Origin of the sequence: Microbacterium sediminis (genome assembly GCF_004564075.1) — a bacterium.
Taxonomy (GTDB): domain Bacteria; phylum Actinomycetota; class Actinomycetes; order Actinomycetales; family Microbacteriaceae; genus Microbacterium; species Microbacterium sediminis.
On the sequence record NZ_CP038256.1, the window covers coordinates 2,714,710 to 2,771,049 of the forward strand.

General features: G+C 72.9%; 52 protein-coding genes and 1 pseudogene (2 of these 53 cut by a window edge). 24 read left to right on the forward strand and 29 right to left on the reverse strand.

Features of this window, described 5'->3' with window-relative positions:
- The 5 genes in view from E3O41_RS12935 to E3O41_RS12955 are tightly spaced (at most 30 nt apart) and all read right to left on the reverse strand, a layout consistent with a single transcriptional unit that may run on beyond the window.
- Nucleotides 1–654 carry the 5' portion of an IclR family transcriptional regulator gene (locus E3O41_RS12935; RefSeq protein ID WP_067026926.1) on the reverse strand. It extends 108 nt beyond the left edge of the window, so 654 of the gene's 762 nt are visible here — the first part of the coding sequence; its start codon is at nt 652–654; its stop codon lies off the left edge, out of view.
- Nucleotides 655–684: 30 nt separating this feature from the next.
- On the reverse strand, nt 685–1,521 hold the full coding sequence (gene kduI, locus E3O41_RS12940) for a 5-dehydro-4-deoxy-D-glucuronate isomerase (RefSeq protein ID WP_135012569.1): 837 nt from the start codon (nt 1,519–1,521) through the stop codon (nt 685–687).
- 26 nt (nt 1,522–1,547) lie between these two features.
- Complete coding sequence (locus tag E3O41_RS12945; RefSeq protein WP_067026928.1) at nt 1,548–2,858, reverse strand: TRAP transporter large permease; 1,311 nt, start codon at nt 2,856–2,858, stop codon at nt 1,548–1,550.
- Nucleotides 2,855–3,367 carry a TRAP transporter small permease gene (locus E3O41_RS12950; protein WP_067026930.1) on the reverse strand — a complete coding sequence of 171 codons (513 nt, stop codon included), beginning with the start codon at nt 3,365–3,367 and terminating at the stop codon, nt 2,855–2,857. Before E3O41_RS12950 ends, E3O41_RS12945 begins: the two co-directional genes overlap by 4 nt.
- 24 nt (nt 3,368–3,391) lie before the next feature.
- The gene (locus E3O41_RS12955; RefSeq protein ID WP_244927251.1) at nt 3,392–4,405 is read right to left on the reverse strand and encodes a TRAP transporter substrate-binding protein; all 1,014 of its coding nucleotides are present in this window, start codon (nt 4,403–4,405) and stop codon (nt 3,392–3,394) included.
- Nucleotides 4,406–4,559: 154 nt separating this feature from the next.
- Here E3O41_RS12955 and E3O41_RS12960 point away from each other — a divergent pair, with 154 nt between their 5' ends.
- From E3O41_RS12960 to E3O41_RS12985, 6 genes are all read left to right on the forward strand, one after another.
- Nucleotides 4,560–5,603, forward strand: a complete 1,044-nt coding sequence (locus E3O41_RS12960) for a zinc-dependent alcohol dehydrogenase (protein ID WP_067026934.1) — start codon at nt 4,560–4,562, stop codon at nt 5,601–5,603.
- 16 nt (nt 5,604–5,619) lie between these two features.
- On the forward strand, nt 5,620–6,378 hold the full coding sequence (locus E3O41_RS12965) for an SDR family oxidoreductase (protein WP_135012573.1): 759 nt from the start codon (nt 5,620–5,622) through the stop codon (nt 6,376–6,378).
- Nucleotides 6,378–7,007: a bifunctional 4-hydroxy-2-oxoglutarate aldolase/2-dehydro-3-deoxy-phosphogluconate aldolase gene (eda, locus tag E3O41_RS12970; protein WP_067026936.1), complete on the forward strand. Its 630-nt coding sequence runs from the start codon at nt 6,378–6,380 to the stop codon at nt 7,005–7,007. Before E3O41_RS12965 ends, eda begins: the two co-directional genes overlap by 1 nt.
- Nucleotides 7,004–7,960: a sugar kinase gene (locus E3O41_RS12975; RefSeq protein WP_135012575.1), complete on the forward strand. Its 957-nt coding sequence runs from the start codon at nt 7,004–7,006 to the stop codon at nt 7,958–7,960. Before eda ends, E3O41_RS12975 begins: the two co-directional genes overlap by 4 nt.
- 15 nt (nt 7,961–7,975) lie before the next feature.
- Nucleotides 7,976–9,301, forward strand: coding sequence for an MATE family efflux transporter (locus tag E3O41_RS12980; protein WP_067026940.1), 1,326 nt, complete (start codon nt 7,976–7,978; stop codon nt 9,299–9,301).
- A 203-nt stretch (nt 9,302–9,504) separates the two neighbouring features.
- A complete protein-coding gene (locus tag E3O41_RS12985; protein ID WP_135012577.1) occupies nt 9,505–10,188 on the forward strand; it encodes a M23 family metallopeptidase in 684 nt (227 codons plus the stop codon).
- A 38-nt stretch (nt 10,189–10,226) separates the two neighbouring features.
- Here E3O41_RS12985 and E3O41_RS12990 read toward each other — a convergent pair whose 3' ends face one another.
- Entirely contained in the window at nt 10,227–10,856 is a 630-nt protein-coding gene (locus E3O41_RS12990) for a TrmH family RNA methyltransferase (protein WP_099566312.1), read from the reverse strand.
- Nucleotides 10,857–10,942: 86 nt separating this feature from the next.
- On the opposite strand from E3O41_RS12990, the gene E3O41_RS12995 reads away from it, so the two are divergent.
- The 6 genes and pseudogenes from E3O41_RS12995 (at nt 10,943) to E3O41_RS13020 (ending at nt 16,845) form a co-directional block, all read left to right on the forward strand.
- Nucleotides 10,943–12,199 (forward strand): Nramp family divalent metal transporter, encoded by a 1,257-nt coding sequence (locus E3O41_RS12995; RefSeq protein ID WP_067026942.1) that lies wholly within the window; start codon nt 10,943–10,945, stop codon nt 12,197–12,199.
- Nucleotides 12,200–12,412: 213 nt separating this feature from the next.
- Nucleotides 12,413–13,015: a metal-dependent transcriptional regulator gene (locus E3O41_RS13000; RefSeq protein ID WP_067026944.1), complete on the forward strand. Its 603-nt coding sequence runs from the start codon at nt 12,413–12,415 to the stop codon at nt 13,013–13,015.
- A gap of 75 nt (nt 13,016–13,090) precedes the next feature.
- Nucleotides 13,091–14,011, forward strand: a complete 921-nt coding sequence (locus E3O41_RS13005) for an ABC transporter ATP-binding protein (RefSeq protein ID WP_067026946.1) — start codon at nt 13,091–13,093, stop codon at nt 14,009–14,011.
- 28 nt (nt 14,012–14,039) lie between these two features.
- Entirely contained in the window at nt 14,040–14,876 is an 837-nt protein-coding gene (locus tag E3O41_RS13010) for a hypothetical protein (RefSeq protein WP_135012579.1), read from the forward strand.
- Between the two features lie 10 nt (nt 14,877–14,886).
- Nucleotides 14,887–16,146, forward strand: coding sequence for a sensor histidine kinase (locus tag E3O41_RS13015; protein ID WP_083990983.1), 1,260 nt, complete (start codon nt 14,887–14,889; stop codon nt 16,144–16,146).
- A gap of 47 nt (nt 16,147–16,193) precedes the next feature.
- A pseudogene (locus E3O41_RS13020) lies at nt 16,194–16,845 on the forward strand (response regulator).
- A 27-nt stretch (nt 16,846–16,872) separates the two neighbouring features.
- Here the strand turns inward: E3O41_RS13020 and E3O41_RS13025 are convergent.
- Together E3O41_RS13025 and E3O41_RS13030 are read right to left on the reverse strand one after the other, a co-directional pair.
- The gene (locus tag E3O41_RS13025; protein WP_135012581.1) at nt 16,873–17,637 is read right to left on the reverse strand and encodes a hypothetical protein; all 765 of its coding nucleotides are present in this window, start codon (nt 17,635–17,637) and stop codon (nt 16,873–16,875) included.
- A 10-nt stretch (nt 17,638–17,647) separates the two neighbouring features.
- Entirely contained in the window at nt 17,648–18,634 is a 987-nt protein-coding gene (locus E3O41_RS13030) for an SDR family NAD(P)-dependent oxidoreductase (RefSeq protein WP_240482435.1), read from the reverse strand.
- Nucleotides 18,635–18,723: 89 nt separating this feature from the next.
- Here E3O41_RS13030 and E3O41_RS13035 point away from each other — a divergent pair, with 89 nt between their 5' ends.
- Entirely contained in the window at nt 18,724–19,542 is an 819-nt protein-coding gene (locus E3O41_RS13035; RefSeq protein ID WP_067026951.1) for an HAD-IIA family hydrolase, read from the forward strand.
- Between the two features lie 133 nt (nt 19,543–19,675).
- Here E3O41_RS13035 and E3O41_RS13040 read toward each other — a convergent pair whose 3' ends face one another.
- Both E3O41_RS13040 and pyrE read right to left on the reverse strand, forming a co-directional pair.
- Nucleotides 19,676–20,578, reverse strand: coding sequence for an ROK family protein (locus E3O41_RS13040; RefSeq protein WP_067026953.1), 903 nt, complete (start codon nt 20,576–20,578; stop codon nt 19,676–19,678).
- A complete protein-coding gene (pyrE, locus tag E3O41_RS13045) occupies nt 20,575–21,156 on the reverse strand; it encodes an orotate phosphoribosyltransferase (RefSeq protein WP_067026955.1) in 582 nt (193 codons plus the stop codon). The genes E3O41_RS13040 and pyrE overlap by 4 nt, the downstream gene beginning before the upstream one ends.
- 73 nt (nt 21,157–21,229) lie before the next feature.
- Here pyrE and E3O41_RS13050 point away from each other — a divergent pair, with 73 nt between their 5' ends.
- Nucleotides 21,230–22,072 carry an exodeoxyribonuclease III gene (locus E3O41_RS13050; RefSeq protein WP_135012583.1) on the forward strand — a complete coding sequence of 281 codons (843 nt, stop codon included), beginning with the start codon at nt 21,230–21,232 and terminating at the stop codon, nt 22,070–22,072.
- A gap of 581 nt (nt 22,073–22,653) precedes the next feature.
- Here the strand turns inward: E3O41_RS13050 and prpB are convergent.
- Together prpB and E3O41_RS13060 are read right to left on the reverse strand one after the other, a co-directional pair.
- On the reverse strand, nt 22,654–23,553 hold the full coding sequence (gene prpB, locus E3O41_RS13055) for a methylisocitrate lyase (protein ID WP_135012585.1): 900 nt from the start codon (nt 23,551–23,553) through the stop codon (nt 22,654–22,656).
- On the reverse strand, nt 23,553–25,079 hold the full coding sequence (locus E3O41_RS13060) for an MmgE/PrpD family protein (RefSeq protein ID WP_135012587.1): 1,527 nt from the start codon (nt 25,077–25,079) through the stop codon (nt 23,553–23,555). The genes prpB and E3O41_RS13060 overlap by 1 nt, the downstream gene beginning before the upstream one ends.
- Before the next feature lie 195 nt (nt 25,080–25,274).
- On the opposite strand from E3O41_RS13060, the gene E3O41_RS13065 reads away from it, so the two are divergent.
- Together E3O41_RS13065 and E3O41_RS13070 are read left to right on the forward strand one after the other, a co-directional pair.
- Entirely contained in the window at nt 25,275–26,588 is a 1,314-nt protein-coding gene (locus tag E3O41_RS13065; RefSeq protein WP_083990984.1) for a sensor histidine kinase, read from the forward strand.
- Nucleotides 26,589–26,620: 32 nt separating this feature from the next.
- Complete coding sequence (locus E3O41_RS13070) at nt 26,621–27,241, forward strand: response regulator (protein WP_240482448.1); 621 nt, start codon at nt 26,621–26,623, stop codon at nt 27,239–27,241.
- Between the two features lie 58 nt (nt 27,242–27,299).
- Here the strand turns inward: E3O41_RS13070 and E3O41_RS13075 are convergent, their stop codons facing one another.
- Nucleotides 27,300–27,854, reverse strand: coding sequence for an NADPH-dependent FMN reductase (locus tag E3O41_RS13075; RefSeq protein WP_240482437.1), 555 nt, complete (start codon nt 27,852–27,854; stop codon nt 27,300–27,302).
- 209 nt (nt 27,855–28,063) lie between these two features.
- Here E3O41_RS13075 and E3O41_RS13080 point away from each other — a divergent pair, with 209 nt between their 5' ends.
- Nucleotides 28,064–28,948: an ABC transporter ATP-binding protein gene (locus E3O41_RS13080; protein ID WP_135012589.1), complete on the forward strand. Its 885-nt coding sequence runs from the start codon at nt 28,064–28,066 to the stop codon at nt 28,946–28,948.
- Nucleotides 28,945–30,039 (forward strand): ABC transporter permease, encoded by a 1,095-nt coding sequence (locus tag E3O41_RS13085; RefSeq protein ID WP_067026968.1) that lies wholly within the window; start codon nt 28,945–28,947, stop codon nt 30,037–30,039. The genes E3O41_RS13080 and E3O41_RS13085 overlap by 4 nt, the downstream gene beginning before the upstream one ends.
- A 61-nt stretch (nt 30,040–30,100) precedes the next feature.
- Here the strand turns inward: E3O41_RS13085 and E3O41_RS13090 are convergent, their stop codons facing one another.
- The 3 genes from E3O41_RS13090 to E3O41_RS13100 all read right to left on the reverse strand — a co-directional run bounded on the left by E3O41_RS13090 (nt 30,101) and on the right by E3O41_RS13100 (nt 34,750).
- Nucleotides 30,101–31,291, reverse strand: coding sequence for a hypothetical protein (locus tag E3O41_RS13090; RefSeq protein WP_135012591.1), 1,191 nt, complete (start codon nt 31,289–31,291; stop codon nt 30,101–30,103).
- A gap of 121 nt (nt 31,292–31,412) precedes the next feature.
- Entirely contained in the window at nt 31,413–33,560 is a 2,148-nt protein-coding gene (locus E3O41_RS13095; RefSeq protein WP_135012593.1) for an ATP-dependent Clp protease ATP-binding subunit, read from the reverse strand.
- A gap of 206 nt (nt 33,561–33,766) precedes the next feature.
- Nucleotides 33,767–34,750, reverse strand: coding sequence for a GlxA family transcriptional regulator (locus E3O41_RS13100; protein ID WP_067026972.1), 984 nt, complete (start codon nt 34,748–34,750; stop codon nt 33,767–33,769).
- 117 nt (nt 34,751–34,867) lie between these two features.
- On the opposite strand from E3O41_RS13100, the gene E3O41_RS14185 reads away from it, so the two are divergent.
- Nucleotides 34,868–35,023: a hypothetical protein gene (locus E3O41_RS14185; RefSeq protein ID WP_158231530.1), complete on the forward strand. Its 156-nt coding sequence runs from the start codon at nt 34,868–34,870 to the stop codon at nt 35,021–35,023.
- A gap of 5 nt (nt 35,024–35,028) precedes the next feature.
- Here the strand turns inward: E3O41_RS14185 and E3O41_RS14540 are convergent, their stop codons facing one another.
- Both E3O41_RS14540 and E3O41_RS13110 read right to left on the reverse strand, forming a co-directional pair.
- Nucleotides 35,029–35,169, reverse strand: a complete 141-nt coding sequence (locus tag E3O41_RS14540) for a DUF1272 domain-containing protein (protein ID WP_083990987.1) — start codon at nt 35,167–35,169, stop codon at nt 35,029–35,031.
- The gene (locus E3O41_RS13110; protein ID WP_067026974.1) at nt 35,166–35,579 is read right to left on the reverse strand and encodes a rhodanese-like domain-containing protein; all 414 of its coding nucleotides are present in this window, start codon (nt 35,577–35,579) and stop codon (nt 35,166–35,168) included. Before E3O41_RS13110 ends, E3O41_RS14540 begins: the two co-directional genes overlap by 4 nt.
- Before the next feature lie 109 nt (nt 35,580–35,688).
- Between E3O41_RS13110 and E3O41_RS13115 the strand changes: the two genes are divergently transcribed.
- Nucleotides 35,689–36,090 (forward strand): hypothetical protein, encoded by a 402-nt coding sequence (locus E3O41_RS13115; RefSeq protein ID WP_067026976.1) that lies wholly within the window; start codon nt 35,689–35,691, stop codon nt 36,088–36,090.
- A 6-nt stretch (nt 36,091–36,096) separates the two neighbouring features.
- Here the strand turns inward: E3O41_RS13115 and E3O41_RS13120 are convergent, their stop codons facing one another.
- From E3O41_RS13120 to E3O41_RS13135, 4 genes are all read right to left on the reverse strand, one after another.
- Complete coding sequence (locus E3O41_RS13120) at nt 36,097–37,305, reverse strand: glycosyltransferase (RefSeq protein ID WP_135012595.1); 1,209 nt, start codon at nt 37,303–37,305, stop codon at nt 36,097–36,099.
- A gap of 8 nt (nt 37,306–37,313) precedes the next feature.
- The gene (locus E3O41_RS13125) at nt 37,314–38,483 is read right to left on the reverse strand and encodes a glycosyltransferase (protein WP_240482439.1); all 1,170 of its coding nucleotides are present in this window, start codon (nt 38,481–38,483) and stop codon (nt 37,314–37,316) included.
- Nucleotides 38,484–38,577: 94 nt separating this feature from the next.
- A complete protein-coding gene (locus E3O41_RS13130; protein ID WP_067026981.1) occupies nt 38,578–39,126 on the reverse strand; it encodes a hypothetical protein in 549 nt (182 codons plus the stop codon).
- 18 nt (nt 39,127–39,144) lie between these two features.
- Nucleotides 39,145–40,572 carry a CCA tRNA nucleotidyltransferase gene (locus E3O41_RS13135; protein ID WP_067026983.1) on the reverse strand — a complete coding sequence of 476 codons (1,428 nt, stop codon included), beginning with the start codon at nt 40,570–40,572 and terminating at the stop codon, nt 39,145–39,147.
- Nucleotides 40,573–40,637: 65 nt separating this feature from the next.
- On the opposite strand from E3O41_RS13135, the gene E3O41_RS13140 reads away from it, so the two are divergent.
- Nucleotides 40,638–41,705 carry a zinc-dependent alcohol dehydrogenase family protein gene (locus tag E3O41_RS13140; RefSeq protein ID WP_067026986.1) on the forward strand — a complete coding sequence of 356 codons (1,068 nt, stop codon included), beginning with the start codon at nt 40,638–40,640 and terminating at the stop codon, nt 41,703–41,705.
- On the opposite strand, the gene E3O41_RS13145 is transcribed toward E3O41_RS13140, so the two are convergent.
- Entirely contained in the window at nt 41,683–42,237 is a 555-nt protein-coding gene (locus E3O41_RS13145) for a hypothetical protein (protein WP_067026989.1), read from the reverse strand. The genes E3O41_RS13140 and E3O41_RS13145 overlap by 23 nt on opposite strands.
- A 66-nt stretch (nt 42,238–42,303) precedes the next feature.
- On the opposite strand from E3O41_RS13145, the gene E3O41_RS13150 reads away from it, so the two are divergent.
- A complete protein-coding gene (locus E3O41_RS13150) occupies nt 42,304–42,891 on the forward strand; it encodes a TetR/AcrR family transcriptional regulator (protein ID WP_067026991.1) in 588 nt (195 codons plus the stop codon).
- A gap of 32 nt (nt 42,892–42,923) precedes the next feature.
- On the opposite strand, the gene E3O41_RS13155 is transcribed toward E3O41_RS13150, so the two are convergent.
- Nucleotides 42,924–44,450: a DUF7059 domain-containing protein gene (locus tag E3O41_RS13155; RefSeq protein ID WP_135012597.1), complete on the reverse strand. Its 1,527-nt coding sequence runs from the start codon at nt 44,448–44,450 to the stop codon at nt 42,924–42,926.
- Nucleotides 44,451–44,641: 191 nt separating this feature from the next.
- On the opposite strand from E3O41_RS13155, the gene E3O41_RS13160 reads away from it, so the two are divergent.
- Together E3O41_RS13160 and murJ are read left to right on the forward strand one after the other, a co-directional pair.
- Nucleotides 44,642–46,762: a DUF6049 family protein gene (locus tag E3O41_RS13160; protein WP_135012599.1), complete on the forward strand. Its 2,121-nt coding sequence runs from the start codon at nt 44,642–44,644 to the stop codon at nt 46,760–46,762.
- Nucleotides 46,755–48,350: a murein biosynthesis integral membrane protein MurJ gene (murJ, locus tag E3O41_RS13165; RefSeq protein ID WP_067026997.1), complete on the forward strand. Its 1,596-nt coding sequence runs from the start codon at nt 46,755–46,757 to the stop codon at nt 48,348–48,350. The genes E3O41_RS13160 and murJ overlap by 8 nt, the downstream gene beginning before the upstream one ends.
- Here the strand turns inward: murJ and E3O41_RS13170 are convergent.
- The 5 genes in view from E3O41_RS13170 to E3O41_RS13190 are tightly spaced (at most 37 nt apart) and all read right to left on the reverse strand, a layout consistent with a single transcriptional unit that may run on beyond the window.
- Entirely contained in the window at nt 48,340–51,114 is a 2,775-nt protein-coding gene (locus tag E3O41_RS13170) for a golvesin C-terminal-like domain-containing protein (RefSeq protein WP_135012601.1), read from the reverse strand. The genes murJ and E3O41_RS13170 overlap by 11 nt on opposite strands.
- Nucleotides 51,115–51,146: 32 nt before the next feature.
- Nucleotides 51,147–53,420 carry an FAD-dependent oxidoreductase gene (locus E3O41_RS13175; RefSeq protein WP_067027001.1) on the reverse strand — a complete coding sequence of 758 codons (2,274 nt, stop codon included), beginning with the start codon at nt 53,418–53,420 and terminating at the stop codon, nt 51,147–51,149.
- 37 nt (nt 53,421–53,457) lie between these two features.
- Nucleotides 53,458–54,750, reverse strand: coding sequence for a sugar ABC transporter substrate-binding protein (locus tag E3O41_RS13180; protein ID WP_135012603.1), 1,293 nt, complete (start codon nt 54,748–54,750; stop codon nt 53,458–53,460).
- Nucleotides 54,751–54,787: 37 nt separating this feature from the next.
- On the reverse strand, nt 54,788–55,687 hold the full coding sequence (locus tag E3O41_RS13185) for a carbohydrate ABC transporter permease (protein ID WP_067027005.1): 900 nt from the start codon (nt 55,685–55,687) through the stop codon (nt 54,788–54,790).
- Nucleotides 55,684–56,340 carry the 3' portion of a carbohydrate ABC transporter permease gene (locus E3O41_RS13190; protein ID WP_067027007.1) on the reverse strand. The gene runs 258 nt beyond the window's last position, so 657 of the gene's 915 nt are visible here — the last part of the coding sequence; the start codon falls outside the window, past its right edge; its stop codon occupies nt 55,684–55,686. The genes E3O41_RS13185 and E3O41_RS13190 overlap by 4 nt, the downstream gene beginning before the upstream one ends.

The window sequence follows — 56,340 nt, forward strand, 5'->3', positions numbered from 1 at the left end:
CGAGAGCCCGTGCGAGACCCGGCCGGTGTGATCGCGGATCGGCGCGGCGACGCACACCGTGCCGACCTCGTTCTCGCCGAGGTCCAGCGAGTAGCCGTTGCGGCGCACCTCGGCCAGCACCGCGCGGAGCGCGTCGATGTCGGTGAGCGTCGCGTCGGTGCGGGCCGGCAGCCCGGTGCGCTCGGCGTAGGCGACGACGGCCTCATCGGTCCACGACGCCATGGCGGCCTTGCCCATGCCCGTGGAGTGCATCGGGATGGCCAGTCCCACCCGCGAGCGCATGCGGTAGGGCTTGGACGAGTCGGTGCGGATGATGTAGACCATCTCGTCGCCCGAGACGACCCCCACGTGCACGGTGCAGTCGACCTCGGCGACGAGCCGGTCGACGATCGGCTGGGCCAGCTCCGAGATGTCGAGCCCCGAGAGGGCCCGCCCGGCGAGCGTCATGAACCGCGCGCCGGGGCGGTAGCCGCTCTCGGCATCGCCGGAGACGAAGCCCTCGGCGACGAGACTGGCGAGGATCCGGTGCACCGTCGACTTGGGCAGCCCCGCTTCCTCGACGATGTCGGTGAAGCGCTCGTTCAGCAGCGCCGCCTCGAGCACGCGCAGCGTCTTCTGGCTGGCGCCGGCGGCCGGCGCGTGGCGCTCCGCCATCAGATCCACGGTGTCCCCCTCGGCTGTCGGTCAGACCATCTCGGTGATCTGCACGTGATCCATGTCGTCGAATGATTGATTCTCCCCCGCCATCGCCCACACGAAGGCGTAGGCCTGCGTGCCGACGCCGGAGTGGATCGACCAGCTGGGCGACATGACGAGCTCGCGATCGCCGACGACGATGTGGCGAGTCTCCTCCGGGCTGCCCATCAGGTGCAGCACGCGCGCGTCGCCCGCCACGTCGAAGTACAGGTAGAACTCGGTGCGCCGCTCGTGCGTGTGCGCCGGCATGGTGTTCCACATGTTGCCCGGGTGCAGGCGGGTGACGCCCATCACCACCTGGCAGCTGCGGATGCCGTTCTCGTGGATCACCTGCCGCAGCGTGCGGCGGTTCGAGGTGAGCTGATCGCCGAGCTCGCGGATCGTGCCCTCCTCGGGCGTCGCGAGCGTGTTCGGGTAGGCCGTGTGCGCCGGGGCCGAGAAGCCGTAGAACCGCGCCGGCTCGGCGGCGTCGGCCGAGGCGAAGGCGACCTCGCGCGTGCCGCGGCCGAGGTAGAGCACGGCCTCGGGCGCCATCGCGAACTCCTCGCCGTCGGCCGTGACCGTGCCCGCACCGCCGACGTTGACGATCCCGATCTCGCGGTGCTCGAGGAAGAACTCCGAGCGGATCTCGGGGATCGCCTCCAGCGACAGCGGCGCGGCGGTCGGCACGGCGCCGACGGCGACCACGCGGTCGTAGTGCGACGGCACGGCGCGGTACTCGCCCTCGACGAGAAGGTCCTGCACGAGGAACCGATCGCGCAGGTCTTGCTGCGTGAAGGCGGGGATCTGCTCGGCGGCGACGGGGCCGCGCATGTTCGAGGTCATGTGTCCTCCTCGGGACGACGGGGTGATCACGGGACGAGGCCGACCACGCGGGGCAGCCAGAGCGACAGATCGGGCACGAACACGATGACGAACAGCATCGCGATGAGCACGAGCAGGAACGGCACCATCTTCGCGATCACCGGCTCGAGCCGGGTCTTCGCGACCTGCGTGCCGACGAACAGCACCGGGGCGGACGGCGGCGAGATCACCGCGATCGACAGGTTGAAGACCATCATGATGCCGAAGTGCACCGGGTCCACGCCGTACGAGACGGCGATGGGCAGGAAGATCGGCACGAAGATCAGCAGCGCCGGCGTCGGGTCGAGCGGGATGCCGATGATGAGCAGGATCAGCATCATGATCAGCAGGACCACGACCTTCGAGTCCGTCCAGCCGAACAGCGCGTCCGCGATGAGCTGCGGCAGGCGCGCGTAGGTCATGACGTAGCCCATGATCGACGACACCGCGATGAGGAAGATGACGATCGCGCTCGTGCGGCAGGCGTCATAGAGGATGCCCGGCAGGTCGGCGAGCTTCACGGTGCGGTAGATCATCGACAGGACGAGGGCGTAGACGACGGCGATGGCCGAGCCCTCGGTGGGCGTGAAGAAGCCGGCCACGATGCCGCCGATCGCCACGACGATGAGGCCCAGCGACGGCAGCGCCTGCAACACGGTGGCGCCGAACACCTTCCACCCCGGGAACGGCTGGCCCTTGAGCTCGGGGTGGCGGCGCGCGTAGAAGAACACGACGGCCGCGCACGCGAGCGCCCACAGGATGCCCGGGATGTAGCCGGCCATGAACAGCGCGCCCACCGAGGTGCCGCCGGCGGCCAGCGAGTACACGATGAGCGTGTTGCTGGGCGGGATGAGCATGCCGGCCGGCGCCGAGGCCACGTTGGTCGCGGCCGCCATGGCGCGGTCGTAGCCCTCCTTGCGCAGCATCGGGCTCATGGTCGAGCCGACCGCCGCGGCGGTGGCGACGGCCGAGCCGGACACGGTGCCGAAGATCGCGTTCGCGATGACGTTGGACTGCATCAGCGGCGCGGGCGTGCGGCCCACGAGCACCCGGGCGAGGTTGATCAGCCGCGCCGCGATGCCGCCATTGTTCATGATCACGCCCGCGAGCACGAAGAACGGGATCGCCAGCAGGGCGAACGAGTTGGCGCCGCGGAACATCTGCTGCGCCGACGTGATGGCCCCGTTGTCGAAGCCGGCCACGAGCATCAGCGACACCGCCGAGGGCAGGCCGATGGCGATCGAGACGGGCGCGCCGATCGCGAGGAGGACGATGAGGCCGCCGAGCAGCAGGCCTCCGATGAGCAGCGGATCGATCATGCGGTGGCCGCCTCGAGGTCCTCGTGGAAGCCGTGTCCGTCGTAGTCGCGCGAGAACGTGCCCACGATGTGGATCACGAGGTAGAACGCGATGAGGACGCCGGCGATCGGGAAGGCGAGGGCCAGCTGGCCCTGCGTGAACGGCAGCAGCGGGTTGGTCTGCGTCCACGCCGAGACCACCTGCTTGCCGCCGCCGTAGATGAGGACGTAGCCGACGAACGCGAGCACCGTGAGGTACGCGAGGATGTCGACCACGCGCTGCCACGCCAGCGGCAGCTTCTCGACGAGGAAGTCCATGATCACATCCGCCTTCTCGCCGACGGCGATCGCGATGCCGATCATGCTCACCCACACGAAGGTGTAGCGCGCCGCCTCCTCGCTCCACGCGCTCGGCTGCGAGAGCACGAGGCGGGTGAAGACCTGCCAGACGACGAGCAGCACGAGCACCGCGAACAGGGCGATGCAGATGGCCCGCAGCACGCGGTCGAGCCATCGACGGAATGTGATCATGGACGTCCCCGATCGATCGTGCGATCAGCCGCGCGCGGCGTCGATCGCGTCGTAGATCTCCTGCGTCACCGGCGTGGTGACGAGCTCCTCGTGCAGCGGGAGCACGGCCTCGCGGAAGGCGTCGACGTCGGACTCGACGAACGTCGCGCCGGCGGCCTCGGCGTCGGCCTTGGCCGTCTGGACCGCCTCGTCGAAGGCGGCGAGCTCGCTGTCGACCGACTCGGCGAGGAGCTCCTCGAAGATGCCGCGCGTCTCCTCGTCCAGGCCATCCCATACGGTGGGGCTGGCGATGAGGTAGTCGGGCATCATCAGGTGCTGCGTCGACGAGTAGTACGGGGCGATCTCGTCGTGCGAGAGCGACGAGTAGATGAGCTCGTTGTTCTCGCCGCCGTCGATCACGCCCGACTGGATCGCCGTGTAGACCTCGTCCTGGGCCATCGGGGTGCCGACACCGCCCATGAGCTCCATCATGCGCACGTTGGTCTCGGAGCCGATCATGCGGATCTTCTTGCCCTGGAGGTCGTCGGGCGTCTCGATGGGCTCGTCGGTGTACACGTTGCGGACGCCGCCGTGGTACGCCGTGAGCACCTTGATGTTGTCCTCGAGCAGGCTGTCGTAGAGCTCGCCCGTCACCTCGCGGTCGTTGAGCACCTCCATCTGGTGCTCGGGCGACTCATAGACGTAGGGCAGGTTCACGACGGAGAAGTCGGGGTTGAAGCCCTCCAGCAGCGAGCCGGCGACGAGCGCGAAGTCGATCGTGCCCGACTGCACCTGCTCGATCGTCGCCTCCTGGGCGCCGAGCGTGCCGTCCGGGAAGAGCTCGAGGGCGTAGCGGCCGTCGGTCGCCTCCTCGAGCTTGTCCGAGAGCTCCAGGATCGCCTGGGCCTGGGGGTGGCTCTCGTTCTGGTTGAACGCGACGCGGAACGTGTGGGTCTCGCCGCCCGCGCCGCCGCCGTTCCCACCGCCCGACGTGCTGCAGCCGGCGAGTGACAGAGCCAGGAGGGCCGCCGTGGAGGCAGCCAGAATCCGCTTGTGCAAAGGAGTCCTCCTCATTGAGTACCACCGGGGCATTCCTTGCGCCGGCGGGGGGAATGTGGGCTACTGTACCAACATAGAACCGAGTTTCACCAGACGGGACTTGAGACGGAATCAAGTTTCACTTCTGGGTGGGCATCTCAGGGAGGAGAAGCCAGTGAGCACCACGAGCTATGCCGGAGGAGGCCGCGCCGCGCGGTACGCGGGCGAGGGCCGGATCGAGCTGTCCGCGCAGCCGGCGACCGCGCCGGGCCCCGGGCAGGTCCAGATCCGCGTGGCCTACTGCGGCATCTGCGGCACCGATCTGCACATCCTCCACGGCCACATGGATCACCGCGTGAGCGCGCCGCAGGCGATCGGCCACGAGATGAGCGGCACGGTCGAGGCGGTCGGCGACGGCGTCACCGCCGTGGCGGCGGGCGACCCCGTCACCGTGATGCCGCTGGACTGGTGCGGCGACTGCCCCGCGTGCCGCGCGGGCCACGGCCACATCTGCCACAACCTCGACTTCGTCGGGATCGAGACCACCGGCGCCATGCAGGAGCTGTGGACCGTGCCCGAGTCGATCGTCGTGCCGCTGCCCGAGGGCGTCTCGCTGCGCCACGCCGCGCTCGTCGAGCCCCTCGCCGTGGCCGCCCACGACGTGCGGCGCTCGCGCCTGGTCGCCGGCGAGACGGCGCTCGTCATCGGCGGCGGGCCGATCGGGCAGCTCATCGCGCTCGTGGCCCGCCAGACCGGCGCCCGCGTCATCCTGGCCGAGCCCAACGCCGTGCGCCGCGCCTTCGCCGCCGCGCACGGCGCCACCACCGTCGACCCGATCGCCGAGGACCTCGCCGCCGTCGTGCAGGAGCTCACGGACGGCGCCGGCGCCGACGTGGTGTTCGAGGTGGCCGGCATCGCCGCGACCGCGCTCGACGCGACCGCCCACGCCCGCACCCGCGGGCGCGTGGTGATCGTCGCGATCCATCCGCAGCCCGTGCCGATCGACCTGCACCGCATGTTCTGGCGCGAGCTGGAGCTGATCGGCGCCCGCGTGTACGAGCGCGAGGACTTCGAGCGCGCGATCGACCTCATCGCCTCCGGCGCCATCCCGGCCGACGAGCTGATCACCGAGACCGTGCCGCTCGCCGAGACCCAGGCGGCCTTCGCGGCGCTCGAGGATGCGCGCGCCCTCAAGGTCCTCATCGACGTCCAGAACTGATCCCCCAGGAGCACCCATGACCAACGAACTGTTCGACCTGTCCGGCCGCGTCGCGGTCGTCACCGGCGCGCGCCGCGGCATCGGATTCGCCATGGCCGAGGCCCTCGCGGCCGCCGGCGCCGACATCATCGCCGCGTCGGCGAGCCAGGAGGCCGACGGCGGCGAGATCGGGCGCCGCGTGCGCGAGCTCGGCCGCGAGTTCGAGGGCCACGCCGTGGACTTCCGCAGCCGCGAGGCCGTCACCGCCTTCGGCGAGGCGGTCGCGGACCGCGCCGACATCCTCGTCAACAACGCCGGCACGATCCGTCGCGCGCCCGCCGCCGAGCACCCGCTGGAGTGGTGGGACGAGGTCCTCGACGTCAACCTCGGCAGCCAGTTCGTGCTCACCCAGCTCGTGGGCGCCGGCATGATCGCCCGCGGCGGCGGCAAGATCGTGTTCACGGCGAGCCTGCTGAGCTTCCAGGGCGGCATCAACGTGCCCGGCTACACCGCGGCGAAGTCGGCGATCGCGGGCCTGACCAAGGCCCTCGCGAACGAGTGGGCGTCGAAGAACGTCAACGTCAACGCCATCGCCCCCGGCTACATCGCCACCGACAACACCGAGGCCCTCCGCGAGGACCCGGCGCGCAGCGCCTCGATCCTCGACCGCATCCCGGCCGGACGCTGGGGCCAGGCCTCCGACCTGGGCGGCGCCACGGTGTTCCTCGCCTCGCGCGCCTCCGACTACGTCTCGGGCGTGGTGCTCCCGGTCGACGGCGGCTGGATGGGCCGCTGATGAGCGCGCCCACGCCGGAGCACCCGCTCTTCGCGCATCGCGTCGTGCCGCTGGCCTCGATCTCCGATCCCGCGCACGTCGACGCGATCGGCGCGGGCCTGGTCGCGGGCGGGCTGCCCGTGGTCGAGGTGGCCCTGCGCGGCGAGCACGGCCTGGGCGCCGTCGAGCGCCTGGCCGCGCGCGGCGACCTGCTCGTCGGCGCCGGCACCGTGCTCTCGATCGACCAGGCGCGTCGCGCGATCGACGCGGGCGCGGCGTTCGCCGTGACGCCCGGGCTCGACGCCGAGGTCGTGCGGTACGTCACGGGCGCGGGCCTGCCCATCGTGCCGGGCGTGCTCACCCCCACCGAGGTGCAGGCGGCCGTGGGCCTGGGCCTGCGCCGCCTCAAGCTCTTCCCGGCTGGCGTCTTCGGTGGGCTGAGGCTGCTGAGCGCCTACGCCGACGTGTACCGCGACGTGCGGTTCATGCCCTCGGGCGGCATCTCGGCCGCCACGCTCGCCGAGCACCTCGCGCATCCGGCGGTGTTCGCCGCCAGCGGCAGCTGGATCGTCGCGGCCGCCGCGCAGGGCGCCGACGCGGTCGCCGCCCTCGCGCGCGAGGCCGTCGGGATCGCCGAGGCCGCGGCGTGAGCGCGGACGTCGTCGCGCTGGGCGAGAGCCTCGGCCTGCTCGTGGCCCGGCAGATCGGGCGGCTGCAGCACGCGCGCGAGATGTGCCTGGGCTTCGGCGGCGCCGAGAGCAACGTCGCGATCGGGGTGGCCCGCCTCGGCGGCCGCTCCGCGTGGATCGGCCGGCTCGGGGCCGACGAGATCGGCGACCTCATCGTGCGCGAGCTGCACGCCGAGGACGTCGAGACGCACGTCGCCCGCGACGCCGAGGCGCCCACCGCGCTCATGCTCAAGACGCGGCCGCACCCCGGCGCCAGTCGCGTGACGTACTACCGTGCGGGACAGGCGGGCAGCCGCCTGCGCCCCGAGGACGTGCCCGCCGACGCGGTCGGCGGCGCGACCGTGCTGCACGTCACCGGCATCTCGGCCGGCCTCGGCCCCGACCCGCGCGCCGCCGCGCACGCCGCGATCGACATCGCGCGCGACGCGGGCGTGCTCGTCTCGTTCGACGTGAACCACCGCTCGGCGCTGTGGGGCGACCCCGCGGAGGCCGCCGCGGCGTACCGCGAGCTCGCCGCCCGCGCCGACATCGTGTTCGCCGGCAGCGACGAGGCCGAGCTGCTCACCGGCGCGACCGACACCGAGGGCCAGCTCGACGCCGTGCTCGCGCTCGGTGCCCGGCACGCCGTCGTCAAGCTCGGCGAGCAGGGCGCCGCCGAGGCCGATGCCGACGGCACCCGCCTCGCCCAGCCCGCGTACACCGTGCCCGTCGTCGACACCGTCGGCGCGGGCGACGCCTTCGTGGCCGGCTGGCTGTACGAGCTCACGCGCGGCGCCGGTGCCGCGCAGCGCCTCGACACGGCCGCGGCCTGCGGCGCGGTGGCCTGCACGGGCCCCGGCGACTGGGAGGCGCTGCCGACCCCGGGCGAGCTGGCGGCCCTGCGCGCCGGCGGCGGCGATCCTGTCCGACGCTAGCCCTACGCTCGGAGGGTGACCGAGACCGGGCGATCGCTCAACCGAGACATCCTGCGACTCGCCGTCCCCGCGCTCGGGGCCCTCATCGCGGAGCCGGTGTTCCTCATCATCGACTCCGTCATGGTGGGACACCTCGGCGTCACGCCGCTGGCCGGCCTGGGCCTGGCCTCCTCGGTGCTGAGCACGATCGTCGGGCTGATGATCTTCCTCGCCTATTCGACGACGCCCGCCGTGGCCCGCCGCTTCGGCGCGGGCGATCGTCGGGGCGCGGTCTCGGTGGGCATCGACGGGATGTGGCTGGCGCTCGGCATGGGCGCCGTGCTGGCCGTGGCCGGATACCTGGCCACCCCGCTGCTCGTCGGGCTGTTCGGCGCGCCCGCGGCGGTGTCGGAGCAGGCGGTGGCCTACCTCGGCATCTCGATGTGGGGACTGCCGGCGATGCTCATCGTGTTCGCCGCCACCGGGCTGCTGCGGGGCATGCAGAACACGGTGATCCCGCTCTGGATCGCCACCGCCGGCTTCGCCGCCAACGCGCTGCTCAACGCCGTGTTCATGTACGGCCTCGGCTGGGGCATCGCCGGCTCCGCCGCGGGGACCGTCGTGGCCCAGTGGGGCATGGTCGGCGCGTACGTGTTCGTCGTCGGCCGGCTCGCCGCCCGCCACAACGCCTCCGTCCGGCCCCAGCGCGAGGGCGTGCGGGGATCGGCGCGATCGGGCGGCTGGATGTTCCTGCGCACCGTGAGCCTGCGGGTCAGCCTGCTCGTGACGGTCGGCGTGGCCACGGCGCTCGGCACGGACGAGCTGGCGGGCTGGCAGATCGTGTTCACGATCTCGTCGACGGCGGCGTTCGCGCTCGACGCGCTCGCGATCGCGGCGCAGGCGCTCATCGGCCGCTCGCTCGGCGAGGGCGACGAGGAGCACGTGCGAGGCGTGCTATCGCGCACGCTCGCGTGGGGCGCATGGTTCGGCGCGCTGTGCGGCGTGGTGATCGCCGCGCTGTCGGGCGTGGTCGGGGCGCTCTTCACCGGCTCGTGGGAGGTCGCCGCCCTGCTCGTGCCCGCCCTGCTCGTGATGGGCGCCATGCAGCCGCTGGCCGGTGCCGTGTACGTGCTCGACGGCGTGCTCATGGGCGCCGGCGACGCCCGCTACCTCGCGATCGCGGGCGCGATCAACCTCGTGCCGTTCCTTCCCTACCTGGCCGCGCTGTGGTGGCTGCGCCCCACCGGATCGTGGGGCCTGGCGCTGCTGTCGGCGGGCTTCTTCGTCGTGCTCATGGGCATGCGCTTCTGGACGCTCTTCCGCCGCGTCCGCGGCACGCAGTGGCTGCGCCAGGAGGTCTGACAGGCACCCCTCCCCGTCGACGCGCGTCCGGCCCCCACTCGGACCGGGATGGGCGGCCACTCAGCTGCCCCACCTAGCGCCCTGCGCGGCGCGGCGGGCGCGGAGCATGGATTCCGAGGACGATCATGCCCACACGCAGACAGCTGAGGACCGAGCGCAGGCGCGCGGCGCGTCGGCGTACCCTCCTTCGGCTCGGCGCCGACGTGGGCATCGCGATGACCGTCGCGGCCGCGCTCACGAGCGGCGTGCTCACGGCCGGCGTGGCGACGTCCGACGTGGCCACGTCCGGGGATCTCCGCGCCGGCTCGTCCGACGTGCAGAGCTACGCCGCCGGGGCCGGGTTCTCGTCCGCCGCGCTCAGCACGCAGACGTACTCCGCCAGCACGATGGCCGAGATCGCGGCGGCGCAGCGCGCGCTGCGGATCGCCGCGATCCGCGCGGCCGTCGCGGCCGGCGAGCCGTTCGGCCTCGAGGACCTGCCGGCGGCCCAGACGGGTCCGGCGGTCGCGGCGCTCGGGTGGGCCTGGCCGGTGGCGAGCGGATGGATCAGCGACACCTTCGGCACGCGGGGCGGCGCCCACGCGGGCATCGACATCGCCGCTGCCGAGGGCACGCCCGTCACGGCCGCCGCGCCGGGGATCGTGGTGCTCTCCGAGGAGTCCTACCAGGGCTACGGCGTCGCAATCATGATCGAGCACGCCGACGGGGTCCGCACGGTGTACGGCCATCTCGTCGCGGGCAGCCGCGCGGTCGAGCCCGGCGACTGGGTCGAGGCCGGCGATCGGCTCGGCGACGTGGGCAACACGGGCCGCAGCTTCGGCGCCCACCTGCACTTCGAGGTCCGCGTGGACGGCGCCGCGGTCGACCCGCTCACGTACCTGCCGTGAGTCGGCACGTCTGCATCACGTGGCCCGATCGCGCGGAATCAGGCGTAGCGGCGGCACCACTCGTACATCACGACGGCCGCCGCCGCGGACGCGTTGATCGAGCGCGTCGATCCGTACTGGGTGATCTCGATGTGGCTCGAGGCCGCGGCAAGCGCCTCGCCCGACAGCCCCGGCCCCTCCTGGCCGAACAGCAGCACGCACCGCTCGGGCAACTCCGCCCGATCGACCGGAACGGCCTCGCCCACGTTGTCGACCGCGACGATCGGGATGCCCTCCGCACGCGCCCACGCCGCGAACGCCTCGACGTCCGGGTGGTGCACCACGTGCTGATAGCGATCGGTCACCATGGCGCCGCGCCGGTTCCAGCGGCGGCGGCCGATGATGTGCACCCTGTCGGCGAGGAACGCGTTGGCGCTGCGCACGATCGATCCGATGTTCATGTCGTGCTGCCAGTTCTCGATCGCGACGTGGAACGGATGCCGCCTCGCGTCGAGATCGGCGACGATCGCCTCCATCGTCCAGTAGCGGTACCGATCGATGACGTTCCGGCTGTCGCCGTTCGCCAGCAGCTCGGGATCGTACTGCTCCCCCTCCGGCCACTCCCCCGGCCACGGCCCGACGCCGTGCGTGGTCAGCTCGCGGCTGGGCTCGGGGATCGCGTCGGTCACCGTTCGAGCGTACGGCGTCGCGGGAGGGTGGTCGGCTGCGCGCCCGGCACTTTTCGGTATACCGAAAAATCTGCCACACTGACGCAATGACGATGGTGACGCCCCGCTCCGCGCCCCGACCGGCCTGGCTGCTCGGCCCCGCCCTCGTGGCGGGCGTCGCCTATCTCGATCCCGGCAACGTCGCCACCAACATGTCGGCCGGCGCGCAGTTCGGCTACCTGCTCGTGTGGGTGGTCGTGCTCGGCAATGCCATGGCGTGGCTCATCCAGTACCTCTCGGCCAAGCTCGGCGTCGTGACGGGGCGCAGCCTCGCGCAGACCCTCGGCGAGCGCCTGCGGCACCCGTGGGCGCGCCGCGCGTACTGGCTGCAGGCCGAGCTCGTGGCGATGGCCACCGACATCGCCGAGATCATCGGCGGCGCCGTGGCGCTGTGGCTGCTGTTCGACATCCCGTTGCTGGCGGGCGGGATCATCACGAGCGCCGTGTCGATGATCCTGCTCGCGATCCAGTCGACGCGCGGCGCCAAGCCGTTCGAGTTCGTGATCATCGGGCTGCTCGCGATCATCGCCGTGGGCTTCACGGTGGGGGTGTTCGTGGGGCCGCCCGATGTCGCGGCGACGGCGGCGGGCCTCGTGCCGCGGTTCGAGGGGACAGCTTCGGTGCTGCTGGCCGCGTCGATCCTCGGCGCGACCGTGATGCCGCACGCGATCTACGCGCACAGCGCCCTCTCCCGCGATCGCTTCGCCCCGGGCCGCGCACTCCCCTCCGCCGGCGACGAGGCCGTGCCGTCGATCCCCCGCCTGCTGCGCGCCACCAAGCTGGACGTGACGATCGCCCTCGCGATCGCGGGAACCGTGAACCTTGCGATCCTGCTGCTGGGCGCCGCCAACCTGCCCGGCGTCCCGGGCACCGACAGCCTCGAGGGCGCGCACGCCGCGCTGTCGGCCGGCCTCGGCCCCGCGATCGCGACGCTGTTCGCCGTCGGGCTGCTGGCCAGCGGCCTGGCCTCCACGTCGGTCGGCGCCTACGCCGGGGCGGAGATCATGTCGGGACTGCTGCGCCTGCGGATCCCCCTGCTCGCGCGGCGCATCATCACCCTCGTGCCCGCCCTGGCGATCCTCGCGCTCGGCTTCGACCCCACCCAGGCGCTCATCCTCAGCCAGGTGGTGCTGTCGTTCGGCATCCCCTTCGCCCTCATCCCGCTCGTCGCGCTGACGGCGCAGGATCGCACCCTCGGCCGCTTCCGCAACCGCTGGTGGACCACCGCCCTCGGCGTGGTGTGCAGCGCGTTCCTCATCGCCCTCAACGGCGCCCTGCTCTGGCTCACCTTCACGGGCGCCTGAGCCCGCGCGGCCCGCTGGCTCCGCCACCGCCGCGCCCGGGCGGACGGAGCCGCGCCCGGGCGGACGATCCACGCGCCCGCGCGGAGATCCACGCTCCGCAGGACCAATCACCGCACATCCCTCCGCCTGAGCGCAGATCCCCTCCCCCGGGCGCGGATCGTCCGACGCACCGCGGATCTCGGTGACGCGGCGGGCGCCGCGTACCCTGGTGCCGTGCCCTCCCCCGCTGTCGACGACTACCTGAAGACGGTGTACGCGCACACCGAGTGGCAGGACGCGCCCATCACCCCCTCGGTGCTCGCGGCGAAGCTCGGGGTGGCGCCGTCGAGCGTGACCGAGATGGTCAAGAAGCTCGCGGCGCAGGGCCTGGTGGCGCACGAGCCGTACCGCGCGGTGCGCCTCACCCCGGAGGGCGAGCGGCGGGCGCTCGAGATGACGCGCCGGCACCGGCTCATCGAGACCTGGCTCGTGCGCGACTTCGGCTACGCGTGGGACGAGGTGCACGACGAGGCCGAGGTGCTCGAGCACACGATCAGCGACCGGCTTCTCGCGGCGATCGACGAGCGCCTGGGCCACCCCCGCTTCGATCCGCACGGCGACGCGATCCCCGACGCCGACGGGCGCGTCGAGCGTGAGCCGTTCGTGCTGCTGGCCGACGCCGCCCCGGGCCACGTGGGCCGCGTGCTGCGCGTGAGCGACCGCGACCCCGAGCTGCTGCGGGCGATCGAGGAGGCGGGCATCGACGTCGGATCGCCGCTGCGCGCCGGCGACGAGGTCCCCGCGGGGGCCGAGCAGGTCATCTGGATCAGCGCCTGATCGGACCCCGGTCCCACCGGGAATCATCCCGTGGTCCGATGCGGCCGCCGCACGCTCGTCCGTAGCGTCGGAGGCATGATCACGGCTGAGAACCTCACGAAGCGCTTCGGCGCGCAGACCGCGGTGGACGGCATCTCGTTCACCGCCCGGCCCGGCCAGGTGACCGGGTTCCTCGGGCCCAACGGCGCGGGCAAGTCGACCACCATGCGCATGATCATGGGGCTCGACCGGCCGACCGCCGGGACGACGACCGTCAACGGCCGCCCGTTCGCCGAGCATGCCGATCCCATGCGCCAGGCGGGCGCGCTGCTCGACGCGAAGGCGGTCCACCCCGGTCGCACCGCCGAGGCGCACCTGCGGATGCTCGCCGCGACCAACGGCATCCCGCGCCGCCGCATCGGCGAGGTGCTCGAGCTCACGGGCCTCGAGTCCGTCGCCCGGCGGCGGATCGGCGGGTTCTCCCTCGGCATGCACCAGCGCCTCGGCATCGCCGCCACCATGCTCGGCGACCCGCAGGTGCTCATCTTCGACGAGCCCGTCAACGGCCTCGACCCCGAGGGCGTGCACTGGGTGCGCGGCTTCGCCCGCGCGCGGGCCGCGGAGGGCCGCACGGTGTTCATCTCGTCGCACCTGATGAGCGAGATGTCGCAGACCGCGGACCACATCATCGTGCTCGGCCGCGGCCGCGTACTCGCCGATGCGCCCCTCGCCGACTTCCTCTCGGCCGCCCGCCGCGACGTCACGCGCGTGCGCGTGTCGGATCCGGCCGCGCTCGCCTCCCTGCTCGCCGACGACGGCGTCACCGTCACCCAGACGCCCGCCGGCGCCCTCGAGGTGCAGGGCGTGCCCGCGTACCGGATCGCCCGCGTCGCCGCCGACGGCGGCCTCGACCTGAACGAGCTCACGCCCGTGGCGGCCTCGCTCGAGGAGGCCTACCTCGCTCTCACCGGCGACGCCACCGAGTACCGCAGCGACGCCGCGGCCGTGGCCGCCTGATCCCGGATTCCCAGAAAGGCATATAGCAATGTCGACGCTTGCATCTTCCACCCCGGCCCGAGCGGCGCTCGCCCCCGCCGGCACCGGCTTCGCCCGCCTGGTCCGGGCCGAGTGGATCGCGCTCACGAGCCTCCGCGCCACGCACTGGTCCCTCTGGATCGGCGCCGCCCTCGCCTTCGGCCTCACCGCCGGCATGGCGCTGCTGTGGGTCACCGCCGCCGCGCGCTCGGATCAGCCACTCGCCCTCGAGTCCCTGCCGCCGGCCACCGATCTCATGACCAACGGCTACATCGTGGCGATCGCGGTCGCCGTGGTGCTCGGCGCCGCCGCCTATGCCAAGGAGCACGCCACGGGCTCCCTCCGCACGCGCCTGGCCGCCGCACCCGCCCGCACGCGCACGCTCCTGGCGATGGCCACCGTCACCGGCACCACGCTGTTCATCTTCTCGGTGGTGGGCTTCGCGCTCTGCTTCGTCGCCGCCGCGCTGATCTACTCGGCCTTCGGAGCACCCGTGGCCCTCACCGATCCCCTGCTGCAGCTGATCCTGCCGCTGCTCGGCATCGGGCTCGGCGCGGCGCTCACCAGCGCCTTCAGCCTGGGGGTCGCGGCCATGCTGCGCTCGGAGACGTGGGCCGTCTCGCTCACCTTCGTGTTCCTGTTCCTGGTGCCCACCCTCCTCGCATCGCTCCCGTGGGAGTGGGCGGCGACGGCGTCCGAGTACGTGCTCGGCACCACCGTGCAGGCACTCCCCGTCACGGCGGCCGGCGTGACCGGCGACTACCTCGCCGACGTGCTCATCACGGTCGGCTGGGCCGCCGCCGCGCTCATAGGCGGCGCGTTCGTGATGGGTCGACGCGACGCGTAGGTTGGTGTCCATGTCCGCTGCCGGTGCCGCGCCCTCCCCCGCCGGGGACGGTGCGGCACCGGCGCTCGAGCTCCCGCGGCCGCCCGGACTGCTGCGGCGCTGGGTGGACGCGCACCCCCGCACGGTCGATCTGCTGCTCGCAATCGCCACCCAGGGCCTGCTCCTCCCCCTGGCCCTGGTCGCGTCGGCGTTCGACGACGAGCTCGCCGAGCCCTGGTGGCCCATGGCCGGCACCGTCCTCGTCGCGCTCGCCCTCGGATACGGCACATATGCCCGGCGGCGCATGCCCTTCGCGCTCCTTCTGGCGGCGCTCGTCGCGGTGCTGCTCCCCCAGCCCACTGCGGCGCTCGGGTCGATCGCGTCCTGGGTCGCGCTCTACGCCCTCGGCGTGTTCCGCTCGGCCCGCTGGGCCTGGATCGGCTTCTCGGTCGCGGCGGTGGTGAACACGGCGCTGCTGCTCGGGTCGGCGGAGTACGAGCGCTTCGCGGCTCCGATCGTCGCGGTGATCTCCGTGCTGGTGCAGGTGACGGTCGCCACCCTCGTGCCGACGCTCATCGGCCTGTGGATCGGCGGTCGCCGCCGGTACGAGCGGGCGCTCATCGCGCGCGCCGAGGACCTCGCCCGCGAGCGCGATCAGCGCACACGGCTGGCGGTCTCGGAGGAGCGCACCCGCATCGCGCGCGAGATGCACGACATCGTGTCGCACGGCCTCACCGTCATGATCACCCTCTCGGAGGGCGCGGCCGCCCAGGCGCTGGCCGGTGCCGCCACCGCCCCCGACGCCATGCGGCGCGTGGCCGACACCGGGCGCGCGTCGCTGGCCGAGATGCGGCGGCTGCTGGGCCTGCTGCGCGATCCCGCGGCGCCGGCGGAGCTGATCCCGCAGCCCGCCGACGCCGACATCGACCGCCTGATCGCCGGGTTCCGCGACGCCGGGCTCCCGCTGCACTTCACGCGCGTCGGCGCCCCGCTCGAGGGGCCGAGCATTCCCCTGGCGGCATACCGCATCATCCAGGAGGCGCTCACGAACGTGCTGCGGCATGCCCCCCGCTCGCCGCGCGTGGACGTGCGCCTCGAGAACGCCGCGGACGAGATCGTGATCGCGGTCGAGAACGAGGCCGATCCCGAGCCGCCCGAGGCCACCGGCGCCGGTCGCGGCCTCATCGGCATGCGCGAGCGCGCCGCGCTGCTGGGCGGCTCGATCGACGCGGGCCCCCGGCTGCGCGGCGGCTGGGGAGTGCTCGCCGTGCTGCGGAAGGAGGAAGCGTGAGCGAGGCGATCCGCGTCGGGATCGCCGACGACCAGGAGCTCATCCGGATGGGCCTGCGCATGATCCTCGAGGTGCAGCCCGACATCGCCGTCGTCGCCGAGGCCGCCGACGGACGCGAGGCGATCGCCGCCGCGACCGGAGTGGACGTGATTGCTCATGGATGTGCGGATGCCGCACCACGACGGCATCGCCGCCACCGAGGCGATCGTGGCGTCGGCGAACGCCCCGCGCGTGCTCGTGCTCACGACGTTCGACCTGGACGAGTACGCGTTCGCGGCGATCCGCGCCGGGGCGAGCGGCTTCCTCCTCAAGGACGCACGGCCCGAGGAGCTGCTGGCGGCGATCCGCGCGGTGCACGCGGGCGACGCCGCGCTCGCGCCGAGCGTGACGCGGCGCCTCATGGCCCAGTTTGCGCGCCATGAGGCCGCCCGGCCGCTCCCGCGCACGGACACCCCGTCCACGCCCGAAGCGCACCCGGGGCCGCGCGGCGCGACGGACGCGCTCGCGACGCTCACCCCGCGGGAGCGCGAGATCCTCGCGGCGATCGCCGAGGGCCTCACCAACGACGAGCTCGCCGCGCGCTTCTTCCTCTCGCCGTCGACCGTCAAGACCCACATCGGCCGCCTGCTGCACAAGCTTGACGCCCGCGATCGCGTGCAGCTCGTGATCCTCGCTTACGAGGCCGGAATCGTTGGCTGACCGGGCGATTCCCGCGGGGGAGTGGCCTCAGCCCGCCACGATGCCCGCGATCTCGGTTGCGAGCGCGAGACGTGCCTCGAGGGTCTGCGGGCGCGGATCGTCGAGGGCGTAGACGACGACCCGGTCGGCTCCGACCGTGACGGTCAGCGGGAGGTCCGCGTGGGCAGCGACGCGGTCACGCACGCGGGCGGCCCATGCGGGTTCCGCGTCCGTTCCCAGCCACGTCGTGCGGCCACCGCGCGTCCAGGCGGGGGTGATGAGCAGCGGATCGGCGGTGGCGACGTTCGAGACGGCCAGACGCACCGCTCCGGTTCGGGCGGGAACGACGACGATCTCACGTCGGCGAGGCTGACGGCGCGAGCCCGGGACGGCCCGAAGCACCCAGGTCTCCGCGCGGGCGGTGCCCGCGGCGCGCGCCCCCACGATCCGCCCGCGCGCGGCCGTGACGCTCCAGCCGCGGGGGACCGCGAGCTCCACGTCAGCCGGATCGGCCGGCCCGTCCGCGACCGGGACCCAGCCGTGGTGCTGGGCCCATGCCGCACGCGCCGCCTCCACGCTCGCGTGGATGGCCTCCGCGCCCCGACGATCGACGACGAGCACCGCGACCAGCACACCGACCACGAGGACCGCGGCCACAATCGCCACGCGGATCGGCTGCGGCAGCCCGCCCGTGAGCACCGCCGCGATCACGGCGACGACGATCGTCCCGACCGCGATCAGCAGCGATCGGCCGGCAGCCCCGGTCCATGCTCGCCGGCCGAGCGCGGCACCGCGGTGCGCGTCGGCGGACATCATCGCCCCCTCAGCGCCCCACGCGGGCGGCGCGGGCGAAGGGCCACTCGCTGCGGGTGAGGCGCTCGCACTCCTCCCACACGCGGCGACGCACCTCCGGGTCGGACGAGGTGCGCGAGGGCGTCTGCCGCACGGGCGCGCCATGGGTGAGGAAGCGCGGACCGAGGTAGTCGCCGCCCTGCACGGAGGGGTCGATCAGGGCCCGCACCAGCGCCCACGCGCCGCGCTCCTTGCTCTGGGCGAACGGCGCCTGCAGCCCGTCGCGGAACCGCTTCCACGGCGTGGGCTCGTTCACGCCGGTGACGATCGCCGTGCGACCGCCGATCGAGTAGCCCGGGTGGGCGATCACGCTCGCCACCGGCACCCCGGCCTCGCGCAGCCGCGCGTCGGCCTCGAGGCCCAGCGCCTGCACCACCACCTTGGACTGCACGTAGGCCTTCCACGCCGCGTAGCCGGTGTCGAGCTGCAGGTCGGTGGGCTCGTACGAGCCCAGGCGCGTCGACATGCTGCCGAGCCACACGAGCCGCGGCGTCCAGTCGCGGGCCGCCGACTTGGCGAGGGTCACGAGCAGCTCGGCGCCCAGCACGAAGTGCCCGAGGGCGTTCGTCGAGATCACGAGCTCGCGGCCGTCGCGGGTGACCTCGCGTTGGCGCGGGGTGTGCACGATCCCCGCGTTCATGAGCACGCCGTCGAGCCGGCCGCGCTGGAAGATGCCGCCGCGCAGCGAGGCCGACGCCGCGCGGATCGACCCGGGGTTCGTCACGTCGAGCAGCAGCGTCTCGACCGAGGCGCCGGCCACGCGCGCCTCGAGCGCGTCGTGCGCCGCCGCGAGCCGGTTCGGGTGCCGGCCGCTGAGGATCACGTGCCCGCCGGCGCGCGCGAGCTGCTCGGCGGCGAAATAGCCGAGCCCCCGGTTGGCTCCCGTGACGAGGAACGTGCGCCCCGACTGGTCGGGCAGGTGCGCGGGATCCCACGACGGGCGCGCGCGTGCGATCACGATGTCGACATTAGACCCGCCATGTTTCGCGCAGGCGACGGCGCGCTGCCCCGCGACGCGGATCGGCTCGCGCGCCCTACGCTGGGGGTATGGCGCGACGGGATGCGATCGAGTGCTGGCTCACCGATATGGACGGCGTGCTCGTCCATGAGGACCAGCCGATCTCCGGGGCACGAGAGCTGCTGACGCAGTGGCGCGAGACGGGCACGCCCTTCCTCGTGCTCACGAACAACTCGATCTTCACCCCGCGCGACCTCTCCGCCCGGCTGCGCAACTCGGGCATCGAGGTGCCGGAGGAGAACATCTGGACGAGCGCGCTGGCCACCGCCGCGTTCCTGCAGCAGCAGAGCCCGGGCGGCACCGCCTTCGTGATCGGCGAGGCGGGCATCCTCACCGCCATGCACGAGGCCGGCTTCATCATGACCGAGTCCGACCCGGACTACGTGGTGGTGGGCGAGACGCGCAACTACTCGTTCGAGGCGCTCACCAAGGCCGTGCGCCTCATCAACGGCGGCGCGCGCTTCATCTCCACCAATCCCGACGCCACCGGCCCGAGCGCGCAGGGCGTGCTGCCGGCGACCGGCGCGATCAACGCGCTCATCACGGCCGCGACGGGCAAGGAGCCCTACATCGTGGGCAAGCCCAACCCGATGATGTTCCGCTCGGCGCTCAACCGGATCGGCGCGCACAGCGAGAACACCGGCATGATCGGCGACCGCATGGACACCGACATCGTCGCGGGCATCGAGGCGGGCCTGCACACGGTGCTCGTGCTGACGGGCATCAGCACGCGCGAGTCGATCGAGCGCTTCCCCTTCCGGCCCGACGAGATCGTCGACTCGGTGGCCGACCTGATCAACCCCGCCATCGAGGGCGACGGCGGGGCCGAGCTCAACAGCGGGGTGTGAGGGCAAACCATGGTCCTGGACGGGCGCGATCTGATGTACGCCGTCGGGGTGGTCTGCATCGCGGGCACGCTCGTGGTGTTCCTGCTGCAGTGGTGGCGCAACCGCGACAAGAAGTGATCGCGCCCGGCGCGCGTCAGCGCAGCACGAGCGCGGCGGCGCCGACGAGCGGGCCCTCGTCGCCCAGCGCGCTGCGGACCACACGGGTGGCGCGAGCGTACGGGAGCACGGCGGTCTCGCGCAGCGCGGCCGCCACGAGGTCGACGTAGTCGTCGGCCACGCGCGAGAACCCGCCGCTGATGGCGATCACCTCGAGATCGAGCAGCGTCGACGCGTCGGCGAGTGCGCGTCCGACCGCGCGGGCCGATCGCTCGATCGCGGCACGGGCGATCTCGTCGCCGGCCGCGGCGGACCGCGCCAGGTCCTCGCCGGTCTCGCCCGTCCAGCCGCGCGACTGCGCCCAGCGGACGGTGTGCGGTCCGGAGGCCGTCTCCTCGGTGGTGGTCTCGTCGACGAACGTCTGCCCGAGGTGACCGGCGTTGCCGCTCGCGCCGCCGATGGGCCGCCCGTCCATGACGATCCCGCCGCCCACGCCGGTGGACACGACGATCGACAGCGACGCGCGCGTCCCGGCGGCGGCGCCGATCCACGACTCGGCGAGCGCGAGGCAGCCGCCGTCGTGGCGCAGGCGCACCTCGACCTCGGGCAGCCCGGTGGCGCCGATGACCGCATCGCGCACCGCCTCGACGAGCGCGAAGCCGTGCACGCCGCGCATGTTGACGGGATCGATCGTGCCGGCCTGCAGGTCGATCGGGCCGGCCGATCCGATGCCCGCGCCGGCGAAGTCGGCGTCGGCGGGCAGCAGCGCGAGCGCCTCGCCCACCACGGTGGAGATCGCCTCGCGCAGGCCGTCGGGGGTGATGTCCCGACCCGTCGGGCGGCGGTGGCGGCTGCCCGGCACCACGCCGCCGTCCGCGGCGACCAGTCCGGCCTCGACCTTCGTGCCGCCGAGGTCGACGCCCAGCGCGATGGTGCTCACTGCGGTGCGAGTCCCAGGTCGTCGAGGTCGATGGCCGCGCGCCACTCGAGCCCCTCGGCCTCGACCGCCGCCTGCGCGCCGGTCTTGCGGTCGACGATCACGGCCACGGCCGCGACGTCCGCACCGGCCTTGCGCAGCGCCTCGACCGCCTTCAGCGCCGACTGGCCGGTGGTGGAGGTGTCCTCGAGCACGACGACGCGCTTGCCCTCGACCTCGGCGCCCTCGATCTGGCGGCCCCGGCCGTGATCCTTCGGCTCCTTGCGCACGACGAACGCGTCGAGCGGGTGGTCCGTCGCGGCCGAGGCGTGCATCACGGCGTTGGCGATCGGGTCGGCCCCGAGCGTGAGGCCGCCGACCGCGACGACCCCGTCGATGTCGCCGACGAGATCGAGCATGATGCGGCCGATCGCGGGCGCCGCGCGGTGGTCGAGCGTGAGCTTGCGCATGTCGACGTAGTACGTGGCCTTCTTGCCGCTGGAGAGCGTGAAGTCGCCGTGGAACACCGCCTCGTCCTTGATGAGCTCGATGAGCTTCTGACGGTCGGCTTCGAGCTCGGGCGTGGATGCGGGTGCGGCCATGCGCACAAGTCTAGGAGTCGCCCCGGCCGCGCACGCCTCGGGCGATGTCCGCGGCCGCGTTTAGGCTGGCTCCATGCGCCTGGCCACCTGGAATGTGAACTCGATCCGCACGCGCGTTGACCGCATCGTGTCGTTCGCGGAGCGCGAGCACGTCGACGTCCTCGCGATGCAGGAGATCAAGTGCAAGCCCGAGCAGTTCCCCTACGAGCCGTTCGAGGCGGCGGGCTATCACGTCGAGGTCAACGGCCACAATCAGTGGAACGGCGTCGCGATCGCCAGCCGCGAGCCGATCGAGGACGTCGAGTATGCCTTCACCGGCATGCCGGGGTTCCAGAAGGGCTACGACGGCGACGACGCCCCGCAGGAGGCGCGCGCCCTCGGTGCGACGGTGAACGGCGTGCGGGTGTGGAGCCTGTACGTGCCGAACGGGCGAACGCTCGACGACCCGCACTACGCCTACAAGCTGCGCTGGCTCGAGGCGCTGCGGCAGTACACCGCCGACACCCTCGCCGCGCAGCCCGACCTGCCGCTGGCGCTCGTGGGCGACTTCAACATCATCCCCACCGACGAGGACAACGGCGATCCCGCGATCGTCGTCGGCCGCTCCACGCACGTCTCGCCGGCCGAGCGCGCGGCGTTCCAGGCGCTCCAGGACGCGGGCCTGGCCGACACCGTGCGCCCGTTCGTCCCCACCGGCTACACCTACTGGGACTACCAGCGCCTGAAGTTCCCGCGCAACGAGGGCATCCGCATCGACTTCATCCTCGGCTCGCGCGCCTTCGCCGGCGCCGTGACCGGCGCGGCCATCCACCGCGACGAGCGCAAGGGCACGCAGCCCAGCGACCACGTGCCGGTGGTCGTCGACCTCGACCTGGCCGGCCCCGAGGACGACGACGTCCCGATGATCTTCGGCTGACCCGCGCTCCGGCGCCCGCTCTCGACTGCGCTGCGCTCCGCTCGAGCCGTCTCCGCTCGCTTCGCTCGGTCGACGAGCCCGTCGGGGTCACGGCGCGCGGTGGGCCGCAACCCCTCACGGCTCGTCGACCGGAGCGCGAAGCGCGGAGCGGAGACGGGTCGAGCGCAGCCGCGAAGCGGCGGAGTCGAGACCAAGGCCCGAGCCCGTCGGGGTCACGCCCGCGATGCGCCGCAACCCCTCACGGCTCGTCGACCGGAGGCGCGCAGCGCCGGAGCGGAGACGGGTCGAGCGAGCGAGCGAAGCGAGTCGAGACCAAGGCCCGAGCCGTACGTCGTCACGGCGCGCGATGGGCCGCAACCCCTCACCGCTCGTCGACCGGAGGCGCGCAGCGCCGGAGCGGAGACGGGCCGAGCGCAGCCGCGAAGCGGCGGAGTCGAGACCAAGGCCCGAGCCGTCGGGGTCACGCCCGTGAGGGGCCGCAACCCCTCACCGCTCGTCGACCGGAGGCGCGCAGCGCCGGAGCGGAGACGGGCCGAGCGCAGCCGTGAAGCGGCGGAGTCGAGGCCTCGGCCCCAACCCGCCTATCGCGCGATCTCGAAGTTGTAGATGCCCGAGTCGAAGGCGTTGTAGCCGGGGTAGTCGACGAGGTCGTACAGGTCGGCGCGGTGCTGCATCTCGCCCAGGAGCCCGGTGAGGTGCCCGTCGGCGAGGAGCGTGTCGAGGGCGCGCTCGGCCGATCCCATCGCCATGCGCAGCAGCGACACCGGCCAGATCACGAGGCGGGCGCCGGCCTCGCGCAGCTGATCGACCGTGAACAGCTCGCTCTTGCCGAACTCGGTCATGTTGGCCAGCACGGGCACGTCCAGCGCCGCGCTGACCGCCTCGAACTCCGCGAGGTCCCTCATCGCCTCGGCGAAGATCATGTCGGCCCCGGCCTCGACCAGCTTGCGCGCCCGGTCGATGGTCGCCTCGAGCCCGGCGATCGCGCGGATGTCGGTGCGGGCGATGATCACGAAGTTCTCGTCGCGGCGCGCGTCGGCGGCGGCGCGGATCCGCTGCAGGGCGGTGTGCTCGTCGACGACCTCCTTGCCGTCGAGGTGGCCGCAGCGCTTGGGGTTCACCTGGTCCTCGATGTGGCAGCCCGCCACCCCGGCGTCCTCGAGCGTCTGGATGCTGCGGGCGACGTTCATGGTCTCGCCGAAGCCGGTGTCGGCGTCGACGATCACCGGCAGGTCGGTCATCCTGGCGATCTGCCCCGCGCGCGTCGCGACCTCGGTGAGGGTCGTCAGCCCGATGTCGGGCAGGCCGAGGTCGGCGGCGATCACGGCGCCCGAGACGTAGACGCCGTCGAAGCCCTTGCGCTCGATGAGCCGCGCCGAGAGTGGGTTGAAGGCGCCGGGGAAGCGGAGGATCTCACCCGAGGCGATCCGCTCGCGGAAGGCGCGGCGCTTCTCGTGCGCGGGAACGGAGGAGTAGAGCATCAGAACAGACCCTTCGGGCGGGGCGCGGCCTCGAGCAGGCCGGGCGTGGCGACGATCGTGAGCCGGCGCACCTCGTCGGCGGTCAGCTCGGGCAGGCGCTGGGCGAGGTCGAGGAAGCGCTCGATCTCGGCCGGCTCCAGGGCGGGCTCGGCCAGCAGGCGGAACTTGCGGACGTAGTCCGCGCGGGCGAACGGCCGAGCGCCCAGGGGATGGGCGTCGGCCACGGCGATCTCCTCGACGATCGTCGAGCCGTCGGCCAGGCGGATCTCCACGCGTCCGCCGAAGGCCTTCTCGTCCGGGTCCTCGGAGTGGTAGCGGCGCGTCCACTCGTCGTCGAGGGCCGAGGTGACCTTGTGCCACAGCTCGACCGTGTCGGGGCGCTGGGCGCGCTCGGGCGCGTACGAGTCGACGTGGTGCCAGCCGCCGTCCTGCAGCGCGACGGTGAAGATGTAGGGAATCGAGTGATCGAGCGTCTCACGCGAGGCCGTCGGGTCGTACTTCTGCGGGTCGCCCGAGCCGGAGCCGATCACGACGTGGGTGTGGTGGCTCGTGTGCAGCACGATCGCCTCGACGTTGCGGGGGTCGCGGATCTCGGGGCGCTCGGTGCCGAGGCGGCGGGCGAGGTCGATCCACGCCTGCGCCTGGTACTCGGCCGAGTGCTCCTTGGTGTACGAGTCGAGGATCGCCCGCTTGGCCTCGCCGGGGGCGGGCAGCGGCACCTCGTACCGGCCTTCGGGGCCGTCGAGCAGCCAGGCGATCACGCCGTCCTCGCCCTCGTAGATCGGCGACGGCGAGGTCTGGCCGCGCATCGCGCGGTCGACGGCCTCGACCGCCATCTTGCCGGCGAAGGCCGGGGCGTGCGCCTTCCACGTGGAGATCTCGCCCTTGCGGCTCTGCCGGGTGGCGGTGGTGGTGTGCAGCGCCTGCCCGACCGCCTGGTAGATCACCTCGGGGTCCAGGCCGAGCATCGTGCCGATGCCCGCGGCGGCCGACGGGCCGAGGTGGGCGACGTGGTCGATCTTGTGCCGGTGCAGGCTGATCGCGCGCACGAGGTCCATCTGGATCTCGTACCCGGTCGCGATGCCGCGCAGCACGGCGCGGCCGTCGGCGCCGACGTGCTGGCCCACCGCGAGGATCGGCGGGATGTTGTCGCCCGGATGCGAGTACTCGGCCGCGAGGAAGGTGTCGTGGTAGTCGAGCTCGCGCACGGCCACGCCGTTGGCCCACGCCGCCCACTCCGGGCTCGTGAGGGTCTCGAGCGGGCAGCCGAACACGGTCGCGCCGCGCCCGCCGGTCGAGACCGGGTGGCTGAGCGCCTGCGCGCGGGCGGAGTTGATCGGGCCGCGCGTGAGCGACGCCGCGGCGACGGCGGCGTTGTCGATCACCCGGTTGATCACCATCTCGGCCACGTCCGCGTCGACCTCCACCGGGTCGGCGGCGACCTCCGCGATCTTCCACGCGAGCTGCTCCTCGCGGGGGAGCGGCTCGTCCGATCGATAGGTGCGGACGGGATGGATGACGGTCATGATCGGCCTTCCGAGAGGGTGTCGAGGGCGTCCGGCGGCGCCGCGTCGGGGGCTCGCCGCCCCGCGGGGGCGTCGGCGAGCGCTCGTGCCACCCCTCGATTGTCGCGTATCGGCGCCGACCGGGCCGCGCGCCCGCCCCGCGGAATCCACCGCCCGGGGGAGGAATCGGGGGGCGCGGATCCCTACGGTGGAGGGATGACCGCCGTTTCCGATGCGCCCGCGCGCCCGCGCGAGCTCGGCCCGAGCACGCCGCTGCGCCACCCGGTGACGCCGCGCGAGCTGCGGCTCGACGCGATCCTCGCCGCCGTGATGTTCGTCGCCGCGATCGTCAGCGGCGCGCTGTCGTCGATCTCGCAGTTCTACGGCGACGAGACCGCCGATCTCGTGTGGACGATCCCGCTCGCCGTGTTCACCACGCTCCCACTCGCGCTGCGCCGGCGCTTCCCCGTCACCGTCGCCGTGGTGATCTGCGCCGCCTACTTCGTCGGCGTCGAGCTGCGCGTGCCCGAGGCCTTCGTGAGCAACGTGGCCATGTTCATCGCCATCCACACGATCGGCGCCTGGCTCGACGATCGCCGCCGCGCCTTCCGGGCGCGCACGATCATCGTCGTGGCGATGTTCCTGTGGATGCTCGTGAGCACGTTCCGCTCGGTGACCACCGCCGCCGAGGACTCGCCCGAGCTCACCGCCGGCGCGTTCTCGCCGATGCTCGCGTACCTGCTCATCCAGTGGCTCATCAACGTGGCGTACTTCGGGGGAGCGTGGTTCCTGGGCGACCACGCGTATCGTGCCGCCCTCGATCGCCAGGCGCTGCGCGACCTCACGGCCCGGCTGGAGGAGGAGCGCGAGATCTCGGCCGCCCAGGCGGTGGCGCTCGACCGCATCCGGATCGCGCGCGAGCTGCACGACGTGGTCGGCCACCACGTGTCGGTGATGGGCGTGCAGGCCGGCGCGGCCCGCACGGTGCTCGCGACCGACCCGCGCGCGGCCGAGCAGATGCTGCGCGGCGTGGAGGATGCGGCGCGCGCGGCGATCGACGAGCTGCATCAGCTGCTCGGCACCCTGCGCCCGCACGAGGACGAGGGCGAGACGCCGGCCTCCGCGCTGCGGCTCGAGGGCCTGGCGGAGCTCGCGCGCGCCATGACGGCGGCGGGCACCCCCACGGCGTTCGACGTGGTCGGCGAGCCCCGTCCGGTGCCGGACCTCGTGCACGTGAACCTCTACCGCATCGCGCAGGAGGCCCTCACGAACGCGCGCCGCCACGGCGGGCCCGACGTCACGGCCGAGATCCGGCTGCGCTACGAGCCCGACGCCGTGGAGCTCGAGGTCACCAACACCGGCTGGGTCCGCGCGGGCGCGCGGCCGGGCATCGGCCAGCTCGGCATGCGCGAGCGCGCCACGGCCGTGGGCGGCACCCTCGAGCTCGGCCCGCGGCACACCCTCGGCAGCACCGAGCGCACCGGCTACCTCGTGCGCGTGCGCGTGCCGATCGTGGGAGGCGCCGCGTGACGCGCGTGCTGATCGTCGACGACCACGCCGCGATGCGGGCGGGGTTCCGGGTGATCCTCGAGGCCTCCGGGTTCGACGTGGTGGGCGAGGCCGCCACCGGGGCGGAGGCGGCCGATGCGGTGGCCGAGGCACGCCCCGATGTCATCTGCATGGACGTGCAGATGCCGGACATGGACGGGATCGAGGCGACGCGGCGGATCCTCGCCCGCGCCGCGGCCGAGGAGGCTCCCGCGCCGCGCATCCTGATCGTCACCACCTTCGATCGCGACGACCACCTGTTCGCCGCTCTCGATGCCGGTGCCAGCGGGTTCCTGCTCAAGAACGCCGGTCCGGAGCAGCTGGTCGGCGCCGTCCGCGTCGTCGCGGCGGGAGACGCGCTGCTCGCCCCCGAGGTCACGCGGCGGGTGATCGAACGGTTCGCCCCGGCACCCGCGAGTGATCATTCCGACGCGCGCATATACGGCGAGCTCACCGAGCGCGAGACCGAGGTCCTGCGCCTGCTCGCCCAGGCGCTGAGCAACGCCGAGATCGCGCAGCGCCTGTACATCGGCGAGGCGACCGTCAAGACGCATGTGTCGAACATCCTGCTCAAGCTCGGCGTCCGCGATCGCGTGGCCGCCGTGGTCCACGCCCACCGCCACGGCCTCGCCTGACGGGTCCGACCCACGCGAAACGCCCCGGGCCGAAGCCCGGGGCGTTTCGCGGAGGGGATCAGGCGTAGGCCTTCTCCACCCGGCCGACGAGGCCGAGGAACGTGTCGACGAACGACTGCAGGAAGGCCTTGGTGCCCTCGTTGGTGATCTCGCCGCCCTCGATGAGGCCCGGGGTCACCTGGATGAAGCCCTCGGGCTGGCCCATGACGATCGCGTCGACGTGCGAGAGCACCGACTTGAGGTGCTGCTGGCCCGCGGCGGTCGCGATGCCACCCGGCGAGCCGCCGAGCACGGCGACGGGCTTGCGGCTGAACGACATGTTGCCGTAGGGGCGGGCCGACCACTCGATGGCGTTCTTGAGCACGCCGGGGATGGAGCGGTTGTACTCCGGGGTGACGATGAGCACGCCGTCGACGCCCTCGATCGCGGCCTTGAAGTCGGTGCCGACCTGCGGGAAGTCCGCGTCGTAGTCGGGCGAGTAGAACGGGAGGTCCTTGATCGGGATCTCCACGACCTCGACGCCCTCCGGCACGAGCTTCACGACAGCCTCCGCGAGCTGCCGGTTCAGCGAGGTGCTGCTGATGCTGCCGACGATGTAGCCGATCTTCGTCACGGTGAGTACTCCTGAGTTCAGGGGGAAGTCCGATCGGCGGGTCGCCGATCCATGCGGATGAAAGGAGTTCGCGGGTCCCATTATTCCCGCGCGCGCCGATCCGTCCGCCGCTTCCCTCGCACGGGGGAGGGGCGAGGATCCGTCCCGCGGCGGATGTGCCGCCCCGCCGCCGCTTCCTAGTCTGAGGGCAGGATCACGGAAGGATCGACATGCTGCGACTGCAGGGGATCACCAAGAGCTACGGGGAGCGGAGGGCGCTCGACGGCGTCACCTTCGACGTCTCGCCCGGGCGCCTGACCGGTTTCGTCGGCGGCAACGGCGCGGGCAAGACCACGACCATGCGCATCGTGCTGGGCCTGCTCGCGCGCGACGCGGGCACGGTCGAGCTCGACGGCGCCGGGCTGACGGCCGCCGACCGCCGCCTGTTCGGCTACATGCCCGAGGAGCGCGGCCTGTACCCGAAGATGAAGGTGCTCGACCAGATCGTGTACCTCGCGCGCCTGCACGGCTTCGGACGCGCCGAGTCGGTCCGCCGCGCGACGGAGATCCTCGAGCGGCTCGGCCTGCAGGAGCGGCTGAACGACAACGTCGAGGCCCTCTCGCTCGGCAACCAGCAGCGGGCGCAGATCGCCGCCGCGCTCGTGCACGACCCCGAGGTGCTCATCCTCGACGAGCCGTTCTCGGGCCTCGACCCGCTCGCGGTGGAGGTGGTCGCCGGTGTGCTGCAGGAGCGGGCCGCCGGGGGAGCGGCCGTGCTGTTCTCGTCGCATCAGCTCGACGTGGTCGAGCGCCTCTGCGACGACCTCGTGATCATCGCCGGCGGCCGGGTGCGGGCCTCCGGCTCGCGCGAGGCGCTGCGCGCGGAGCACGCCACGCGCCGGTTCGAGCTGGTCTCGGGCCACGACGCCGGCTGGATCCGCGACGAGCCGGGCGTGGAGGTGCTCGAGTTCGACGGCGGCTACGCCCTGTTCGAGGCGATCGACGACGCGGCCGCGCAGCGCGTGCTGCAGCGGGCCGTGGCCCGCGGCGACGTCGCCAGCTTCACCCCGCAGCAACCCTCGCTCTCGCAGATCTTCAAGGAGGTCATCCAGTGAACGCCGCACCCGCGCCGCTGACGGCCGCACAGGGCACCTGGCTCGTCGCCGAGCGCGACATCATGGGCCGCCTGCGCAGCAAGTCGTTCCTCATCTCGACGCTCATCACGCTGCTGATCGCGGTGGGCGGGATCGTCGTCATGGGCATCATCAGCTCCACGGGGGGCGGCACGCCCGTCGCCGCAACCGCCGACGCGGCCGCGCTGCTGCCCGACACGGAGGCGCTCGAGGTGACGCAGGTCGCTGATCGCGCCGAGGGCGAGCAGCTGGTGCGCGACGGCGACGTCGACGCGCTCGTGATGGCGGCGACCGACTCGCCGACCGGAGTGGAGATCGTCGCGCTCACCGAGCCGCCCTCCGACGTCGTCGCGCTGCTGTCGGTCGCGCCCGAGGTCACCCTGCTCGAGGACCCCGGGGTGCCCTACGGCCTGCGCTACGTCCTCGGCATGATCTTCGGCATCGCGTTCATGGGCACCGCGCTGAGCTTCGCGATGCCGATCTCGACCGCGGTGGTGGAGGAGAAGCAGACGCGCGTGATCGAGATCCTCATCTCCACGATCCCCGCCCGCGTGCTGCTGGCGGGCAAGGTGCTCGGCAACCTCGTGCTGGCGATGGGGCAGATCCTGCTCATCATCGCCGCGGCGACGATCGCCCTCGCCGTGACGGGCCAGTCCGACATCCTCCGCGACGTCGGCGCGCCCATGGCGTGGTTCGCGGTGTTCTTCCTCTTCGGCTTCCCGCTGCTGTCGGCCATGTTCGCCGCCGCCGGCGCGATGGTGTCGCGTCAGGAGGACATCAGCCCGACCGTCATGCCGATCATGTACCTCGTGATGATCCCGTACTTCCTCGCGGTGTTCCTCGGCGGCAACCCGATCGTGATGACGATCATGTCGTACGTGCCGTTCTCGGCGCCGGTGGCGATGCCGATCCGGCTGTACTTCGACGAGGCGCTGTGGTGGGAGCCGATCATCTCGCTCGTGATCATGGCGGCCACCGCCGTGGCGATCGTGCTGCTGGGCGCGCGGATCTACGAGAACTCGCTGCTGCGCATGGGCGGGCGGGTCAAGCTCGCCGAGGCGCTGAAGGCCTGACGCCGCAGATGCCGAGGGGCTCCGACCGGTCGCGGTCGGAGCCCCTCGTGCGTCGGGCGCGTCAGTCGATCGACAGCGCGTCGATCGTCTCGCCCAGCGTGGCCGAGGTGAAGTCCTCGGCGGGGCAGGACAGGTAGGCGTACATCGTCGCGCCCGAGTCGACAAGGCTGCGGAAGTACCAGCGCTCGAGGTACTCCGACCCGTCGCTCCACGTGAGCGTGGAGTCGAACGTGGCGAACTCGATCGTGCCGGCCGAGGACTCCAGCGCGACGGAGCCGACCTCGGTGAACTGCTCGTCGACGATCTCGGTGCCCATGCCGATCTCCTCGAAGTACGCGGGGAAGTCCGCCGCCGTGGCCGCCGCGTCGTCGGCCGCGGCCGGGTCGGCGCCGTAGAGATCCATCGTCTGCGCCTCGAACACGCACGAGTCGGTCTCGTGCTCGGCGAAGGTGTAGAAGTCGTCCTGATCGGAGACGCTCCAGCCCTCGAGCCCCGGCACCGCGAAGGCCAGCTCGAGCGGCGCGTCCATGACGGCGGTGAGCGGATAGTCGGCGCTCGCGCTGCCCGCGCCGGTGTCGCCGGTGCCGGTGTCGCCGGTGTCGGTGTCGCTCGTGCCCGTGTCCTCGCCGGGGCCGGCCGTCTCGGTGTACGGCATGACGAGGTTGATCACGGCCACCACGGCGACGACCGCGCCCAGCACGACGACGGCACCCACGCCGATCGTCCACCAGGCCCACGTGGGCATGCCCTTCCGCTTGGCGGGCTGCGCGGCCGCGCCGTAGGGCTGCGTGCCGTACGGAGCGGGCTGGGACCCATAGGCCGCCGGCTGCGGCGCGCCGTACGCGGGCTGCGTGCCGTACGGGCCCGGCTGCTGGCCGTACGGCGCCGCGGGCTGCCCGGTGGGCTGAGCCGCCGGCTGGCCGGTGGGCTGCGCGCCGTAGGGAGCGGTGGGCTGGGCGCCGTAGGCGGCGGGCTGCTGCCCGGAGGCGGCGGGCGCGGGCTGCTGCGGCGCCGCCGGGTCGTGCGGCGTGCCGGGCGTCGCCCGGGCGGCATACGGGTCGTACGACCCACCCTGCGCGGCGCGGGCCGCGTACGGGTCGTGCGGCGCGGCCGGGGCCGCCTGCGGCGCGGCCGGCTGCTGCTCCCACGGCAGCGGCGGCAGCGGCGGCATGCTCACCGGCGGCGTGGGCGCCCCGTTCTGATCGTTGTGCTGGCCGTCCTGTCCGGACAGCTCCGGCGTGGTCCCGCTCATGATGGTCCCCCTCTTCCCCCTCGAGTATTCCGCGCGGGAAGGGTCCGAGACAACGCGCACAGCGGGCAGGAGTCCCCACCGACGCCGTCGACGGGGGAGCGGGCTCCCGGCGCCCGACCGGTCAGGCCTCGGCGGGGCCCTGGCTCGTCACGGCGAGCTCGTCGCCCGATGCGGCCACGTCCACCCGCACGGCGTCGCCGTCGCGCACGCCGCCCGAGAGGATCGCGCGCGCCAGCCGATCCTGGATCTCCGTCTGGATGAGACGCCGCAGCGGACGGGCGCCGAACACCGGGTCGTAGCCGCGCTCGGCCAGCCACGCGCGCGCGTCGGGCGTGACGGCCAGCGTGAGGCGGCGATCGGCGAGGCGCGCCTGCAGCAGATCGACCTGCAGCTCCACGATCTGCGCCAGGTCGTCCTGGCTCAGCGCGTGGAACATCACGATGTCGTCGAGCCGGTTGATGAACTCCGGCTTGAACGCCGCGTGCACCAGCTGCATCACCTGATCGCGCTTGGTGTCGGGCGAGATCGTCGGGTCGACGAGGATGGGCGATCCGATGTTCGACGTGAGGATGAGGATGACGTTCTTGAAGTCGACCGTGCGGCCCTGCCCGTCGGTGAGGCGGCCGTCGTCCATGACCTGCAGGAGCACGTCGAACACCTCGGGGTGGGCCTTCTCGACCTCGTCGAGCAGCACCACGCTGTAGGGGCGGCGGCGGACGGCCTCGGTGAGCTGGCCGCCCTGGTCGTAGCCGACGTACCCCGGAGGGGCGCCGACGAGCCGGCTCACCGAGTGCTTCTCGCCGTACTCCGACATGTCGATGCGCACCATCGCCTGCTCGTCGTCGAAGAGGAACTCGGCGAGCGCCTTGGCCAGCTCGGTCTTGCCGACGCCGGTCGGGCCCAGGAACAGGAACGATCCGGTGGGGCGGTTCGGGTCGCTGATGCCGGCGCGCGATCGCCGCACGGCGTCGGCCACGGCGCGCACGGCGTCCTTCTGCCCGATGAGGCGCCGGCCCAGCTCCGACTCCAGGTGCAGCAGCTTCTCGGTCTCGCCCTGCATGAGCCGCCCCACGGGGATGCCGGTCCACGCCGCGATCACCTGGGCGATGTCCTCCTCGGTCACCTGATCGCCCACCATGCGCTCGTCGGACTGCTCCACGCGCTCGGCCTCGGCCAGCTCGCGCTCGAGCGCCGGGATCTCGCCGTACAGCAGGCGCGAGGCCTTCTCGAGGTTGCCCTCGCGCTGGGCGCGCTCGGACTCCACGCGCGCGGCGTCGAGCTTGGTCTTGAGGTCGCCGACCCGGTTGAGCGAGGCGCGCTCGGTCTCCCACCGCGCCTGCAGCCCGCCCAGGCGCTCCTCCTGCTCGGCGAGCGTCTCGCGCAGCTTCGCGAGACGCTCCTTGCTGGCGGGATCCTTTTCCTTCTTGAGGGCGAGCTCCTCGAGCTTGAGGCGATCGACGTGCCGGCGCAGCTCGTCGATCTCCAGCGGGGCGGAGTCGATCTCCATGCGCAACCGGCTGCCGGCCTCGTCGATGAGGTCGATCGCCTTGTCGGGCAGCTGGCGGCTCGGGATGTAGCGGTGGCTGAGCGACGCGGCCGCGACGAGCGCGCCGTCCGAGATCGCGACCTTGTGGTGCGCCTCGTAGCGCTCCTTGAGGCCGCGCAGGATCGCGATCGTGTCCTCGACGCTGGGCTCGCCCACGTACACCTGCTGGAAGCGGCGCTCGAGCGCGGCGTCCTTCTCGATGAACTCGCGGTACTCGTTGAGCGTCGTGGCGCCGATCATCCGCAGCTCGCCGCGGGCGAGCATCGGCTTGAGCATGTTGGCCGCGGCGACGGAGCCCTCGCCGCCGCCCGCGCCCATGAGCACGTGCAGCTCGTCGATGAACGTGATCACGCGGCCCTCGGACTCGGTGATCTCCTTGAGCACGTTCTTGAGGCGCTCCTCGAACTGGCCGCGGTACATCGCGCCGGCCACGAGCGCCGAGATGTCGAGGGCGATGAGCTCCTTGCCCTTGAGGCTCTCGGCCACGTCGCCCGCGACGATCCGCTGCGCGAGCCCCTCGACCACGGCCGTCTTGCCGACGCCGGGCTCGCCGATCAGCACCGGGTTGTTCTTCGTGCGGCGGGTGAGCACCTGGCTGACGCGCCGGATCTCGCTGTCGCGCCCGATGACGGGGTCGAGCTTGCCCGCGCGGGCGCGCTCGGTGAGGTTGATCCCGAACTGCGCGAGGGCGCTCTGCTCCTCCTGCTGCGGCTGCTCCGCCATGTCCCCTCCAATGATCCCGTGCGAACTTGAGTCGCTCTCACTCAACTTTAGCAACCGCACCGCCGCAGCGGAACCCCGCCCGACCCCGCGGCGCCGCGTCTTCACGCCGAGACTGCAGGCCTGCGCCGAAACAGCAGACGCTGCACGCTGTCTCGGCGCAAACCTGCAGTCTCGCGGATCACGGCCGGCCGCAGCCGCCGCCCGCGTCAGGCCAGCGCGAGCTCGGCCGCGGGCTCGTCCACGCAGGCGAAGCGCGCGCGGTAGGCGGTGGGGCTCGTGCCCAGGGCGCGAGCGAAGTTCTGCCGCAGCACCGCCGCCGAGCCGAAACCGCATTCGGCCGCGATCCGGTCGAGGCCCCAGTCCGTGCGCTCCAGCAGACGCTGCGCCTGCAGCACGCGCTGGCGGGCCAGCCACGCCGCGGGGGTCGTGCCGTGATCGGCCTTGAAGCGCCGGGCGAAGGTTCGCGGCGACATGTGGGCGTGGGCGGCGAGGTCCTCGACCGAGAGCTCGCGCTGCAGGTTCGCGATCGCCCAGTCGAGCGTCGGCGACAGCGACATGCCCTGCGCCTCGGGCAGGGGGTGGAGGATGAACTGCGCCTGACCGCCGTCGCGCTGCGGCGCGACCACCATGCGCCGGGCGACGATGTTCGTCAGCTCGGCGCCGATCTCCTGCCGCAGCAGGTGCAGGCAGGCGTCGATCCCCGCCGCCGTTCCGGCGCTCGTGATGATGCGCCCCTCCTGCACGTAGAGCACATCGGGATCGATCGTCACGCGCGGATAGCGCCGGGCCATCTCGTCGGCGTACATCCAGTGCGTCGTCGCGCGCTTGCCGTCGAGCACGCCCGCGGCGCCGAGGGTGAACGAGCCGCTGCACACGCTCAGCACCCAGGCGCCGCGCTCGACGGCGCGGCGCACGACGTCGATCACCCGCGGGTCCACGTGGTCCCAGTACGGATGCGGGGTCGCGGTGACGACGACCACGTCGGCCTCGTCGGCGAACGACAGGTCGTTGTCGATCTGCAGCGAGAAGCCCATCTTCGTGCGGACCAGGCCGGGATCGGGCGTGACGGGGCGGAAGTCGAACGTGGGCACGCCCTGATCCGAGCGATCGAGGCCGAACGCCTCGCAGACCACGCCGAACTCGAACACCGCGGCCCCGTCGAGCACGATGCAGGCGACCTTCTGGATCATCGATCCTCCCGTTGGCAGAAGTCCTGCGACCGGCGGCGATCGTCGTGGCAGGAATCCGTTGGATTGCGTCGATCCTGCCACTCGTGGCCGGATCAGCGCAACCGTAGCTTTTCGGTCATGAGCGTTCTCCTCGGGATCATCGTCATCGCGGTCGTCGTCGCCAGCGTCGCGGCCACCCTCTGGGTGCTGCCCAACGACGGGTACGGCCAGCGGGTGTTCGGCACCGATGACTGGGCGCACCGCCCGGATCACGCCCCTCGGATCGACAGCTGACCGGCTCACACCGGATTCAGCTCGCCCCGGCAGTTCGGGCAGCGACCGTCGGGGAACGTCGCCACGCACGCGGCGCACCAGGTGCAGGCGAACGAGCACGCGAGAAACGGCCCCTCCGCGCCGTCGCAGCGCTGACAGACGGTCACCGCACGCCCGCGGTCAGCGGATCGACCGGGCCGCGCCGCTCGCCCTCATCCGTCACGACCGGGTACCCCTCGCGCGCCCAGTACTCGAAGCCGCCGATCATCAGGCGCACGTCGTACCCGAGCTCGGCGAACGCCAACGCCGCCTTGTCGCCGCCGTTGCAGCCCGGGCTCCAGCAGTACACGACCACGGCCGTGCCCGCGGGGATCTCGGCGGCGGCGCGCGCCGGGATCTCGCGGGTGGGCAGGTGGATCGCGCCCTTCGCGCGCCCCTGCGCCCACGCCTCGGCCGAGCGCGTGTCGACGAGCACGAAGGCCTCCCCGGCCTTCTGCGCGGCGTACACGTCGGCGGGATCGGTCTCGACCGCGAGCTTGGCGCGGTAGTGGGCGGCGATGTCGGCGGGAGTCGTCATGCTCGAACGGTAGGCGGCCGCCGCGATCGGCGGGGGCCCCTGCCGCGCACTTGGCAGGATCCGGGCGAACAGTGGCAGGGCGTGCCCCGCGGGGACTACCCTCGGCGGCATGAGCGCCCCCGGTCTTCCCCCCTACGGCCAACCGGCGTCGAGCTATCCCGGCGTGATGGCCGGAAGCCCGACGGAGCCGGCCACCAGCGGGCGCACGCTCGCCTGGACCTCGATCGCGCTGGCGGCGCTCGTCACGATCGCGCAGCCGGTGATCCAGATGGTGCTGCTCGGCATGATGAGCGGGCAGGGCTCGAGCCTGACGACGGCGCAGTACGGCCTCGCGACGGCCATCGCCGGCGGCGTGTACTGCGTGATCGCGGTCGTGGGGCTCGTGCTCGGCCTCGTCGCGGCGCGCGGGTCGGCACGCCTGCTCAGCGGGATCGGCATCGGCGCCAACGGCCTCGTGCTGGCCGGGTTCGCGGCCGGCCTGCTCGTGCAGCCGCTCTACGCCGTGCTCTGAGCCGGTTCAGCGCGCGAGCACGCGCTCGTACACCGCGAGCATCTGCGCCGTGCTCGCCGACTGCCGGAACCGCTCGCGCACCGAGGGATCGGGCGCGGGAGCGGTGCCGGATCGGATGTCGGCGGCCGCGCGCCGCAGCGTCGCGGCGAGCGCGTCGACCGACGCATCGGCGTGGCCGGGCTCGCCCACCCGCCACACGCCGGCGCCGACCTCGGCGGCGATGTCGGGGTCGCTCATCACGCTCGGGGTTCCCAGCGCCGCGGCCTCGAACGGCGTCATGCCCTGGGTCTCGAAGCCGATCGACGTCTGCACCAGGGCATCCGCGGCCGCGATGCGCGCGAGGGTCTGCTCGTACGGCAGCCCGCCGAGGAAGGTCACGATCTCGCCCAGGCCGTAGCGGGCCACGACGCGCCGCGCGGCGCGGGACTGCGCGCCGCCGCCGATCACCTCGACCCGCATCGGCGCCCCGGCGCGCGCGACGGCCTCGAGGAACGGCAGCAGCCGCTTCTCGGGGCTCATCCGGCCCACCCAGAGGAACGTCGGCACGGCCGGCGGCGCGGCCGGCTCGACCCGCTCGGCGCGCATGCGGTCGAGCAGGTCGTCGTCCATGCCGTTCCAGATGGCGTCGACCGCGGGGAAAACCCCGTGGCTCTCCAGCCGCCGCGCGAAGTGCCCCGACGGCGCGGTCACCGCCGAGGCCCCCGAGGCGAGCCCCCGCAGGTAGGCCCACCCGTCCGTGCCGCGCCCCGTGCCCGGCAGCGCCCGGCGGCGCCACAGGTTGAGCCCGCGCAGCAGGAGCTCCGGGAACGGCGTGGTCGCCCGCAGGCCCACGTCGACGCGGTTGTGCATCGTGTGCACGACGGGCAGGCCGTGGCGGCGCGCGTAGCGGTAGCCGAGGAACGCGCCCCAGAAGTCCGCCTGCACGTGCACGACGTCGGGCGCGGGACGGTCGCGGAGCGCGCGCTCGACCGCCCCGTCCGCGCGGCGCCCCGGCCAGGTGACCGAGTACTCGCGATCGATCGTCGCGATCATCGACGGCAGATCGGCATACGCCGGGTCGTCGGCGTGGATGCGGGAGCGCGGTCCGTGGCGCCGCGGCGCGACGATCGTCACCGTGTGGCCCGCCCGCTCGAGGTACCGCCGCTGCAGCCGGGTCGAGACCTGCGCGCCGCCCAGCGTCTCGACGTGCTGGTCGGCGAACATGACGATGTGCATGCGCGGGCCTAGGCGGGCAGCGGCTCGCCGCGGTACAGGGCCTCGAAGGTGTCGAGCGTGCGGTTGATGTCGTGCGCCGAGACGATCCGCAGCGACGCCTCCTGCATCGCGCGGCGGTCCTCCGGCGCGGCGGTGAGCACGTCGCGCAGGCGATCGGCGAGCTCATCGACGTTGCCCGGCTCGAACAGGTGCCCGTTCTCGCCCTCGTGCACGAGGTGCGGCAGCGCGACCGCGTTCGCGGCGACGATCGGCAGGCCCGAGGCCATGGCCTCCATCGTCGCGATCGACTGCAGCTCAGCGATCGAGGCGATCGCGAACACGCTCGCCCGGGTCAGCGCGGCGCGCAGCTCGGCGTCGGTGGTGTGGCCGAAGAAGTGCACGCGCTCGCGGATGCCCAACTCCTCGGCGAGCTTCTCGAGGTGCGGGCGCTGGTCGCCGTCGCCCACGAGATCGAGCTTCACGTCGAGCTCCGGGTCGAGCTGGGCGACCGCGCGCAGGATCACGTCGACCTGCTTCTCGGTGGTGAGCCGGCCGACGAACACCACGCGGTTCTCGGTGCGCGGCGACAGGTCGGGCGTGTACTGCTTCTGATCGATGCCGCAGCTGACGGGGATCACCCCGGCGATGTCGATCGTCGACTCGAGGAAGTCCGCGGCCTTGCGCGTGGGCGTGGTCACGGCCGCCGTGAGCCCGAAGGTGCGCTCCGCGTCGGCCCAGGCGAGCTTGACGAACACCTTGTTGAGCGCGTCGGGCAGCAGCGTGTTGTCGAGGATGTTCTCGGGCATCACATGGTTGGTGGCGATCACGGGGATGCCGCGCTTGCGGGCCTCGCGGGCCAGGCCGCGGCCGATGACGATGTGCGACTGGATGTGCACGACGTCGGGGTTCACCCGGTCGAGCACCACGCGGGCCCAGTGCTTGGAGCGCCACGGCCACACGAAGCGCAGCCACTCGTGCCAGAACAGGCGCACCGAGGGGAGCCGGTGCAGCATGAGCGGCTGGCCCTCGATCTGCTCGATCGCGGGCTCCTGCTTGCGGAACCGACGCGCGGGTGCCGACACGTGCACGTCGTGGCCCCGCTCGACGAGGCCCGCGGCGAGGCGCTCCGCGAAGCGGGCGGCGCCGTTGATGTCGGGCGAGAACGTGTCGCAGCCGAGGAGTACGGTCAGCGGCTGCACCGGTGACGTGTGCTGATCAGGCGACGTATGGTCCACCCCACGAAGTTACTAGGACCGCGCCCGGATTCCCCGGCGGCTGGCCGGGATTCGGGGGTTACCCGGAGAAACCCGCGGCGCCGTTCCTCGCCGGCTTCTCGCGCGGCGCCCAGGTGAGGGTGTCGCCCTCGGCCTCGAACGTGATCCGGTGCACCCGCCAGCTGGGGCTCTGGATCGGCTGCACGCGCGTGACGTCGTCCTTCATGCGCTTCACCGCATACGCGATGCCGTCCGCATGCTTGACGCGCTGGACGAACAGATCGCCCGGGTGGAGCGTGTGCAGGGCCGGCAGATCCTCGGCCCGGCCGTCGACCTCGACGTCGGCACGGACGTCGAACACGGTCGTCGTGCCGTGGTTGATCACGCGCAGGCCCCACTCCGTCCAGGTGCGGCCGTCCTCGCCGGCGCGCTGACGGGTGACCCACTGCGCCGTCACCGTGCGGGCCTGACTGGCGATCTCCCGCTCCCGCGCCGCCTGCGAGTCGGCGATCTGCTGCTGCAGCGAGCGCCAGGCGGCCAGGGCGCCGATCGTCGCGAGCACGAGCGCCGCGACGGCCGTGATCGCCGTGATCCAGTTCGGCACCGCGGTGCCCCACACGTCCCCCACGGGGACGATGATGCCAGGTCAGTCCTGCGCGGCCCACCACTCGAGCAGCCGGCGCTCGGCCTCGTCGGCGCCGAGCACGCCCTCGTCCAGACGCAGGTCGAGCAGGAAGCGGTAGGCCTTGCCCACCGCGGGGCCGGGACCGATGCCCAGGAGTTCCTGGATGCGGTTGCCGTCGATCTCGGGGCGGATCGCGTCGAGCTCCTCCTGCTCGCGCAGGGCGGCGATCCGCTCCTCGATGTCGTCGTACGCCTGGGCCAGGCGGGCGGCCTTGCGCCGGTTGCGCGTGGTCACGTCGGCGCGCGTGAGGATGTGCAGGCGCTCGAGCTCATCGCCCGCGTCGCGCACGTAGCGGCGCACCGCCGAGTCGGTCCAGGCGCCCTCGGAGTAGCCGAAGAAGCGCAGGTGCAGCTCGATGAGCTTCGACACCGAGGCGGTCGTGTCGCCGTCGAAGCGCAGCGCCTGCAGCCGCTTGCGCGCCATGCGCGCGCCCACCACGTCGTGGTGATGGAACGTCACGGCGCCGCCGGGCTCGAGCTTGCGGGTGCGGGGCTTGCCGATGTCGTGCAGCAGTGCCGCCAGCCGCAGCGGAATGTCGGGGTCGGCGCCCGGGCGACGCGCGTGCTCGTGCTCGATCGCCTGGGCGAGCACGGTGAGCGAGTGCTCGTAGACGTCCTTGTGGTGATGGTGCTCGTCCACCTCGAGGCGCAGCGCCGAGATCTCGGGCAGGAACTCGTCGATCAGCCCGGTCTCGACGAGCACGCGGATGCCGCGCACCGGATCGTCGGTGCCGAGCAGGCGTGTGAGCTCGCCCTGGATCCGCTCCGGGCTGACGATCTCGAGGGTCGCGCGCAGCCGCTCGATCGCCTCACGCGTGCGCGGCTCGATGTCGAAGCCGAGCTGCGACGAGAAGCGGGCGGCGCGCAGCATGCGCAGGGGATCGTCGCCGAAGCTGACGGCCGGGTCGATCGGGGTGCACAGCACGCCGGCCACGAGGTCCTCGACGCCGCCCGTCGGATCGACGAGCTTCACGCCGGGCACGCGCAGCGCCATCGCGTTGACGGTGAAGTCGCGGCGGACGAGGTCGGACTCCAGGGTGTCGCCGAACTCCACCGTCGGCTTGCGCGTGGCCCCGTCGTAGCTGTCGGCGCGGAACGTGGTGATCTCCACCTGCTCGCCGCGCACGCGCGCGCCGATCGTGCCGAACTCGCGCCCGATGTCCCACTGCGCCGTGCTGATCGGCGTGACGATCCGCAGGATGTCGTCGGGTCGGGCGGAGGTCGTGAAGTCCAGGTCGTGGGTCGGGCGGCCCAGCAGCGCGTCGCGCACCGGCCCGCCGACGATCGCGAGGTCGTGGCCGGCGTCGGCGAACGCCCGGCCCAGCTCGGCGACCACGGGGTGTGCCGCGAGGTCGCCGAGGCGCGCGAGTCCGGCGGCCATGTTGAGCATGGGTTCCAGGGTAGTCGGGGCGCCCTGAGCGGCCGGCGACCCCATCACGGCGATACGCTCGGAGCATGCGTGCGACGATCCTCTCCGGTCCCCGTGACATCCGCGTCGAGGAGGTGCCCGATCCGCAGCTCGCCACCACGGGCGGCGGCGTGGGCCGCGACGCGATCGTGCGCGTGGTCGCGGCGTGCGTGTGCGGCTCGGACCTGTGGCCCTACCGCGGCGTGACCCAGCCGAAGACCCCCAAGCGCATCGGCCACGAGATGGTCGGCGTCGTGGAGCAGGTCGCCGCCGACGTGACGCGCGTGAAGCCGGGCGACTTCGTCATCGCCCCCTTCTACGACTGCTGCGGCGCGTGCGCCAACTGCCGCAACGGCTTCACGACCTCGTGCCTCGAGGCCGGCAGCTGGGGCGGCCGCGATCACTGGGGCCTCGACGTGGACGGCTGCCAGGGCGAGCTCGTGAGGGTGCCGCACGCGGACGGCACGCTGAAGGTCGTCGAGGGCGGGATGCCGGACGAGTCGCTGATCCCGAGCCTGCTGACCCTGTCGGACGTATTCCTCACGGGCCACCACGCCGCGATCTCGGCCGGCGTGCGTCCCGGCTCCACCGTGGCGGTGGTCGGCGACGGCGCGGTCGGGCTCTCGGGCGTGCTCGCCGCCAAGCGCCTGGGCGCCGAGCGGATCGTGGCGATGTCGCGCCACGAGTCGCGCCAGCGCCTGGCCACCGCGTTCGGCGCGACCGACATCGTGCCGCAGCGTGGCGACGAGGGCATCGCGGCCCTCAAGGAGATGTTCGACGGCATCGGTCCCGACGCGGTGCTGGAGTGCGTCGGCACGAAGGAGTCGATGGATCAGGCCCTGCGCTCCGCGCGTCCCGGCGGCCAGGTGGGCTTCGTGGGCGTGCCGAACGGGGGACCGGAGCTGCCGGTGCGCACGATGTTCTCCACGAACGTCGGCGTCCGCGGCGGCGTCGCGCCGGTGCGCGACTACGTCGACGAGCTGCTGCCCGAGGTCCTGGACGGATCGCTGAACCCGGGCGCGGTGTTCGACGCCACGTTCTCGCTCGACGAGTCGGCCGAGGCCTACGCCGCCATGGACGAGCGCCGCGCGATCAAGTCGCTGCTGCGCCCCTGACCTCGGCCGGCGCCTTCTTGGGCCAGATCGTGTAGCTCACGGCCCAGATCGTCTCGACGGCGAAGATCACGCCGAGGATGCCGTACATCCCCGTGAGCGCGGTCACGTCGGCGCCCTCCGCGGCCACGCGGGTGAGCAGCCACAGCACGCCGGCCGCGATCGCGACCGCCAGCCCTGTGCGCGCGACGTCGCCCCAGCACGCCCGGGCGTAGGCGGCGCCGTAGGCCTTGCGCGGCGCCGGGCCGCCCGCGAAGCGATGGGCGAAGCGCGCATCGGCCCAGCGGATCATCCGGTGCCCGTACGCGATCGAGAACCCGAGGTAGGCCGCCGCGAGCGCGTGGGGGAGCGACGCGTCCCCGCCGCCGCGCAGGTCGGCGCCGACCGCGACCAGCAGCACGAGGTCGACCGCGGGCGTGAGCACCAGCAGGGTCGCGCCCAGCCGCGGCGCGCGCAGGATGTACCGCGCCGCAAGGCCGAGCGCGATGAGCACCCAGAAGCCGATCTCGCACGCGACGATGATGCCGAGGATCACGATCCCTCTCCTTTGTAGTACGGGTGTGCCAGAAAGAAACTAGCACGACCGTGCTACTTTGTCGCCATGCCCCGACGGATCGACCTCGACCAGCGACGCGAGCAGCTCGCGGAGGCGGTGTGGAGCACCATCCGCAGCAGCGGCATCGGCGCCGTCTCGGTGCGCACGGTCGCGGCGGCGGCCGGCGTGGCGGTCGGCTCGCTGCGCCACGTGTTCCCGACCCGCGCCGAGCTGCTGCGGTTCTCGGCCGAGCTCATGGTCCGCCGCGCCACCGAGCGGGTGACGGCGACCGTGCCGACCGGCGACGCGCGCGCCGATGCGCTGGCCCTGCTCGTGCACCTGCTGCCCACGCAGCCCGACAGCCGCGCCGAGCTCGAGGTGCAGCTCGCCCTCATCGCGGAGGCGCCCGCGGTGCCCGAGCTCACGCAGATCCGCGATCATTCGATGCGGCAGGTGCGGGCGCTCGCCCGGCACATCGTCGACGCGCTCGCACCCGGCCTGACGACCGCCCGCGCGGAGGCGGAGGAGCGCCGACTGGCCGCGCTCACCGACGGCCTCGCGCTGCAGCTGCTGGCGCAGCCGATCGACGCGCCCCACGCGTGGGCGGTGGGGGTGCTGCGCGACGAGATCGACCGGATCGCCGCCCTCGCCTGAATCCCCGGCGCCCTCCGGGCGACGCGACCGGCTCAGTCCGCGAAGGCGAGGAAGCCGTCGAGCAGCAGCTCGCGGATCGTCGGCAGCAGCGAGGCGCGCAGGGCCGCGGCGTCGGCCTCGAGGATCTGCGCGATCGCATCGATGAGCACGCCCGCCGGCAGCTCGCCGTCCGAGGCGCCGAGGAACCCGGCCAGCGCGGGGTCGGCCTGCACCGAGCGACCGAATCCGCCGCCCTGGCGCAGCTCGATCACGCTCGGCGCCTCCTCGCCGGGGCGGTGGTGGCGCGCCTCGGTCACGTCGGCCGCGGTGCGCAGCCGCGCGGCGGCGAGCGCCTCGTCGTCGAGGGCGGCGGCGCGATCGTGCTCGGCGAGGGCCGCGGCCAGGTGCGAGCCGAGCGCGCCCTCCGACGGGATCGGGTTGGTCACCCGCTCGTAGCGCGCCAGCGTCGGGGCGCCCTCGGCACGGCGCAGCAGCACGTACCCGAAGCCGATCGCGGTCACACCGCGCGCGGCGAAGTCGTCGAGCCACGCGTCGAGCAGCGCGTCGAACGCGGGCGAGCCGGGCACCGTGCCGCCGTCGCGGATCCACATCTCGGCGTAGCGGATGGGATCGAGCTCCTCGCGCTCCACGATCCACGCGTCCAGCGGCACGGGGGCCGATTCGATCCAGCCGCGCACGCGATCGAGCCCCGCCACCCCGTCGCGCGTCTCCCAGTTGGCCAGCAGCTGGGCGGTGCCGCCGGGCGCCAGGTGCGGCCCGACGCCCGTGATCACCCGCTCGACGAGGGCATCGCCGATGAGCCCGCCGTCGCGGTACTCGTAGGCCGGCACGCCCTTCGCGCGGGGCGTGATCACGAACGGCGGGTTGCTCACGATCCGGTCGAACGTCTCGCCCGCGACCGGGTCGAACAGCGAGCCGCCGCGGGTGTCGATCCCGCCCGTCCCGTTCAGCGCCGCGTTGAGCCGGGCGAAGGCGAGGGCGCGCTCGGAGATGTCGGTGGCGACCACCTCGTCGGCGTAGCGGCGGGCCCGCAGCGCCTGGATGCCGCACCCGGTGCCCAGGTCGAGCACCCGCCGCGCCGGCGTGGGCAGCTGCAGGCCCGCGAGCGTGAGCGACGCGCCGCCGACCCCGAGCACGTGGTCCTCGGCGAGCGCACCGCCGCCGAGGGCGAGCTCGTCGAGATCGCTCGCGATCCACCACTCGCCCGGGCCGCGGTCGTCGTGGAACGACTGCGGGCGCACGATCGCGCGGGGCTCGACGACGTCGCCGGCGATCTCGGCCAGCCCCAGCCGCTGCAGCCCCTCGGTGCCGAGCGCGGGGAGCGCGGCGCCGACGTCGGCGAGCGGCTGCGCGATGCCGAACACGAGCAGGCGGGCGAGCACCGCCAGGGCGTCGCGCCGGTCGCCGAGCCCACGCAGCGCGGGGGAGCGCAGCCCGCGGCCGCTCGCGTCGTCGGCCTCCACGCCCCACGCCGCCCGCAGCGCCTCCGTGCGGAAGCGGGCCGCGGCCAGGTCGGCCGCGAACGCGCGGCACAGCTCGGGATCGGCGTTCGGAGTCATGCCCCCATTCAACCCGCTCGGCCGCCCGGCCGGCGGATGGCGGTCGTCCCGGCCGAGGGAGATGTGCCGAGCCGAGGGCGAATCCGCCGATCCCGGGCGGATCCGGGGCGATTCCCCGCGCCTCGGGATCCCCGCCTCCTCCGGCACGCCCACCAGCCGGTACACAGGCCGGTTCGTAGGATGGACCCGGCATGTCCGCTCTTCGTCGTCTCCCCCGCACGACCGCGCGCAGGCGGCGAATCCTCGCCCCCCTCCCCGCGGTGCTCGCGGTGCTCCTGGGGATGTCGGCCTTCGCGCCGACCGCGGCGGCCGCGGAATCCGTCAGCCCCACGCCGTCGGCCGACGACGGATCGGGCCCCCAGCTCACGCTCGAGCCGGTCGACGACGGCCTCGTCGGTACCGAGCCGATCACGGCGAACGTGACGGTGCAGGCGCCGATCGGGCTCGCCGGCGTGCCCGAGGGCACCGTGACCCTGCGGATCGGCACGCAGCCGATCGCCGATCGCGCGGCACTGGACCAGTGGCTCGACGGTGCCGACTCGACGACGTTCACGGATCTCGACACGGCCGACAGCGACGCCCTCGCCGTCGGCGGCACCACGACCGTGGCCCTCGCGGAGGACACCCGCACGACGCCGCGCGCGCCCGGCGTGTACCCGCTGCGCGCGGTGCTCAGCGCGGGCGGCGAGCAGTACCAGGACGACCGCCTCGTGCTCATCGAGGGCGAGACGAGCCCCGCGGTCACGGTCGTCGTGCCGATCACGGCCCCCGCCACCGACCGCGGCCTGCTCACCGCCGACCAGCTGGCGGCCCTCACCGCCCCCGATGGGTCGCTCTCCACGCAGCTCGAGGCGGCCGCCGGCACCCAGGCCGCGCTGGCGGTCGACCCCGCGATCCCGGCGGCCATCCGCGTGCTCGGCGCGCAGGCGCCCGCGAGCGCCCTGGCGTGGCTGGAGCGCCTCGAGACGATCTCGAACGAGCGCTTCGCCCTCGCGTTCGGCGACGCCGACCCGTCGGTGCAGGTCGCCGGCGGCGTCTCGCCACCGCTCACGCCGATCAGTCTCGCGCCCTACCTTCCCGGCGCCGGTGGCCCCGAGCCCACCGCGACGCCCACGCCGTCGCCGACCCCCTCGCCCACGTCGACGGCCGCCCCCGACCCCACCGCGCTCGACCCGGCCGAGCTGCTCTCCATCGGCACCGCGCTGCCGGGGCTGCAGTGGCCCGATCCGAACGCCGTCGACACCGCCACGGTCGAGGCCCTGGCCGCGGCGGGGGAGACCTCGCTCGTGCCGTCCACCGCGACCGCGGCGGGCGTCGACGGATCGGCCGTCCCGTCGCGCGGAGACGGCGCCCTCGTCTACGACGCCGACGCATCCGATCTGCTCTCGCAGGCCGCCGCCACCGCCGAGCAGGCCGAGCGCGACCCGCTCCTCGACGCGGCCCGCGCGTCGATGTGGCTCGCCGCCGCCGAGTCCGGCGCGCCCGTGCTCGTCGCGCTCGCGCGGCAGGGCGGGGTCGACACCGAGGACGACGCCGTCGACCGCGACCCCTCGCCGCGACCGGCCGACGCCGTGCACGACGCGGTGGTCAGCGCCACCTCGTTCGACACCCGCCCGCTCTCGGCCCTCCTCGCCGACGCCCCGCGCCCGGTCGAGATCGCCGGCCCCGGCCCGGCGAGCGACCGTGTCGCGGCCATCGCGGAGCTGCACCACGGCGAGCAGCGCCTCGCGCAGGTGGGCACGGTGCTGAGCGATCCCACGCTGCTGACCGCGCGCGCCCGCGCCGAGGAGCTGCAGCTGCTCGGCGCCTCGTGGAGCCTGCACCCCGAGGCGTGGGCGGCGGCCATGGAGGGCCAGCGCGCCTCGCTCGCCGAGCTCGCCAACGGCGTCGGGATCGTCGTGAGCGACGTGCAGCTGGTCAGCTCCGAGGCGCCGCTGCCGGTGTGGATCCGCAACGACCTGCCCTACCCCGTCACCGTCACGCTCATCACGCGGCCCGACGACACGCGCCTCGCCGTGCAGCGCGTCACCGAGGTCGTGGCCGCGCCCGACCAGAACACGCGCGTGCGCATCCCCGTGGAGGCGACAATCGGCAGCGGCCAGGTCCGCCTCGACCTGTCGCTCGTGAGCCCGACGGGCGAATCGATCGGCACCGCCCAGTCCATGAACGTCACCGTCCGCGCCGACTGGGAGCGCGTCGGGATCGTGATCCTCTCGGTGCTGATCGTGGGGCTTGTCGTGCTCGGCACGATCCGCACCGTCCGCCGGCGCCGCCGCCGTGCGGACGACACCGGGGAGGCCTCGGATGGCTAGCCTCGGCCGCTCCAGCGCCCTCATCGCGGCGGGCACGCTCGCCTCGCGCGTGACCGGGCTGCTGCGCACGATCGTCCTCGTCGCCGTGATCGGCTCGTTCGGCTCGCCGGCGGCCGACGCCTTCGCGACCGCCAACCAGCTGCCCAACAACATCTACACCGTCATCTCCACGGGCATCCTCACCGCGGTGATCGTGCCGCAGATCGTGCGGGTGTCCACGCGCAGCGACGGCGGCCGCGAGTTCATCTCGAAGCTGTTCACGCTCGGCACGGTCGTGCTGCTGGCCGCGACGGCGATCGCGATGATCCTCGCGCCCGTGATCGTGTGGCTGTACGTGCCGAGGTTCTCGGCCGAGCAGCAGGCGCTCGCGGTCGCCTTCGCCTACTGGTGCCTGCCGCAGGTGCTGTTCTACGGGCTCTACGCCCTCGTGGGGGAGACCCTCAACGCCAAGGGCGTCTTCGGGCCGTTCGCGTGGGCTCCCGTGGTCAACAACGTCGTCTCGATCGCGGGCTTCGGGGTGATCATCGCGCTCACGGGCGGCGACGTGACCGAGGTGACCGAGTGGACGCCCGGCATGATCGCGCTGCTCGCCGGCACCGCGACGCTCGGCATCGTCGCGCAGGCGCTCGTGCTGTTCGCGTTCTGGCGCGGCACCGGCCTGCACCTGCGGCCCGACTTCCGCTGGCGCGGCGTCGGGCTGGGCGACATCGGCCGCCTCGCCGGCTGGACGTTCCTCATGATGCTCGTCGGCCAGGTCGCCGGCTGGATCCAGTCGCGGGTGGTCTCGGAGGCGTCGGGCGATGCGGGCATCGCGGTGATGCAGAACGCGTGGCTCGTGTTCATGCTCCCGTACTCCGTGATCGTGATGGCGATCGGCACCCCCTACTTCACGCAGCTGTCGGCGCACGCCCACGAGGGCCGCGACGACGCCGTGCGCGCCGACGTGGGCCGCGCCATCCGCACCCTCGGGCTCTTCGTCGTGATCGCCACCGCCGCCCTCGCCGCGGCCGCCGTGCCGGCCACCCGCGTGTTCACCCAGCGCGCCGGCGACGCGGTGGCGTCGGCGCCCGTGCTGCTCGCGTTCCTCGTGTGCCTCGTGCCGCTGGCGGTGCAGTTCGTCGTGCAGCGCACGTTCTACGCCTACGGCGACACCCGCACGCCGTTCCTGTTCACCCTGTTCCAGGGCGCGCTCGTGATCGGCTTCGCGTACCTGGCCGACGCGATCCTGCCCGTCGAGCTGCTCACGGCCGGCGTCGCCCTGGGCCAGGCGCTCGCGAGCACGCTGCAGGTGGTGCTGGCCACGTGGCTGCTGCGCCGGAGGATCGGATCGTTCGAGCTCGGCCGCTCGCTGTGGGCGCTCGGCCGCTTCGCCCTCGCCGCCGTCCCCGCCGCCCTCGCGGGATGGGGCGTGTACCTGTGGACGGGCGGCGCCGACGGGTGGATGACCGCGAGCATGCTGCAGGGCGCCCTCGGGACCGTCCTCGTCGGCGCCGTCGCCGTCGCGATCTACGTCGCGCTGCTGGCCGCGTTCCGCGCCCCCGAGCTCTCGGTCGCCGGCGGCATGCTGCGCCGGCTGCTCAGGCGCTGACCACGCGGTAGTCCGACCCGGGCTGCACCGCGAAGTCGATCGCCCCGGTGACGGGATCGACCGTGTGCGGCACCGCGCCGCCCGCGTCGTCGATCGCCCGCACCTCGCCGGCGTCCGGGTCGGCCTCGACGGTGATCGTGGAGGTCGACTCGCCGTCCGCGGCGGTGTAGCGGTACTCCGCCCCGGCCGGCGCGACGGGGAACACCTGGGCGTGCACCGCGTCGCCGACCTGATGGACGACGATGCCGCTGCCACCCACGAACGCCGGGATCTTCCCGAACGGCTGCTCGCGATCCTCCAGCGTGACCGGTCCCGTGAACCGCTCGCCCGTCTCGATGTCCATCCACTCGCCCTCGGGCAGGTACACGTCACGCGCCGTGGCCGTCGTGGCGTCGCTGCCGTAGAGCGGTGCGACCAGCAACGAGGGGCCGACCATCCACTCGTACTGCTTCGCCTCGGCCGAGACGAGCCCGTACGTGGCGGGGTCGTCGGGGAACGCGATCGGCAGCGGGGTCGCCGTCGACGGGTACCCGCTCTCGAACGAGGCGATCGCCTCGGAGTAGAGGTACGGCTGGTACTCGGCGTGCCACTGCGCGGCCTTGACCGTCGCCGCCACGAGCGAGGCGTCGCTCATCACCCACGGCTCGTTCCCGAACGACATCGAGGGCGACATCGCGGCGAACATCGCGTTGCGGGCGAGGAAGCGCTGCTTGTCGGCGTTGGTGGCCAGATCGGGCATCATGCGCCCGCCGACGATGTCGGGGTAGAAGTTCGGCTGGCCGCTCGTCGCGTAGGCGAGCCCGTTGATCGCGGTGCGGTCGCGGTCCGCCGGGCCGTGGTTGTAGTCGGTGTCGTTGATCCGCAGGATCGATCCGCCCACGGAGTAGGCGCTGTTGCGCACCATCACGAGGTTGCCGTCCTCGGCGAGCGCCTCGTTGACCGGGTTCACCAGGTCGTTGCGGGGGAACCCGTTGGCCGTGGCGTTGAACATGTGGTCCTCCTTGAAGCCGTCGGCCTCCCACGCGCGGGAGTTCTCGACGAACCAGGCGACCGCCTCGGGATTGTCGGGGTCGAGCAGGTAGACCCGGCCCGCGGGGAACGAGATGGTCGAGAAGGTCCGCGGCGAGCCGTCGGCGTCGGCGATCAGGTAGCCCTTCTCGATCGCCTCCGTCACCCACGGGCCGTCCTTGGCCGGATCGTACGTGCCGCCGTCCTCGGGCAGCGCCGGGAACGACTGCCGCAGCCCCAGGATGAGGGCGATGTCGTTGTCGGCGAAGAACTGCTTGTACGCCGCGGGATCCGGGTACTTCTCGCCCCACATGCCGAAGCTCGAGGTCGTGCCCTGCTGCGTGCCGACGTACGGCCAGAACCCCGATCCGGTCACGGCCCACGAGATCGGGAAGCCGCGCTCGAGGTACTCGGCCACCGACGCGGTGATCGTGGCCTGGTTGGTGTTGTACCCCAGCGCGCCGTACGACTCGTAGCCGACGCCGAAGAACGCATAGTCCGGCCGCGCGTCCGCGTAGCCGGCGTCGTGTCGGGCGTCGCGATAGGCGGCGTAGATCGTCTCCATGTCGCCGAAGAAGTAGTCGATGTCCAGGGCCGTGGCGGCGTTCGCCCCGAGGAGGGTGGCGTCGTCGTCGATCTGGATCGCCTGGCTGCCGTCCCAGAACGCCACCTGCGCGAACCGCCGGTCGGGGAACACCGTGAAGTTCGAGACGAATCGCTGCTCGGTGGTGCCGTCGGCGTTCTGGGCGTAGTAGTCCAGCGCCTTCGTGCCGTACACGTCGAGGTCGCCGCTCCAGCCGCCGAGGTCGCCCAGGCCGTAGGCGGGTGCCTGGCCGCCGGCGAGCTGGCCGCGCAGGTAGGCCGGGCGGTCGTCGTGCGGGGCGAGCCGGAGCGTCACGCGATCGGCGTGCACCGTCACCTCGGGATCGGCGGTGCGCCCGTCCGAGAACAGCACCTCGAACGTCGGGCCGTCCGCATCGGCGCCGACGAGGGTCGCGGCGACGGCCTCGCACAGCTCGGCGGGGTCGCCCCCGAGCAGCAGTCCCGTGTCGGCGTGCGCGCGCGCCACCAGCTCGTCGCCGCTCTTGAGCGCATACCGGGCGCGATCGCGGTCGAGCTCCCAGGCCCAGTCGTCGGCCTGCACCCGCACGACCGTGCCGTGCTGCACGAGACGGTAGCCGTCGAACACCTGCGTGGGCGCGTTGCTGCGCTCCACCGGCGCCGTCACGCTTCCGCACGCGGGCCCGAGCGGCACGAGCCGCACGGCGTCGGCGCGGGTGATGGCCCCGAGCGAGGGCGCGGTCACCGCCGAGCCGTCGCTCGCGGTGACGGTGAGGGCGAGCTCGGCGCCCGCCTCCAGCTCGACGGTGCCCAGCCGATTCCAGCGCGAGCCGTTCGCGGTCTGGTCGACGACCACGGGCTCGCCCTCCTGACCGGTCCAGGCGTATCGCACCCGCTTGCCGTTGTCGACGCTGCTCGTGTAATACGTCTCCACGCCGTAGCGCCCGGCCTCGGGCACCGTGATCACCCATGTCGCGGTGTCTCCCGCCGTGCGGGTGAAGCGCGGGCGGACGCCGTCATAGCTGGGATCGCGCGCGGTCGACCACGAGCCGACCTCGCTGTAGCCGGGCGACTGGGTGGTGGCGACGATCGGCTCGGCGTCGTCGGCCTGCGACGGCGCCGCGATGCCGAGGCTGAGCGCCAAGGCGAGCGCGGCCGCCGCGGCGATGCGGGAGCGGAGGGTTCTGGTGGTCATGCGATCACGTCCTTGTGATGCGGGGCGGCCGGTCAGGGCCGCGGTGGGGTCTCGTAGGCGCGGAACGCGTAGACCCGCGCCTGGGCGGCGCCGTTGGTGGCGCGGACGCTCAGGCGAAGGGCCCGCGTCGTGATGCTCGGAAATCGGTGCACGCGGTGGCGCCGGCGGTTGCCGGTGACGGCGGCGACCTCGCGCCACGCGCCGGACTCGTCGAGGGCCTCGATCGCGTAGTCCCGCACGAGCTCCGGGAACACGCGATCGGGCGTGCGATGGTGGTGCAGCGTGTTCAGCTCCACGTCGAGGTCGTCGTCGAACACGACGCGCACCTCCGACACGGCCCGCTCCGCGGGCCAGTCCAGCCGCAGCCAGGGCGCGCGGTCGTCGGCGCGCGAGGCCCACAGGTTCGGGCCGCCGTAGTACCGCTGATAGCCCCCGACGGCCCGCGCCGCCGCGAAGGCCGCGGTCTCGGGCGTGATGCGGGCGCGCAGGGTGCGGCCGCGGAGCGGGATCGCCGGCCAGGCGATCACGGCCTCCGACTGGTCGACGGCCACGTTCACGTCGCCGTCGGCCTCGGCCCGCCGCACGAGCGTGAGCATGCCGGGCACCTGCGCGGCCTGCAGGTGCACGTCGATCGCCTCGTCGGCGGCGAGGGTGACCACCACGCTCTCGGGCTCGGCCGGCGCCCACTCCAGCGGCAGCCGGACCCACTGCGGCTCGGCCGCCGCGGTCACGGGCACCCGGACGATGCGGCGGTGGTCGACCGGCACCGCGTTCTGGGGGCGCCCGGTGGTCCACAGCGAGGCCTCCACGACGGTGTCGGCGCGCACGGTGAGCAGCACCTCCACGGCGTCGATCCGCGGGTCCACCGGCAGCAGCAGCCCCACCTCGGCGTCCAGCCGCAGCGGCGACGTCGCGGAGCCGGGCTCGAACTCGGCCGCGTCGATCGATGTCGCCTCGCTCGACGCCGTCACGGTGGCGGCGCGGGCGAGGTCCAGCGGATCGGTGTTGCGCACCCCGAACACCCCGGCGTCCTGCCGCAGCAGCAGCTGCCGCAGCCGGTCGGCGTGGTGGGTCGCGATCTCGCGCGGCCGCACCCCGAGCTCGAGCGCCAGGGCGGCGCCGGTGCCGGCGGCCTCGCCCCCGAGCCCGCAGGTGGCCATCACGCGCGACGAGCCGAAGGCCACGTGCGTGGCCGAGATGTCGCGCCCGGCCATGAGCATGTTGGCCACGTTCCGGGAGTAGTAGCTGCGGAACGGGATCCCGTAGATCCCGTCGGAGTAGCGCTGCAGCGCCCCCGCCTCGGTGGAGTACATGCCCTCCACCGGGTGCAGGTCGATCGACCACCCCCCGAACGCGACGGCGTCGGGGAAGTCGACCTGTCCGAGGATGTCGTTCTGGCTCAGCACGTGATCGCCCAGGAAGCGGCGGTACTCCCGCTTGCCCGGGATCGCCCCGACCCACTCGAGGTCGAGGGTGTCGGCCTCGAACTGCCCCGAGTTCTTGATGTAGTCCCAGATCCCGAAGATCACGCCGCGCAGCTCGTCGCGGATGCGCTCGTTGTCGTCGACGATGTCGAGCTCGCCGCCCCACTCGATCCACCAGTAGTGAGCGCCCGAGTCGCCGCTGCGCAGGATGCGCGAGGTGGGGATCGGGGTGTCGCGGATGTCGATCGCCGAGTCCGGCGCCACGTACTCCACCGGCCGGCCGCGATCGGCCGTGTAGAAGAGGATCGTCGAGCCCAGGAACTCCCGATCGGCCACCTCCGGCGCCCACTCCTCGCCGTGCTCGTCGCGCGCCTCGCGGCCCAGGCGATAGTCGGCGCCCGCGAGGTGGCCGATCAGGCCGTCGCCCGTGCAGTCCAGCACGTACGGGCTGCGGAACTCGCTCCAGATCTCCGACCCCATCGTCCAGCCCCGCACGCTGCGGATGATCCGCTCCCCGTCGACGTCGGCGGCGTCCACCTCGCGCACGTCGGTGTTGAGGAAGAGACGGATGTTCGGCTCCGCGCGCACGGCGTCCCAGACCACCTCGTCCCACAGGATCGGGTTGCCCTCGGGATTGCGGTACTGGTTCTCGACGTACAGCTCGCCGACGATGCCCGTCTCGCGTGCGAAGCGCTGCACACCGTGGGCGGTCGCGCCGCACACCCAGACCCGCACCTCCGACGAGGAGTTCCCGCCCAGCACCGGCCGGTTGTTGATCAGCGCGACCCGCTTGCCCAGGCGTGCCGCGCTGATCGCGGCGCACACCCCCGCGAGTCCGCCGCCCACCACCGTGATGTCGGAGTCGATCGTCTGAGAGCGCATGCCGTCCTTCGTGTCGGGGATCAGGGTGGGGGAGGCGTCAGAGCATGCCGGCGATCGTCGACTTCGCCTCGGCGAGCGCGTCGGCGGGGCTGGCGTCGCCGATCAGCACCGCCTGCACGTTCTCGGCGATCGCGGTCTCCATCTGGGCGTAGTTGACGTACCCCCAGAACGGGTTCTTCGTCGCCGTGGCCGTGATCCGCTCCGCGAACTCGCTGTTGAACCGGTCGGCGCCCACCGCCTCGGACTGCAGGCCGGACTCGGTCGCGGGCGGAAGCGAGAGCGCCTCGAAGTAGGCGGCGGTCTGCTCGTCGTCGCTCGTGAGCCACTGGGCGAACTCGGCCGCGGTGCCCTCGCCGTCGCCGCTGACCACGCAGACGGCGTGGCCCCACAGCGTCGCGACGGGTGCGTCGCCGGTGCGGGCCACGGGGCGCGCGATCGGCACCATCTTGTCGACGATGGCCGGGTCGGTGGCCGCGCTGCGCACCGCCGAGACGCCCACCGGGGCGTCGTCGTAGAGGGCGGCGGCCTCCTGCGCGAACAGGTTGCGGGCCGCGAAGCGGTCGACGTCGGGCGCGATCAGCCCCTCGTCGAACAGCTTCTTGTACCACTCGACGGCCTTCACCGAGGCCTCGTCGCCGATCTCGACGGAGTCGCCCTCGACGAGCGGCGAGCCGAAGGTCTGCATCCACATGAGGATGTCCTTGAGCTGAGCGGCGGCGGTCGCGGCGGCGTACGGCGTCACGCCGATGCCCTTGAGCGCGCGCAGCCCCTCCTCGAACTCCTCGATCGACGCCGGCTCGAGCGACGCGCCCGCGCGGTCGAACAGCTCGGCGTTGCCGATGAGGCCGATCGCGCCGATCGTCCAGGGCAGGCCGTACTGCACGTCGTCGAGGCGGCCCGCGGCGAGGGCGGCGTCGGTGTAGCCGCGCCCCTCGGCGAGCGGCCCGAGGTCCGCCAGCTTGCCGAGGGCGGCGAGGGCGGCCAGCCAGGCGACGTCGACCTGCACGGCGCCGGCGAACTGTCCGCCGCGCACCTGCAGCGTGAGCTGGTTGAGGTACTCGTTGTACGGGAAGGTGACCGTCTCGACGGAGACGCCCTTGTCCCCGGCGAACGCGTCGATCGCCGCCTGGACGGTCGCCTTGGGGGCCTCCTCCGAGAGGCTCCACGAGGCGAACGAGAAGTCGGTGGCCTCGCCGCCGACGTCGGGGGTGCCCGCGCCGCCGGTGGCGGGGCCGGTCGTGGAGCAGCCCGCGATCGCGAACAGCGATGCGCTGCCGAGGCCGATCGCCGAGAACCGCAGAAGGTCCCGGCGCGTGAGGTGGTGGGTCATGATTCTCCTTCGAATCGGGGTGTCGAGTGAACGGCTGTCAGCCCTTGATGGCGCCGGCGGTGATCCCGCCGACGAGGTACCGCTGCAGGAACATGAACGCGGCGGCCACGGGGATCGAGACCAGGAGCGAGGCCGCCATGAGCTCCGGCCAGGCCGTATTGGCCTCGCTGATGTAGGTGTTGACGAGGCCGGGCGGCAGCGTCATGTACTCGGGGCCGGCGAGCGTGAGGGCGAAGATGAAGTCGTTCCAGCCGCGGACGAAGGCGAACAGGCCGCTGGCCACGAGGCCCGGCGCCGCCAGCGGCATGATCACGGAGTGGAAGATGCGCCACGGCCCGGCGCCGTCGATGCGGGCGGCCTCGATGAGGTCGTCGGGCAGCGCGTCGAAGAAGCCCTTCAGCATCCACACGCAGAGGGGCAGCGTGAAGGTCGTGAACGAGACGATCAGCGCCACGTAGCTGTTCAGCAGCCCGAACTGGGCGAACACGAGGTAGAGGGTGATGAGCAGCAGCGCCTGCGGGAACATCTGGCTCGACAGCACGAAGTACATCAGCGACGTGCGGCCGCGGAAGCGGTACTTCGAGAAGGCGTAGCCCATGTACATCGACACCACGACCGACAGCACGGCCGTGATCACCGACACGATGATGCTGTTGCGCAGGTAGCGGAACAGCTCGCTGCGCTGGAAGACGTCGGCGTAGTGCTCCCACGTCATCTCGGTGGGGAACAGCGGGGCGGGGAACGTGAACACGGCGCTGTTGGGCGTGAGGGAGGTCGCCAGCAGCCAGTACACGGGCGCGAAGGCGAACAGTCCGATCACGACGAGCGTGATCCACAGCGCCCACCGCGGCCGCAGCGGGCGGCGGCGGCGCGACGGCGCGGGGCTCCCGGTGACGATCGCGTGCGTCGTGACCGGCTCGGCGGCGGTGATGGTCATCGTGCCTCCCTTCGGGCGCCTCGTTCGCTGAGCGTGACGTACACCACGACCAGCACCGACAGCAGCACCATCCACAGCAGGCCGATCGCTCCCGCGCGGCCGAGGTCGAATCCGGCGAACGCCGCGTCGTACACGGCGGTCGCGAACGTGTTCGTCGTGCCGGCGGGGCCGCCGCCGGTGAGGACGAAGATCGTGTCGAAGTGCTGGAAGTTCCAGATGAACTCGAGCAGGATCACCAGGCCCGCCACGCCGCGGATGTGCGGCCACGTCACGGCGCGGAACCGGCGGATCGCGCCGGCGCCGTCGATCGCCGCGGCCTCGTGCAGCTCGTTCGGCACGGTCTGCAGCCCCGCCAGCAGCATCACCGCGACCCAGGGGAACGAGTTCCAGGTCTTGGCGATGATGAGCGCGCCGCGGGCGGAGTCGGTCTGGAACAGCCAGGCGACCGGCCCGTCGAGGATTCCCGTGCTCACGAGGATCCCGTTGAGCACGCCGTAGTTGGCGTCGAAGATCCACGCCCACAGGAACGAGACGACGACGCCGGGGATGAGCCACGGGATGAGGAACGCCCCGCGGAAGAAGCGCTGGCCCGGGAAGCTCTGGTTGAGCACGAGCGCGAGCGCCAGGCCGATGACGAATGGGCCGATCGTCGA

Bases quoted from the DNA above. Each gene is read 5' to 3' on its own strand.
- E3O41_RS13180 (WP_135012603.1), bottom strand. From the start codon at position 54,750: ATGACCCACCACCTCACGCGCCGGGACCTTCTGCGGTTCTCGGCGATC.
- E3O41_RS13070 (WP_240482448.1), top strand. From the start codon at position 26,621: ATGCGGGCGGGGTTCCGGGTGATCCTCGAGGCCTCCGGGTTCGACGTG.
- E3O41_RS13160 (WP_135012599.1), top strand. From the start codon at position 44,642: ATGTCCGCTCTTCGTCGTCTCCCCCGCACGACCGCGCGCAGGCGGCGA.
- E3O41_RS13005 (WP_067026946.1), top strand. From the start codon at position 13,091: ATGATCACGGCTGAGAACCTCACGAAGCGCTTCGGCGCGCAGACCGCG.
- E3O41_RS13035 (WP_067026951.1), top strand. From the start codon at position 18,724: ATGGCGCGACGGGATGCGATCGAGTGCTGGCTCACCGATATGGACGGC.
- E3O41_RS13050 (WP_135012583.1), top strand. From the start codon at position 21,230: ATGCGCCTGGCCACCTGGAATGTGAACTCGATCCGCACGCGCGTTGAC.
- E3O41_RS13185 (WP_067027005.1), bottom strand. From the start codon at position 55,687: ATGACCATCACCGCCGCCGAGCCGGTCACGACGCACGCGATCGTCACC.
- E3O41_RS13170 (WP_135012601.1), bottom strand. From the start codon at position 51,114: ATGACCACCAGAACCCTCCGCTCCCGCATCGCCGCGGCGGCCGCGCTC.
- E3O41_RS13155 (WP_135012597.1), bottom strand. From the start codon at position 44,450: ATGACTCCGAACGCCGATCCCGAGCTGTGCCGCGCGTTCGCGGCCGAC.
- E3O41_RS13025 (WP_135012581.1), bottom strand. From the start codon at position 17,637: ATGTCCGCCGACGCGCACCGCGGTGCCGCGCTCGGCCGGCGAGCATGG.
- E3O41_RS12945 (WP_067026928.1), bottom strand. From the start codon at position 2,858: ATGATCGATCCGCTGCTCATCGGAGGCCTGCTGCTCGGCGGCCTCATC.
- E3O41_RS13095 (WP_135012593.1), bottom strand. From the start codon at position 33,560: ATGGCGGAGCAGCCGCAGCAGGAGGAGCAGAGCGCCCTCGCGCAGTTC.
- E3O41_RS12965 (WP_135012573.1), top strand. From the start codon at position 5,620: ATGACCAACGAACTGTTCGACCTGTCCGGCCGCGTCGCGGTCGTCACC.
- prpB (WP_135012585.1), bottom strand. From the start codon at position 23,553: ATGCTCTACTCCTCCGTTCCCGCGCACGAGAAGCGCCGCGCCTTCCGC.
- E3O41_RS13135 (WP_067026983.1), bottom strand. From the start codon at position 40,572: ATGCTCAACATGGCCGCCGGACTCGCGCGCCTCGGCGACCTCGCGGCA.
- E3O41_RS12995 (WP_067026942.1), top strand. From the start codon at position 10,943: ATGACGATGGTGACGCCCCGCTCCGCGCCCCGACCGGCCTGGCTGCTC.
- eda (WP_067026936.1), top strand. From the start codon at position 6,378: ATGAGCGCGCCCACGCCGGAGCACCCGCTCTTCGCGCATCGCGTCGTG.
- E3O41_RS13175 (WP_067027001.1), bottom strand. From the start codon at position 53,420: ATGCGCTCTCAGACGATCGACTCCGACATCACGGTGGTGGGCGGCGGA.
- pyrE (WP_067026955.1), bottom strand. From the start codon at position 21,156: ATGGCCGCACCCGCATCCACGCCCGAGCTCGAAGCCGACCGTCAGAAG.
- kduI (WP_135012569.1), bottom strand. From the start codon at position 1,521: ATGACCTCGAACATGCGCGGCCCCGTCGCCGCCGAGCAGATCCCCGCC.
- E3O41_RS14185 (WP_158231530.1), top strand. From the start codon at position 34,868: ATGAGCGTTCTCCTCGGGATCATCGTCATCGCGGTCGTCGTCGCCAGC.
- E3O41_RS13010 (WP_135012579.1), top strand. From the start codon at position 14,040: ATGTCGACGCTTGCATCTTCCACCCCGGCCCGAGCGGCGCTCGCCCCC.
- E3O41_RS13140 (WP_067026986.1), top strand. From the start codon at position 40,638: ATGCGTGCGACGATCCTCTCCGGTCCCCGTGACATCCGCGTCGAGGAG.
- E3O41_RS13110 (WP_067026974.1), bottom strand. From the start codon at position 35,579: ATGACGACTCCCGCCGACATCGCCGCCCACTACCGCGCCAAGCTCGCG.
- E3O41_RS13080 (WP_135012589.1), top strand. From the start codon at position 28,064: ATGCTGCGACTGCAGGGGATCACCAAGAGCTACGGGGAGCGGAGGGCG.
- E3O41_RS13060 (WP_135012587.1), bottom strand. From the start codon at position 25,079: ATGACCGTCATCCATCCCGTCCGCACCTATCGATCGGACGAGCCGCTC.
- E3O41_RS13100 (WP_067026972.1), bottom strand. From the start codon at position 34,750: ATGATCCAGAAGGTCGCCTGCATCGTGCTCGACGGGGCCGCGGTGTTC.
- E3O41_RS13150 (WP_067026991.1), top strand. From the start codon at position 42,304: ATGCCCCGACGGATCGACCTCGACCAGCGACGCGAGCAGCTCGCGGAG.
- E3O41_RS13090 (WP_135012591.1), bottom strand. From the start codon at position 31,291: ATGAGCGGGACCACGCCGGAGCTGTCCGGACAGGACGGCCAGCACAAC.
- E3O41_RS13115 (WP_067026976.1), top strand. From the start codon at position 35,689: ATGAGCGCCCCCGGTCTTCCCCCCTACGGCCAACCGGCGTCGAGCTAT.
- E3O41_RS12950 (WP_067026930.1), bottom strand. From the start codon at position 3,367: ATGATCACATTCCGTCGATGGCTCGACCGCGTGCTGCGGGCCATCTGC.
- E3O41_RS13065 (WP_083990984.1), top strand. From the start codon at position 25,275: ATGACCGCCGTTTCCGATGCGCCCGCGCGCCCGCGCGAGCTCGGCCCG.
- E3O41_RS13015 (WP_083990983.1), top strand. From the start codon at position 14,887: ATGTCCGCTGCCGGTGCCGCGCCCTCCCCCGCCGGGGACGGTGCGGCA.
- E3O41_RS13120 (WP_135012595.1), bottom strand. From the start codon at position 37,305: ATGCACATCGTCATGTTCGCCGACCAGCACGTCGAGACGCTGGGCGGC.
- murJ (WP_067026997.1), top strand. From the start codon at position 46,755: ATGGCTAGCCTCGGCCGCTCCAGCGCCCTCATCGCGGCGGGCACGCTC.